Raw genomic sequence first — 53,482 nt, forward strand, 5'->3', positions numbered from 1 at the left:
ATCCGGCCATCCCGACAGAGTGTTAAATAATAGCCTTTCTTTCAATAAGTTAGGCTATTTTTGTTTTTTATGGCACGATGTCTGGCACGATTTGTTTATGTAAAAACTGGAAATAGTATTTGCAAACACTAAAATAGTTAGTATATTTATCTCATTCATATATTTAGGTTTATAATTGGTTAGGTTGAAATGCCCTGTACCGCCCGGTACGGGGCTTTTTTATGCAAAACTCAATTATTTAGCCTAAAATATTGTAACAAATTCCAAAACCTTTGTTATTGCTAAATTATTTAGTGATAATCGCTATCTATGGCGGCACCTATTGGGAATCAATTCTGGAAATTAAGAAGTAAACACGGGCGTGACAAGTTATTCGAGACACCCGAATTGCTTTGGGATGCTGCATGTGAATACTTCCAATGGTGCGATGATAATCCATTGATAGAGATAGTCATTGAGAAAGTAAAAGTAAACGGATTTGGCGACAAGATAACCAAGCAGGATTTGCCAAAGATGAGGCCTTATACACTTCACGGACTTTGTCTTTATCTTGATTGCAGTACTGAATACTTCCGACATTTCAAGCAAAACAATAAAGATCATAAAGATTTTATGCCAATCCTTACACGTATAGAGGAAACTATCTATAATCAGAAGTTTTCAGGAGCTGCAGCTGGGTTCTTAAATCCAAACATAATAGCCCGTGATCTGGGGCTTGTAGACAAGAAGGAAAACAAAGTTTCTGTAGAACAACCATTATTTGGAGACGATGAGGGGGGTAATAGTCAAGAAGGAGCATAACGGCTTTATATACACAAAAGCGATAAAGAAGCTGCGAGGGCTTCGAAAACGAGTTAAGGTCATACCCGGAGGAACATCTGGAGGAAAGACATACGGGATATTACCTATTCTCATAGATAAGGCTGCCAGAACGCCTATGTTGGAGATTTCGGTAGTCAGTGAGAGTGTGCCACACCTCCGCAAGGGAGCGTTAAAAGATTTCCTGAAAATAATGAAAGCAACGGGTAGGTATATCGATGCGAATTGGAACCGAACCCTTTTAACATATACTTTTTCCAATGGGACATACATTGAGTTCTTTAGTGCGGACCAGGAGGACAAAGTAAGGGGCCCACGGCGTCACGTTCTTTATATTAATGAGTGCAATAATATCAATTTTGAGACATACCATCAGTTAGCTATACGTACATCTGTTGATATCTGGCTCGACTTTAATCCAAGTAATGAATTTTGGGTGTACACAGAGCTACAGGATGATGATGATGTAGAGTGGTTAACCTTGACTTACAAGGATAATGAAGGTCTGCCGGAAAGCATTGTGAAAGAAATAGAGAAAGCCATGTATAAGGCTTTCTATGATCCGTTTCTTCCAGATCCTTTTATCGAAAGTAATATCAAGAACAAGTATTGGTCGAATTGGTGGAAGGTTTATGGTCTCGGATTGTTGGGGAGTTTAGAGGGTGTTATATTCTCTAACTGGTCAATAATCAAGTCAGTACCAGCAGAGGCAAGACTAATAGGACGAGGTCTTGACTTTGGATATAGCAACGATCCTACAGCTATAACCGAAATATACGAATGGAATGGCAAGAGAATATTAAATGAGATTTGCTATTCAACAGGGATGCTCAATAACGCAGTGGCTGACGTGTTAAAGAATACGGGCGTTATGACTTATGCCGATAGTGCTGATCCAAAGAGTATAGATGAGCTTAAAGATGTCTACAAGTGCAGCATCAAAGGGGCGGCAAAAGGACCTGATAGCATCGTATACGGAATTCAGATAATGCAGAAGCAAGAATACTTAGTAACTCAATCAAGTACGAATTTGATTAAAGAATTAAGAAGTTATTGTTGGGATGTTGATAAAACAGGTAAGAAGCTGAACAAACCAATTGATGCGTTCAATCACCTGATAGACGGGATAAGGTATCACGAAATGGAAACGATAGGAAAAGCGGAAAGAGTTTTTGATTGGAATTAAAAGTTAAAGAAATGGGTATAATGAAAAATATAAAAAGGAAAGCAGCGGTAAGCATGTTTCCCGACGTAATTAACCAGGAGATAGCTGTTAGGATGGCCAACCTTTTTAATGCCAATGTATTCCAATGGATCGGAGAAGGGCAACCGATAGTGAACCCCGATAACTTCGATTACATCAAAAAAGGATACATGACGGTAGATGCTGTATACGAGTGCGTAGATCTGATAATGAAAAAGGTCGTAGCATCGCCTCCTATTCTTTACAAGGTTGTCAACGAGACCAAATTAAAGCAGTACGACAATCTAAAGATGTCAGACGACCCATATAATCGGGCAAAGGCAGCGGTATTGAAAGCGGAAGCATTGGAGGAGGTTACGGACAGCAAGATTGCCAAACTATTCGAGGAGCCTAACAATAGGCAGACATGGGATGAATTTATATCCATGATTGTCGTTTTTTATCTCGTATCGGGAAATGCGTTCGTATATGGCAATGCGTCAGATAAACGCAGCAAAAAATGGTCAGAGATATGGGCGTTACCTTTTGCGCCCACGCAGATGACTATTATATCAGGAGGTATGATGGAGCCGATTAAGAAGTATTCAGCATCATATAACGAAGGTAAATCGGAGTTGAATTTCGAAGCATGGGAGATCGAGCATATCAAGACGGTAAATCCTCTTTGGGAGGCCGGAGGAGGACAGTTGTTTGGGATGTCGCCGCTCCACACTAAGGCGGCTAAACTTAAACGAAATGAAATCCAAGACGACTCTATAAACAAGATGCTCAATAGTGGCGGTGCGTATGGAATCATAACACCTAAGAACAAAGAAGATGAATGGTCGCCTGACCAACGAGAAGCATTTAAAGGCAGCCTGAGAGACGCAAAGAATAGTCGAGATGAGGTAGGACGTATATTAGCTGTATCGTTGCCGATTGATTGGTTGCAGATAGGTCTACCATTAGGCGACATGATGTTAGAGCAAATAGACAAAATGGATAGGGAGAGCGTGTACCGTGGTTACCATATTCCTTTAGTGTACGCCTCGAACGACACAAGTACTTTCAACAACATGAAAGAGGGTGGCCGAAAGCTGATATACGACGCTGTTGCTCCTGTATGCGACGCTATAGCGAAAGCACTTACCAACTTTATATGCAAGCCTTACAAGGAAGCAAGCAGAAGCGAGAAGTATATAATCAAATTGGATTATATGAGTCTTCCAGAGCTGTCACAGGATATCAAGGAGACAGCTGAAGCTTTGGATAAAATGGATTACTTGACAGACAACGAAAAACGCGAAGTATTGGGATGGGGCAAAATTGACGAGCCGGCATATAATGTTTCCTACAAAAACAAAAATAAAGCTTCTATTCATCAGATATTCGAGGGATCAACAATAACTGACAGGCCAAACGAAAGCAAATAGCCCCATGATGAAAATATATAAGCACACAGGCTCAGGTATATATGTTGGTAGTTGCATTATTGTTGCTGCTGATAACGATAATGAAGCGGCAGAAATGATACGTAAGGAGTTGGATAGTTGGGGGCTTCGTAATGAAAAGTTAAACGTTTATGAATTAGAAATAAAAAAAGGTGTTGTACACGTTGATAACGGAGATTATTAATAATGAAATAAAATGACAAAAGAGCAATTTATCAATGACCTGATCCAAGAGAAAGGATACAGGAGTTATCTGGAGATCGGATACGGCTCCGGGGACTGCTTCGGACAGATACAGTGCGAATACAAACATGCGGTAGATCCAGATATTCAGGATGGACACGAGTATCTGCACAAGTGTAATTCTGATGAGTTTTTTGCGTCCGCCAAAGATCAAGAGTTTGATGTTATATTTATTGACGGGTTGCACCATGCTGATCAAGTCCGTAAAGACATCAATAACGCGTCTAAGCACCTAAGCGCTGACGGCGTGATTTTATTGCACGATATCCATCCCGAAACGGAAGAAATGCAGATCGTGCCACGTCAGCAAAAAGAGTGGACGGGCGATGTGTGGAGGGCTTGGGACGGTTTCAAAAAGAAATACCCCGACGCTCAAACGCAGGAGGTTCCAGTCCGGTACGGGTTGGGATTAATATTCCCCAACGGTAAAAAGTTTAAGGCACACTTTGAAGACATGGAAACAACATGGCAAGAAAGATTGCACTCTATACAGTCATAACTAATTCGTACGATACGCTAAATCCTATTCCCCGTGGTGCAGCTGCGGAAATAGACTGCTTTGTCGTGACGGATGACCCTTCCAACATAGCCGAAGGTTGGAAGCAGATACTTATTGATAGAGCGGATGATCCACATAGGCAACAAAGGGCATTGAAGATTGATTTTACCCTAATACCGGAGCTAAACGGATACGATACGATAATATACATCGATGCGAACATGTCCCTACGAAAGCCGTTGCAGGGATTATTGAGGTATTATAGAGGTGGATTGCTAACAATTAAACACCCAAATCGGAATTGCGTATATGAGGAAGGGTGGGCATGTATCGATCTTAAGAAAGCCAAAAAGGAAGATGTTCTTTCTCAGCTATCATCATATCAGATTCGAGGCATTCGACCCGGAACGGGGATGTATCAAACAGGATTGATGATACGTGACAGAAGTGATGTCGTTATAGGTTTCTGCAAAGAATGGTTGTCGGAGCTGAATAAACATACCCATAGGGATCAGCTTTCAATTATAGCGGCGAGAGACAAGGCTAAAATAACCATTGCCACGATCAACATGGGGATATTCAACACACACATCAGCATAGGAAAGCATAAAAGCAAGACTCGTCCGATAATTCATTACCTTACACCTTATTCGACAGAAAAGAATATAGGAAAAGCCTATAATGATGCGATACGGCAACTCAACGCCAAGGATGAGGATTGGGTAGTGATCCGTGATGGAGATACGTTATTCCCAACTCCCAATTGGGGATTACAGATATCAGATGCTATTATGGCATATGGCGAAAATTATGGACTTATAGGAGCCGTAACCAACCGGATAGGCGATGCTCATCAGCGAGTACCAGACATGTTCGAGGTTTGGGATTTCCGTGAACACGTGAAGAAAGCCATGGAACTGGAAGGGTCGGAGTGGGGTAATGTGAGAGAAATACAACAAGGCGTGGCAGGCTTCTTAATGGCCTTTCAAGTAAAGACATGGAAAGTGGTTAAGTTTATCGAAACTAACGACACCGGTCAGTCCAAGATATTCGACACTATATTCAACAAGGGTATACGGGCGGCTAAATTAAAGATAGGTTTGATGACCGGATTATATGTATTACACTTGTATCGCCCGCTTTCCGACAATCCAAGATCCGACATAAAACATTTGATATGATGGAAAACATTATAATATTTATTTTGATATTCATAGGTGGCGTTATTTTCAGCCGTATAATACACGGCGTTAGATCAGCAATAAAGAAAGCTGAAGAAGCCGAGCGAAGAGCTGCAGAACTTGAAATAATACGACAAAAGATGGAAAGATCTTTTCGGAACCAGTCAGATTACACGATACAGGCTGCAAGATCATTTGTTTCAGGAGATATCGCAACAGCCATAACTGCGTCCGATCTTGCTGATGAAGAAAGCCGGAAGTTCAACGAACTTGCCGAACATTTCAATAAAATATATCATAGCAAATAATGACATTTAACCCAATAGATATGAAAGAACTGGAACAAACCCTCGATGAGATTACATCGGAAAAGAAGTGGTATGCGATTTCAACCAATGAAAGCAAGTGTTCATGGCTTCGAATGACGGCATCACGCATCAGGAAAGGAACTGCCGGGCAAAGATCAATGCAACGATTTTTTGCCACATTTGGATATAATGTAACTATAGAGCGAAGGATAGCCATATACAGATAGTTTTGTATCAATTAGTGTTGCTAAGATATTTAGCACGAACAATCTTTTTGCCTTAATTTTATATCATGAACGATCCCAAAGGCAAAATAGATCTAACGGACAGAGAGAATGCCGAAAAGAAACTTGCTGCACTGAAAGAAAAGACTACCAACGAAAACCTGCGGAAGTCAATCGAGGAAAAGCAGAAGTATATTAATAAGCCTTTGAGTAAAAAATTCTAAGGATATGGGTTTCTTCTGCAAAGAGCTAAAAAAAGAGTTTACCGAAAAGCGTGACATGTTCAAAGCTCTCAAAGAGCATAAGGACGATATTATAGCTTTGAAAAAAGCTGCTATTAAGTTTACCGATCCGATCGGATACGCTATCCGTGAAGCCATATCATCTAAAGAAGAAGCAGAAGATAAGGTGCCGGTAATTGGCGACTTCGTTTATCCGGTCATAAATACGACAAATTATCTTGACAGTCATTCCGATGTACATATTGACGGTATCTGGGACGTTTCACTTAAAGACCAGAAAGGAAAGATCTATTATATCATCAACCACGACCTCGAACTTGGCAAAGTTATCGCATTCCCGGGTAATGTAGAAGCGTATGTAAAGACTTTGGAATGGTCTGAACTTGGACAAAATTATGTAGGCAAGACGCAGGCTCTGATATTTAAAGTTAAGCTTACCGACTCTTCGAATAAAGACGCGCTAAATGCTATAATCAATAAAGAGCCTCTTGAAAACAGCGTAAGGATGCGATACATATCCATGACTTTATGTATCGATGACAGCAGTGACGAATATCGTCAGGAATACGAGAATTTTTACAAATACCTGTCAGTAATAGCCAACAAGGAAAAGGCTATGGAGCAGGGGTATTTCTGGGCTATCACAGAAGCAGCTATACATAAAGAAGGATCAGCAGTACTGTTCGGATCGAACGACGCTACACCAATACTTTATTCTGACCCGTCGGGCGACAGTCAGGAAAATAAAAACGACCCGCCATCGAGCAGTCACCATCCCAGAGCAAAGGACAATGTTCGGGCAAGTTTAAAATTTAATCTTATTTAAAATGGAATTTAAGTATTTAAGCGCCAAAGAATTTGAAGATCTGACGGAATATCAGCAAGAGAAGTATTTGGACGAAAAAAGAAAGCATGAAGCCAAAGTTGCTAAAGACGAAGCTGAAAAGGCGGGTCGTGAAGCTGCACAAAAGCTGATCGATGAAAATAAGGAGGCGGCTGAAGTTGCTCAACAAGAAGCGATCGAAAAAGCGATTACTGTCGTAAAAGATGAATATGACAAGAAGATCGAGAAAGCCATGTGTGATATGAACCGGGCAAAGGAGTTCAGAGATAAGGATCGTCGAAAAACCTTATCCCAACAAATAGAGGAAGCTCTATCTACGGAAGAAGGAGAAAAATCTCTTCGAGAGGTGACGAAAAATAAGTCTGGAAACTTGGTAGAAATTAAAGCACCGGGAACAATGACTGTTCCGGTAGGATCAACCCGTGACGAATGGGCAGAAAACCAAGCTATGCCACATGAGGCCGTTCACGCCAGAAATATTATTCCGATATCTCCGACTGATGCAACAGCAATTAAGTACAATCAGTTCACGATAGGACCTGACGGCAACCTGATCGATACAACTGGCGCTGGAGATGAAAAGCCTCAATTTGAGTACATTGTAACTCCAAAAACGGCTCCTGTTGTAAAAATTGCAGGTCACGTCCATTTAGATGACGAATGGTTCGACGATATTCCCGGATCACGGTCATTCCTTGCGGCGGAACTCCCACAGGCGTATATGGACGCAGAGGATGCTAAGATTTTCAAGGGCGCCGGAGGTTCTGATGACATCGAAGGGTTGTACACCATTGCAACAGCATTAATTTTGCCTAAAGGCTCTGTTACAGCAGGGTCCAACAATTGGGATAAACTCGCTGCGACCGTTACCCAAGTGCGTGAGAACAGACGCAGGTCAACTGCTATCTGGACATCTCCGATTGATTTGCTTGAGCTGTACATCAATAAAGATGACCAGAACGCATATACATATCCAATTGTTATGGATGCTAATGGTATTTTGCGTGTTGGAGGTGTGCCTATCTACGATCACACGATTTTCGAAGAGGGCGAATGGCTTGCAGGTGACTTCCTACGTGGCACACGGATATTCCAGAAGAAAGCGATCGAAGTCCGGTACTCCCGTGAACACGGAACCAACTTCACCCATAACCAGACGACGGTTTTGGTGGAGGCGAGGATTGCGCTTCCTGTGTTTTATCCTGATGGATTTATCAAAGATCCTAATCAGACAACTTAATTAACAAGGGCGGTGAAATATCCGCCCTAAATAATCAACATGGATGCATTACACGTCATATCACTTCAAGAAGCAAAAGATAATCTAAGGGTAGACTTTCCGGATGATGATAATATTATTGCCCGGTTGATAAAGACGTCCGTAGATTGGGTAGAGAGATATACATGCCATACTTTATATTGTAGAGAGAAAAAAATTGTAAGTGATGGGTGTACAATTGAAGTATATGATTATCCTGTAACCGTGTTGAGTGTAGTAAAGGATGGAAGTCCTGTTAATTATACTACGCAAACTCGTTCTGATAAATTATTGATCTATGCACCTAAGGGAGCTTTGGTTACACTGAAAGTAGGGTATGATGATGTGCGTAAAGTTCCGGGAGTTCTTATAGAAGCCTGTCATAAACTGATTACATACCTGTATGAAAATAGGGATGCTTATAGCATGGGTATACCTGTAGACATTCAAGGGCTTATAAACCAGTACCGGAGGGGGCTGTTCTGATGGCAAAGAAACCATATGAAAACAAACATTTCCTCGATCCCGGAAGATTAAGGCATAATATAGCATTCTATCGCCTTACTTCGACAGATGACGGTTATGGAGGTTCTGATGTATCTGAAACACTTTTATGCGAAACGAAGGCGAGTAAACAAAGGATATCGACATCGCAGTCTTTGGGAGAAAGTCAACAGATGGTAACCGATGCAGGCGCAACGGCATTCAACCAGGACATGTACTTTGTAATCCGGCACAGAAAAGGTTTCTTTCCGAAAAAAAATGACAAGGTAATCGTCGATGGGTCGGAAGAATATACAATCAATGGTATTATTCCTTTGGATGATCCTTTGAGTTATATACGGTTGTTATGTGTGCGAAAGGTATAAATGATTTTCAGCGGAAAATGTCCAGACTCGGAAAGGATATTGAAAAGGTAATATCCGATACAGTCATGGAATTTATGCGGAAAATATTAGCAGAAGCCATGGCTTCTTTACCTGCTGAGTCATCACACCTGAAAAGCTCATTCAAGATTGAGAAAGAGAAAACAGGAGATGTATACCGGGTATCAATATTCAGCGATGAAGAATTGGCAGCATACGTCGAGTTTGGTACCGGTATATGGGCAAGAGCATATTTAAGTGGGCAGCCTAAAGAAGTTGTGGACGAAGCTATCAAATTCTATATCAATGGTAAGGGAACTACGTTCGCAAGACCGTATCTGTTTCCTGCATATTATAGATATCTGCCTTTTATGGAGAGAGAACTGGATGCGAGGGTACAACTATTATTTGACAGGTTATGATAAACCCAAACAAGTACATACGTGATGCATGGATATCGGCATTTAAAACGGCCACGGGGCTTAGAGTATGGGGTAAATTGGTCCCAAAAGATGTAAACCCTATTCCGAATAGATACATCCTGATATCAAGCCAGTCAAAGAACCGTTTTGCGGTGGCTAAGGATTGTTACGAGTGGCTATGTACAATCAATGTGGAGATAATCAATATTACGCCACAGGGGTTTGTGAAGACCGTTACTGTCGATGATATCGAAGAGACAATACTCAATACCGTAGAGATCGGTATAACTGTCCCTGGATTTACGGTAAAGCTCGTGAGGTTGGCTGGGCCTCCTGTCGATATGGACATAGATACGGAGACGGAAATGATTGAGCGCAGGATAATTAGTTATGAATTGTGGTTTAATAAGGCGTGATATGAGAGCATTTGTAAAGAAGGAGTTCATAGATAAGGAAAACGGACGGTACCACAGGCGCAAGGATGTGATAACCATATCCAAAAGAAGATATGAGGAACTAAAGGATATTTTTTTAACAGAAGTAAAATCAACTACAAAATTAAAAGGACATGGCAATACAAAAACTAAACGGTAACGATTATATTATTTTCATCGATACCACAACGCCAATCACGGAATCCACTGGCGCGGCATATAGGCCGGTAGCCTGCATGACATCTTCAGGGCTTTCCGGATCTACCAATGTGATCGAGGTGAGCGACAAATGTAATGACGGATTTGCGGATGCTATTCCGGGAAACAAGACCAATACCATCACTGGTTCCGGTAATGCAATTGACGAAACTTTGGAGCCGTCTATGGACAGCTTCGAAGAGCTTTTATCGTTGTATCAGGACGGTACAGAATTCTGGATGAAAATAGCCAATAAGACAGGGAACACAGCTACTCCGGTGATCCGTGAAGCTGTAGGGTTTTTAACAGACTATTCGGAGACAGCGGATACAGATACTCCGTATACGTTTGACTTCACATTCAGGGCAAAAGGTCGTTTCAATACAGCTGTTACCACGTAATATATGGCAACAAACGGTATATGCTCAATTAAGGTAAAGGGGGTGGAATATCCCCTTTACTTTGGTATGCTTGCGATCGAAGAGGTCGGAAACAGAATGGGAAATAACCCATCATCGAATATGGTCAAGATAACGACTGATATCGTTTATGCGGGCATGTGTAACTGGGCATTTAGAAAAGACCTTGTATATCCAACGTATGAAAGCGTGTCGGATATCATAGAGGACTTATTTGATGAAGAGGACGCCAGCGAACAGTACATTAATATAGACAAGTGTTTTCGGGAAAGCAAATACGGATCAAAGCTCATAAATGCTGTCGAGGACGTCAAAAAAAAAGTGATGAAGGATCTAAAGAAACCGGAGACAACGTAAGCGAAAGTAAATATTTCGAAGATCTTAAAAGGTATTGCCTCGGATTTATGGGCATGGATATAGGAGTGTACTATAATATGTTGTATCCTGATCTTTTGCTTAAAATAGAAGGCTATCAGTCCAGGAGGAAGCATGAGGAATACATGTGGAGAAAGATCGGCTTTTCTGCACTCACAAGCGGAGGTTTGGCTCCAAAAGGTCTAACGGAAGAAAAATACTGGCCTATTGACAAAGATAAAACATCAGGGGTTCCTGAGTTTGATAATAAAAAAGAGGCTTTTAAGGAACTGCTAAAACAGGTACAAAACAAACAAATCCCCTAAGTAATATTAGGGGATAATAAAAATGCTTTTTTTGTTAAAAGGAGTTTAAGACAAATTATTAAATCTTACACTTCGGGAATTATATTTAACAATTATCTTTGACCCATGCATAGAATTCATTGATAGAAATATTCATGGATTTTAGATTAGTCTTAATATGAAACGGTGGTATGTCCTTATCTTTGCCTCGGTGTATAATTGATCTGAAGCATCCTGGGCACTTCCATTTGTCATGAGATGCTTCAGTAGACTTATATTTGCACCCTTTGCTTTCGAGAAATTTCTCCCAACACTTAACCCTTACAGGTCTATTATCCCCCATTTAACAAGCTATTTGGACGTTCTCTTCTCTAATTGGGGTGTTTTCCGGTAGTTCAAATTCTCTAAGAATGCCTTCTTTGTCAATATAAGCTGATTTGCTAAGGTCTTTCTCAAAAAACGGACTTTTTGTCCAGCCCAATTTTTTAAGCTCGGATATCACATATCCTTTGTTTTTGTTTTTAAGGACATTTACGCAGAAATCCTTAACAACCACCTCCTCCATCATTTGTTTTGCTTCTTCGAAGGTATTCCCGTAGGATGATAAGTTCAATGATGGGATGTATAATATATGGAAATCTCCATCCATAAACGAAACGGCCGTCACATTACCTTTTATTCTGTCATTGCCGATTTTAAGAAAATCTCTATCCTTGGTTGACATAATATTTAACAATATTAGTTATAATACGAGCAGCAAGGTACACAGGAAAGAAACACATGTCAAGAAAAAAAGTAAAATAGCACGAGCTAAAAACATTAGCAATGGAACAAGATCAACTAAAGCGGTAAAACTAAAAACAAACGCAAAATAATACGCTACAGAACAACAACGGCAACACCGGTAATAGGAACGACGTTGAACAAAGTTAAACGAACAGAGGAGAGGAAAATAGCATTAACAAGAAAGGATGAAATTATGTAATGTTATGAAAAAGTTACAATTCTGTAACAGTTTATCCTCACTTTTTGTATCACACAATAATAACATTACAAAAAAAAGGCCCGATTAATTAGTCGGACCTTTTTTTTAGGTACTCCTTCTCGGCTTCTTTTGCTTTGTATTCATCACTCTACATGAGGTAAATATTATAGCTGATACAGCAAGGATTAGTGTGTTTTTTAATTTATAACGGTTTAATAGTTTCTTCTTAAATATCTTGCCATCAATATATTGAACCTATCTTGGACATCAGATGAATCTAAATCAAAGTCTATAATCTCATCAAACATTCTTTCGCATGATGAAAATATTGTTGGCTCTGTCTTTTTCATCCAATCAATCGAAAGAGATCGATCAACACCCATATATTCTTCGTTTTTTAAAGTCCAATAGGAATAATAAGTAAATAACAGTTCAAACGGTTTTATTTTAAAATTTTCACTGTTGATAGTCTGTATGGGGCAAATAGAATAAAGATGTACCTGAATATCATATACCTTAAAAAACAAAGATTTATTAATAATCTTAAGAAGATATTTGTTGCTTTTTGTGTCGTATGCAATAATTGTACATATGCCTATAGAGGGCTTTAGTCTACTCAAAACAAAAAGAAAAATAGTAGATGAAACTATTCCAGATATCACGCTTAGCAATATTGGATAATCTCTTAAGTAATTTTCAAGTATAGCTATCATTGGTTTGAAGTATATTCCGCAAATATAAATATAAATATAGAAATAAAATTAATCCCCGACATAACGCCGGGGATTGTTGTTTTACACTATATCGGTACTATCAAATACCTCTTTCAGTATATGGGTAGGGTACATTCGGACTGTACCGAAACGGGGGTCGGGTATTTTGTCAGTGGGTATTCCCCTGGCTTTGCAGATAGACGCTGCCTTTCTCCCTATTATACTCGCAATCTTGATATTTACGTGTATGCCGTGGAGCGATCCGTAACCTGCAACGGTAAAGTAATCCGGCTTGGTAGTGGTTTTGGCTTTCAGCATCTTTACTTCTTCCTGTACGTCAGCTAATCCCTTTTGCTGTTCCTCGAGTCCCTGTATGGTCATCTTTAGGATATCAAGGGTGGACATGGGCTTTACAACTGCTTTGGCTCTCTTCTCTACCTCTATGAAGTACTGGCGTGCCTGCTTGCCCTTTTCAGTACGCTGTAGCATAGATATCTCTTTTGCGGTGTCTAAGGTAAGGGCATAGTCTTGAAGTTCTTGATTTGCAAGGGTGTTAAAAACTTTACACCCTACATAATCGGTATTTTCAACAAAACCATACTTAAACATTCTGTTGCACCATGTGCTAAACCTTTCTTTAGCTTCCAAGAAACCGTGAAGCTCCCTCGCCGACACTACGGACTGTCCGTCTTGTTCGACTATCTGTATCAACTGCTCCATGATCTTATCTGTTTTGATACTGTGTGTGCAAAAAGTAAACAACCGTGTCAATGTTAACAAAAAGATCGTAAGGAACTTGCTTACGGATAAGATCTGCCATTCTGGAAATGTTACATAGGTTAGAGATCAATGGATGATCAGGATGTTCTTTGTCCAAGGCATCCATTATATTTCCTAATTGGTCATCTAACAATTCGAATAGTAGATCAATAGTAGAAAAATGACTTTCGTCATAGTCATTTAGAAAGAGTAAAGATTGCTTTACATCTTCTACATGGTCGACATCGGTTAAGCCGAAGCCGTTGGTTGGGGTGTTTACCTGTGTTGACATAATTGAAAAAAGTTTAAAATAGCCCAGGTCACCGTCAACACAGACGTGAAACGTTGAGTTACCGGACTTTCACCGGAATGCCTGGGATATTGTTAGTAAATTTTATCAGTGGACTTGCTCCACATCTATGTTGACATTTCAAATGTGGGGAATATTTTTGATAATGCAAAATTTAATTTCATTTAGTTTAGTCATTAAGTCATCGTAATAGGCTATTGTGTATAGGGTACAATTATTTTTAAGACATAGTTTAAGTTTTAAATCATCCAGTTTTTTAGTGTTTTCAAAACCCATATTTCCTCCAAAAAAATCGATTGGCTCATAATGTTGTTTTCCATTATATTCTATGGCAATATTGAGTTCTTTTATATACACATCAAATCTTTGCCTGCCTAACCAATCGGGCGAATAGTTTCTTAGTACATTGTATGAATTGAAATTATCTATAAAAAAATTGTATACTATTTTTTCTTTATAGAAAGATCCTACAACATCAAAACCTTTATTTAATCTCATAGAGTTTTCAAGCTTTCTTATATTATTTTTTAATCTCTTATAATACTGTTTTAATAATTGTTCATTTATGTTTACGGAGTTTAAATTGTTTATCAATCTATCCGAATCAAAATGGTAATTTTTATAATATCTTCTATAAATATCTACTTGAAAAACATCAGATAGAAGTTCATCATATATATTTTCTAAAAATAACTCATTGTGTAAAAATGATATTTCATAGAAATTAAATATATCTTGTTGAGACCATTCATCGACAAATTGCAAGAAATATTCTGAATTGATTATTTCTTTTGTGCTTTTAACGAATTTGGGCCTTTGTCTTAGAAATTCTAAAAACTCAAAAGTTCCATTCTTTATACCTCCAAAATTTAGAGAATTAACGATGTCATACTTAGTTATATTTTCTCTTAATAATAAAGCTGATATTGATAATTCAAAAGGTGTCATCAAAACATTCTTTCTGATTATGTTATATTTTTGATTAAAATCAAAATCATTTGTGTCTATTAAAAGTCTTGCATTAGATGTAGAGAACCATTCATTACGACAAAATGACCTTATATATTTATCAATATATAATTGCCTAAGATTTTTATTTATTTTCTCATAAAAAGGATCATTGTACATCATATAAATACATGATGAATTTCTTATGTCATTTTGAACAGTTATTTTTTCTCCGGTAGGCAAGATATAGATCGGCACCCAATCTACTCCCAAATGACTATTAATAACACCTCCACAAGGATAGCAAGACTTTTCGCCAACTAAATATATTAACCCGTCGTGTTCCTGTAAATTAAAGCAAGAACTTATATTATCATCAAAAATTATTTCCCTGTCTTTTATGTTTGCTGTAAGCTTCGCACTTCCATTCTTAGAAAATTCATGCCTATGTAGGCTTGCTATATCTATTCCAAAATGATTTTGATAGCATAAGTTTATAATATTGCTATCCATATGTAGTTAAAATAATTTCATATTTAATCCTTATCTTCAACAGATATAACTTCCTTCAAATCCTTATCAAGGGTAAATGTATTTTTGTTTAATACTGTTGCTCCAAAACCGTTTTTTGCACGGAATATATGGGTTATTGTATAGCCTATATATTCCTTGTAGTTTGCACTATCCAGTTGATATTCTTTTCTATGTTGATTTAAAATACTGTCCGTTGACTTATAATACGTTTTGTACTTGTCATAGTTAGTAACCATTAATATACTTAACTTCTTAAGTTCAGATATAAGGCTATCCATTTTATAAAGCTGTACCAAGCTTTTTTCAGTCCCTTTATAAGGGGCAAATACTGTATCAACAGAAGACCATTTTACGTCTTCGTAGCTTTTAGGGTCATTCATGTTTTCTTTAAGATACTTCTTTACAGCTTTTTGCGCCTTACTTTCGTTGCTTTGGCTACATGAAAACAGAAAAAAAACGATAATAAATAATGGCATAAGTCTTTTCATAATATCACATTTTGATTAATCCCCAAATATAGCTATTTCATACTATTTTTTGTAACGGTTTGTGTTACAACCTGTTTTTAAATACCGTTGCAATTAATACTAAATTTGTTAGCAGGTGTGTTCAACAATAAAGACTAACAAAATATGGCAAGGCTTGAAATAGAAGTAATGGCTAAAGGGATATCCGGTTTACTTTCGGATATCGATAAGGTAAAAGAGGCCGCTCACGGGATAAAAGGTATTAAACTTGATATATCCGGTAGTGGTGGACAGTCGGTAGCAAAAACACTTCAAGATGCTAAGATAGCTACAGAGGAAGCCAGAGCAGAAGGAATACGATTAAATAACGTTCTGAAAGAACAACGTATTGAACAGGGCAAGGCAGCAAGTTCAATAGCAAGTGCTACCAGTGCATACAGACAATTATCAAATGAATTAAACGCCAACAGAAATAACGCAAAGAATCTTGCGGCTGATATGTTCCGTCTCGAACAATCAGGTCAGAAAAACACCACTGCTTATAGAAATCTGGAGCAACAATTCAAAAGAGTTCAAACAACTACCAATACATTAGATACGGCTTTAAAAAAAATTGACGGGTCATTAGGTCAACATCAAAGATATGTTGGCGAATATGGAAGATCATTTGCCGGAGCCATCCCGTATATAGATCAGTTTACTACAGCAGCAGGACTAATAGCAACAGCGGTAGCATCAGTGAGACAGTCATTTCAGACTAATCTGAAATTTGATGCGATTGAATATTCACTGAAAGTATTGAGTGGCAGCGCTGGTGAATTTGAGACTAATCTGTCTTTCCTCCGTATTGCATCTGATAGACTGGGTATTGATTTTTTGACTATGACTGATGCATTCAAAAAATGGCAAGGCGCCGTAGCTCATTCTAATTTAACGGCTGAACAATCTCGTAAAATATTCGAGAGCGTAGCTAATGCCGGAGCAAAAATGAAGCTATCAACCGATGAGATACAGGGTACGTTCCTTGCTTTGTCTCAAATGCTATCCAAAGGCGTAGTTTCAATGGAGGAGTTGCGGCGACAGTTAGGGGATAGGTTACCTGGTGCATTTGCTATCGCCGCTAAGTCTATGGGAATGACAGAGACTGAATTTAATAAGCTTGTTGCCTCCGGCAGCTTAATGGCAGAAGATTTTCTGCCAAAATTTGCTGCTCAACTGGATATAGCATTCGGCAATGACAAGACAAAACGCATAGACAGCATGCAGGCCGCTACTGCGCGGCTTGGTAACGAATGGGATAGATTATGGCGTTCAGAGGGAGCTACAACATTTTTTTCATCTGGGATAGGAGGATTAGCCAATTTATTGAAGGCTGTAAATAGTAATAGTGATGCCCTAAGGGATCTGACCGATGAAAGCGCAAGAAGTAAGGATAGCTTTGTTTCTACTTATAATAAAATAAAAGATCTTAGCACTGAGTACGATACTCTAACAACAAAAACTAAGCTCAATAAAGAAGAACAAGAAAGACTTCGTGATGTAATAAGGGATTTAGGAGAGTTGTTGCCGGCGTCTGTAACCCAATGGGATAAATATGGCCGTGCTTTGGATTTAAATAAAAGCAAGGTAAATGAGATGACTTCAGAATTTATCAAGCTTCGGAAAGAACAGCAAAAAAGTATATTATCTGGACTTAACAAGGAGTTTTCCGATACCGACAAAAGTATATCTTCTTTGAGGAAGAATTTTGGAATGTACGAGAAACAATTAGAAACCGTACGTGATAAAATGGGTACTGGTGGAAACACAAAGGAATTAGAAAGTGTTATTCAGACCCGGTTTATTGTTGCAGGGGAAAAGTTAAATGAAAAATTAGAAAGACAAAAAACGATTGTTCAAGCAATAATAGACGAAGGAGGTAAGTTGACAAAATCTCAATTGGACTTCTATAACGCCGAGATGAAATCTGTGCAATCGTCTATTGCTGTAGGAGAGGAATTGGTTAAAAACAAGGGATATTGGGAAAGCATATATAAAACGCAGAAAGATATACTTGAAAAGCTACCTAAAAACAATCGAACGGCAGAAGAGAATGCTATATGGGAAAATGTTGTCAAAAACATAGAATTTGCTAAAAAGCAGATAGATGCGTACACTTCATCAACTAAAACGGCCACAGGTGTTATAAGGGATTTTGTCAAAGAAATACAAAACATATACAAATCAGATACTGATATAGGAAACTTGGTGGGGCTATATGGGCTTGACAGGGATATACAGACCATAAAGAATCGATATCAAAAGATGCTTGACGAAGTCAATGCCCTCGAAAGCAAAGGCCTTGAAAAGAACAAAAAGAACGAATCTGAAAAGACAAAAATAATCGCAGAAGCGGTAAAGGAGCGTACAGATATCACTGTCGCTATGGAAAACGAAATATCCCAAAAGAAGATAGAATTTGCAGAAAAGACGGCCAATAAGATAGCAGAACTGGAATCACGGGCGGGACTTACCCGCATCAAGAGCCGTGAACAGGAATTAGCCGCGGATAAGGTCTATTGGGACAAGATTGAAGCAAACGCAAAAGATTACGGTATAACATCCGAACAGATAACGGAACTACGTAAGGCATCGGAAGCGAGGATAAATGCAGATTGGGATACCAAGATGTTCGATACAAGCCTTGACCTACAAAGAAGGTTCAATGAGACTTCTATACAGAGGGAATTTAGGCGTATAACCGATGAGTTCAAGATAAAGGAAAAAGGTCTGAACGATTTTGTTGCCCAACTAAGGGCTGACGGTAAAACACAGGAAGAAATAGCACAAGCACTCGCTGATAAAAAGGAAAAGATACAGGAAGATTATTACAAAAAGATAGAAGAATTAACAAAGAAACAGCGGGAAATTGATATACAATCATCTTTTGACGGAAAGTTATTTACTGAAGGGATAAAGCAGGTAGACAGTAGTATTGAAGAATTAAGAATGTCATTCCAGGCATTGAATAATGAGGAGATAGAACAATTCAAAACTAAAATATCAGATCTTACCGCAGAGCGTGAAGTATTGGGTTTGTTTCAGGAGACAATAAACGAAATGGGCGCAGCTTTCACCAATTTGGCGGTCGACTCTCTGTTGAATGCCGAAGATGCAATGGAAAACTTTGGCAAAATGGCCGAAGGAATCGTAAAAAGCGTGGTAGCTGGGCTTATAAAGATAGGAGTTCAATATCTTATAAGTCAGGCCTTAGCTAAGGCCGGCTCTAAAGCCACATTAGCTACTGCAATCACCACGGCCGGAGCTATATCTGCCGCGTATGCTACACCGGCCGCATTGGTATCTGCCGCCACCTTTGGAGGTAACGTTGCTACGGGGGCTACGGCATTAGCAGCTTTTGTTGCGGCGACCAATGCATTAGCGGTTGCTAAGCCGTTCAAATCAGGTGGATATACCGGAAATGTGGGTATAAATGATGTTGCCGGAATAGTTCACGGAAAAGAGTTCGTGGTAAATGCCGACGGCACACGTAAAAACATGGCTTTGTTACAGGCAATGAACAGAGGAATAGATGTATCAAGTATTCTTGGAGATACAGGAGTTTCCTTGTCAAAGTCGGCCCCTATATCTATGGCACCTCTACGTGTGGATGTATTTGTACACGGTGAGTTATCGGGAGATGTTATCAAACTGGTTAAAGATGAAGCGGACAGGGATTTTTATAGATATTACGGAAGATAATGGCTTACGGAGAAAGATATTACCATACTTATTGCGACATTCATGGCAACACTTTCCGCGTGTCCTTTCAAGAAAGGGATTATACCGGACCGGCCAGAGAGGTAGAATGTGGCCCGGATCAGTTCATTGTAGAAAGGGGAAGTTCGGGGAATATGGCTATAGGAGGTGTATACCCTACAAGAGCTACAGCTGTATTTATATCTGAAGAAGGATTTGAGCTGACAGATTTATATACTGGTACTGATAAAACATATCTTCTTGCAAGATATAGAAACGGGGCTCTCGATTGGCAGGGCAACGTACTGTCCGATGGTATATCGGAATCAAATTGGGAACTAAACCGTAGATATCTAACTATAAAGGCATCTGATAATCTGTCAACATTAAAGAGCTATCCATTTACCGACGCTTTAGGTGAGAACTACGGGAATACAGGAGATAATATACAGTCTTTTTTATGGGCAATAAAGGAGGGTCTAAAAAAGACAGGGTTCAACATGAATATATGGTCTTTTGTCGATCTAAAACCATTAGTTCAGGGGATAGGAGGGTCTTTATTTACGGTTACTCTATCGCCTCCGCTTACATCAAGGGCAGATTATTTCGTTTTTGAATTTGACACTATTGCCGAAAGGTCAGTTCTATACGATGCAATAGATCCAAATGATATATTGGAATTTATTGATGGAAGTATGGAAGGGCTTAAATTTACAGTTGTATCCAAAACAGTAACTACTACCAGATTTCCATATTCTTTCAGATTGTATGTTTCTGAATTGATACCTGCACATAGCCGACAATCAGTCACAATTTCTGTCGCGCCTCCATCATCGACTGTAGACGGAGAAGATCCTCTATATAACACTAATCACGATGTCCGAGTATGGATAAAAGATAGTAATATAGAAGGGAAAACTTACTACGAAGCCCGCGGCGGGGCCATGAACACTTGGGAAGTTCTGGACGCAATAGCCCGGCAGTGGGGGGTGGTCATACAACAGAACAAAGGGCACTGGGAGGTAAGGCGGTGGAATGCGGACAAATTGCCGTCAAATACTTATGAATGGTTCGTATATAACAGCGAGGGCACTCCTATAGGAAGGCAGCCTTTTGGAAGCGACGTATCACTGCCATGTAAACCAACAGATAGGGCTTATCGTATATTCGGAACCTCATTGAAAATGGATAGGGTGCTAAAAAACGTTATAGTAAACTATCAGTATAAATACAAGCAAGAAGGCGATTCGATGAAAAACTTAGTCGATAACCCTAATTTCGAAGGCGTTACCGTAGGGTCTGTCCCTCAATGGACAATTATGTCAATACTCAGTGATTCTGCCCCTATGAGTATAACCCCTTTAACGACTGGAATACCGCCATTGGATATAAATAATGCCGCCATCATTAAGAATTATAATAAATATACATTCTTGGCAAATAGAAGTTTATACAAAGATGCTAACCCTATAAGGCAGGTAAATCGAGGGGATAGATTAAAAATATCATGGTGGGAAAAAATAGATGGAGATAGGATTTATAAAGGCGATGAAGGGGCGATATTAAGAATTTCTATTCGTGAATCCTATACTTATGTTTTTAATTCCGGTCCTGATAATATTCTTTATGATGCCGTACTTTCTGGGATTGACAGGCCGGAGGTTCGTAATGTACAAGGGGCAAGTACGTTGTATCAGGGATACAGGGCGTCTTGGAGGAAGAAAACAGAAGCGGGTGGTGATTATTGCTTTGTTTCTGTTTTAAAGGAGCGGGACGGAATAGGGAAGGGAAGTTGGAGGCAAATATCTTTGGATGTAGAGGCTGTTCCTATAAGCGGATTTGTAACATTGGAAATTATAGGTGTAGGATGTATACCAGATATTTTGCCTGTTGATATAATATACCAAATTCCAGTTGGACAGAGGTCTGAAAAAAGGGCATATGTAAATAGCTTAGTTGCTAATCCGAATGACAATAATAAAAAAACATTATTTGGGGATACAACGGCTCTTTTATCACTATCTCCAGTAGTGCCAGACACATACGAATTGACTATTACTGGATTTCAGTTCAACAAAATTATAGACGCAAATAATGAGGCTGTTCCACAGATAGATCCGTTCATGTATCCAGACTTTCAATCTCAATTAACAAGAGAATACACCGATACAATATCCGATATAGATGTTCTTACAGGAGATGACTATGGGGAATATGCGGAGGATAGGATAAGCGGCATGTCATGGGGCGACAATATAACATTGTTCTGGGATACATGGGACAATCGATACGGGTGGTCGAGACAAGGTTTGGTGACGGCAAAATCTGTTATGGAGATGTACTGGAAACCTACTACATTACTACAGTGTGAGATTAATTATACCGGTCTGCACTGGTCGAGTAGAATTACTTTCGAAGAGCTACCGGGAAAAAGGTTTGTTATTTTAAACGGAAGTATAGGCGGTGACAGAAGTACTTTCCGGGGAGTTTTAAAAGAGATATTAGACGAAAACGAGGATGTATTACCTCCGGGAGGAAATGATGGCAACAGTACTGTTAATCCCGATTGGCAACCTACAGGGGCTACAAGATGCGTCAGAGACGTCGATGGACTTAATACCGGAGATGTGGAAAGAGTGGAAACTGATATAAACCAAGCGTCTCCGACTTATGGGCAGGAAAGATGGGCGCCGGCAGGTACAGACACTTCTACATGTCCTATAGGAAGTCCACCCGATATAGCTTGGGGTGAACAATTAACATTTTTTGCGAATACATTAAGAAGAGTGCCGTATGCGAAATCGGGAGATACGTATACGGTAGCCTTTAGCAACGATGGATCTAATGTTTATCTACGTTTTCTACATCTGGCGTCTTTAGGTACTATCAGATCCATAAAATATGAAACAGGCGCTACAAGTACAACAGGGTGGGAATATGAGCCTGATGTAATTATCGAAGGCTATACTTATAAACACATCAAGCTATCGTGGTTTGTGGGAGTGATAACAAATTTAGTAGTAAACTTTGAAATTAATTAAATAAGATATGGCTATTGACTGGATAGAAGGATTTAATGCACAGATGCCTTTCCCTTTGGATTTAAGGTCTGTTAAGCCCAATATAGAGGCAAGAAACAGCATGCCTACAAATTCAAGGTATGAAGGGCTTACTGTATATGTGATAAACGAACAGAAGAAGTACGTACTTAAAGGCGGTACGGATAACTCCAATTGGGTAGAGGAAGTTCCGGGGTCAACTACTCCGGTGGTTCAGAACGTAACGTGGAACTCTATCGAACCTACCACGCAGGGAGCGGACGGGGATATATGGTTCAGACCATTGACTGGATCGGTGGAACTTTGGTATAGATCTTCCGGCATATGGACTAAGCTCGGTGAGTGGGACACCGGATCGGGTAGCGGTAGCGCATCATGGGGGAATATAACAGGGGTTATAGGGGATCAGACAGATTTATACGCTGCTTTAAATGTCAAACAGGACGCTCTTGTAAGCGGAACGAGCATAAAGACAATAAATGGTACTTCTATCCTTGGGGGCGGCGACCTTGCTGTAAAGGCCATAGAAAGCATAGAGCTTACCAGTACAGTCGGCCTCGTTGATACCTACACAGTAACCTATTCGGACGCCTCTACGTATCAGTTCACTGTGACAAACGGTAGCAACGCACAGTCTTTTAACTTCTTGGGCAATGTTAATGATTATGCTTCATTGCCATCATCCGGTAATGTTCAGAATGATGCGTGGTATAATTTGACCGATGAGCTTTTATACGTTTACAACGGTACAAGTTTTCCTCCTGATGGGGAGGGGATAAGTTTTTCGGGGACTACGCCTACACTACAGAATGTGATGGATGCAGGAAGTGCGGCTGTAAGGACTGACACAGATGATCCGTTAAGCATAGAATACAACAGGCCGGGTCCCGGTTTACCTCAATATACTAAAGTATACCAAGACGATACGGACCTAATATTAAGTGCTCGTGATGAAAGCGAGGTAGAAGCGGGTATCAGGGTAACCAATGAGGCTGGAATAGCCGATTTGGTAGCGTTTGGATGCCCTTTAAGATACGACGCTGATTACTCCACAAGTTATTCTGATAGGAGCTTAGTAGATAAAGGATACGTAGATGTAGCTGTGGCTGGGGGAGGGGCCAATGCGAGTAGAGAATACCTATTAAGCGGATTAACAGGTTCTGACAAAACTATAAAAACATGGACTTTCGATTTGTTTGATATAGTTTTAAAGGTAGTATCTGGTACAATAGTCTGGACAATAGTGCCAACAGGTTCCGGTCCAGACGGAGAATACAGGGTGTTTGAGGATGTGCTGGGCCCGACAGGTGTAGTAACGCCGAGTTCAATAGCCGATACAATATTAAACAGCACCCCGGTAGGCATATCTTCGGCAATTGATGGCATTCATAAAGTGACAATGTATTCCCGTATAAGTATGGGAGATACCCTTACAGCGGATAATAGTTTATTGAACATAGAGGCAACAACATATTTTGCCGATGATGCGTTTGCTTCCAGCGAGTTCTGGATATGCGTAAGCATGAAGTATTCTTTTACGCCCGGACCTTAATATTTAAAAGTATGATAAAACTAAAATTAATACCCAGAATAAGTTCATTTGTAGCCTTGACCATGTACCCTATACTATTTGTCAACGGTAAGTATCTCCCTTTATCAGAGAGGACTATAAGACATGAGGATATCCATGTTAGACAGCAATTGGAAATAAATATCCCTGCAATATTGATACTGCTTCTCTTTGGCTTCGGATGGTACTCTTTATTGGGGTATACAACTTTTTACGCTTGGTATGTATGTGAATGGGTTATACGCCTATTCATGAAAGGAAACGCTTACCGTAACATATCATTTGAAAGAGAAGCTTATACGAACGATTGGGATATCGGATACCTAAATGGGAGAAAACCTTTTTCATGGATTAAATACTTAAACAAATAAGCTATGAACGAATACAAAGACATACCATTAATAGAGATAAAAGCCAAAAGAGGCGAGACACTTCACGTCCTTTTTTCGGGCATAAGCCTGAACGGTGAAAGCAAGAACTTCACAGACATATGCCCCAAGATACAGTTCAAGTCTTCGGTAGATGCAAGCCGCTATGTTGACTTTGAATTATCAGAGGATAACGGAAGACTTGAAATACAGCCTAACAGACTGCTGTTAAAATTCGAGAGGTGGACTAACAAATTACCTATAGACATCTATTACGGAGATCTTCTGATCAACATAGATGGCAGGGATATAATAGCACCGAGATTTAAGTTAAACCTGACAGGAACTGTCACAACAAAGGAAGAAAATGAGTGTTGAAGTAATCATTAACGAAGTAACGACGGACGAGTACGTCATTGAACTAATCACCGAAGACCCCGACCTCTTACCTTTAGTAGAAAGAGCAGAAACAGCAGCAGACAGTGCGGAGGATGCAAGGGATACGGCGGTGCAGAGTGCGGCGGATGCTTTACTGAGCGAACAGGCGGCAGCTTTAAGTGAGGGTAATGCACAGGGATATGCCAACACGGCTAATCAGGCTGCAAGTGATGCGGCTGATGCTCTATTGCAGATAGGGGGCTTCTACGACCTTGAAGATGCACCGGGATTTGATGAAAACAGTACAGGACAATCGCTAACAAACGTTGGGAGGGTTCTTATATGGCAGTAGTATTGCGGTTCGGTGGGCAACGATTGAGGTTCGGAGGTAATAACCTGATGTGGAGCGGTCATATACCGCACTTTCACACCAAATTAATCATCGAACGGGCGTTGCAGGTCGGCGCACAGCTTCCAACAAAACTCGCAGAGTTCGACCTCTACGTAAGAGATATGTATCCGATATGGATGGAATATCACGATTTACAGCATAGATATAGAGGTGATGGGGATGTATTATTTAAGTGCATTAACCTTGCTAATCCTGATTGGGTGTTGGCCACTCCGTACGGTGGGTTAACTTGGACGGATGATGGTGTAAAAGGCAGTGCCACAAATGGGTATATTAATACCGGTTTCAATCCATCCTTGTTGGTTTCGGGACAGAAATATCAGCTGAATGATGCATGTAGGGGAGCTGTGGCTCATGATGATGAGGCTTCAGGAAATGCAACGCAAAATAATATAGACGGAAACCAGCTTAATACAAACAATGTGTTTTACATGTTACCATCGAACGATTCTAGTCGAATAAATCAAGGCAACGGAGTGTTAAGCGCGGTAGTCAACACGTCGGGTGTTGGATTTAAAGCGCTATGCAGGACATCGCCTACAGATGTTTTAGTCATAAACAAAGACACTATTTTTCCAAGAAAATCTACAAGCACTGTAATAGCTGATTTAAATCAACTGGTGATGAGAACAGGGTCATCATATTCGATAAAAGGCCTATCTTCTTTCTTCATGGGCAAAGCAATACCTTATTCAGTATCACAGGACATCAGAGCAATCGAAAACGCCGACATGGCAAGGTTAGGACTTCCACAAATAGCATAACATTATGATAGTAGCAATAATAACAGCCGATAAGGCGCAGGAATTAGAAGGCACAGAGTATACCAAAGGGGTATTATTCAATCCCGTACAGATGACAGACGGCCGTTGGTTTATCAGCTTAGTTGAAGCTCAATATCTGACCACAGCTGATATAATTGAGTTGATAGATTACGTACCGCCAGTAGACGAGGAAATATGACCCCCAAGAACAGGATTAAACAGATACAGCGCACGGTAGGCGCAACTCCTGACGGCATTATCGGAAACGATACGCTTACTAAGTTCCAGTGCCATTATAAAGTACCTACCAAAGCTATGGCAGCGCATTTCTTCGGTAATCTGCACCATGAGAGCGCAGGGTTCAGCATAGTTGAGGAAAACCTCCGATATTCAGCACAGCGGATTTTGCAGGTATTCCCTAAGTACTTCAAGACGTTAGGACAGGCGCAGCAGGTAGCGTATAATCCCGAAGCACTGGCCAATAACGTATACGGCGGTAGAATGGGCAACAATACCGTAGGCGACGGTTATAAGTTCCGTGGCCGTGGCTTTATGCAGACAACGGGGAAATTCAACTATGACAGGCTCGGTAAATTCTTAGGGGTAGACCTGCTGAACAATCCCGATTTGGTAGCCACTATGTACCCACTCGAAAGTGCTGTGTTCTATTTCAATGACAACCGCCTTTGGGGGTTGGCTGGGGATGTTAGCGAGGACAGCATACAGCTGATAAGGCGGAGAGTAAACGGAGGTCTGAACGGCTTGGATGACGTTCGGAATAAGGTATTGTATTATTATAATCTGATGAAGTAGATGGCAGATTTCAACACAGTAAACAGATACACCCTAAAGGAGTGGGTAAGGCATCCGACTACTATAATCCTGATAGTTGCAGTCAACGTGATATGGGTGCTGATATTCGTAATAACGGACAGCGCAAAGGACAGCAACAAAGATTGCCTTGAACAGGTCGCATATCTCCGTGAGCGTGTTGAAAAACTCGAAAAGCAGGTAGACGACTACACCAAAGCCGTGATGTACAAGGATGCGCAGATCAAGAACAGGGATGTCATCATAGACAGTTTGAGATATGAGAAGTAAGATATTCACAGCACTACTGGCCGCAGCGGTTGTCGTGCTGTTATTCCTGCTGCTTAGTCGGGAAGAAAGAAGAGAAAGCGGTATTGCTCCTGCAGCAAAGAAAGCTGTTCAGGCGGAGGTAGACAAAGTTACCAAAGAGATCGACCGAAAAGGATTTGAGCACGCTGTTATTTTGGATAAAGAGAACGTGGTCAGATCGGTTACAGAACTTGACACGTCGGCCCGTAGGCAACTCGATAGCGTTACCCGTTTACTCAACATAGAGCGTAAGCAGCTGAAAGAATGGAAACAGTACAGCGTGTCGTTGCAGGGGAAATTGGAAGCTACCAAGACAGATACAGGTTTCAGGTACTCCGATAAATGGGCAAACATCGAATTTATCAAACCGCAGGACACGCTATCAAGCGGACACTTCAACTTCTCCTATAACGCAGAGATAAACTATGCTGAATATTGGCGCAGGACTTGGTTTTTAGCTCCGAAGAAGCATTATATCGACTTTTGGATATCAGATCCACGGGCGACTGTAAATAAGGTTAAAAGGGTGAAATTCGAAGTCACAAAGCCTTTTGTTAAGGTAGATGTAAATGCTTCTGCATTCTATACTGACAAACTAAATATCGGAGCTGATGCAGGGGTTCATTTCGGAAGAACAAGATTGGGAGGCGGATATTATTACGACTTTGATACAGGCGAATGGCGGCCTGTACTTACCGCTAAGTATAAGATATTGGAGTTTTAAAAAGCAGAAAACGTATAGCATCTTCCCGACGTCAGGAAGACGATATCCGTGTAACCTCATAAAACTTCAACAATCTACCATAAGCCGGACATTTCTCGATATCCTTAGTCCATCTATCGCATTCCTGAAAAGACGTTCGCAGAAACAATTGCGCATCGTCTGTGATTACTGCATGATCGCCTAATCGTATCGGTGTGGCGTATTCTTTACCAAGTAACGCTGCTTTCAATTCCTCAATATTCATGTAACAAATCTAACCAATAAAGTAAGGCATTGCTTACTATATTTTTAAATGGCTTTTGGATGTCTACTAAAATTGTTAGCAACTTTGCGTCATGATACCAGAATTCAACGGCGTTTTAGAAATAGACTACTTCGGAGATGTCAAGCATATACCTTACCGCATGCACTATTTAGGTGGAACCCCTCACATTGTAATTACCGACAAATATGGAAAATCAAGCGAATTTATCCGTTATTACGGAGGTAAATGGAAACGTAGATATGGCGGCGAAATGCCCAAATGGAGGCCTGATTTTATGGAGCTGCTATCGAGGGCATTTGAACTTGAAAATGATAAGAACATGCCGTCTCATATGAAGAGAGATAACCGATGAAATTATCCAGGTTCATATTCCTTTATCCAAAGAGGCTATGACTTTACCGCCTTATCAAATTCCCAAAGGGATAGTTTCCCTTTTACATTCAAAATAGGCTGATCGTACAGTAGGGGGTTAGCCAATACCCAATTGTAGATTGGTTTGCCAAAGTAGGCGTTAGTGTCTTCAAAATCCGTATTTATTTCGGTTTTATCCGCCCAAATACTATGATGATTGATAACGCAGTCAACAATGTCAACTTCTCCGATGATTGCTGAAAAATCAAAACCTTTAATTCGTTCGTGCGTTGCAAGGACAGAAGATTGTTCGTGTGTAAATTCGTGTTGTACCATTTTACCCGAAGCATGAATATAAATCATACCCCTATACTTAGTTTTCCAAGTTCGATTCTCAATGTCCTTAATACCATGAGCAATTAACGATGCCCACGGTTGTTTTATTGATAGTGTTTTCATCTTTCGTTGTATATTTTGTTAATCCATTTTGGGCAACATTACCCATCTTTCAACATCAAATTTATTAGTGTACATCCATGACCATCCACCACCACAACTATCTACAACCATATCAACACGCCAAGTCTTGTGTTTTTTATCGTACACAGCTACTTGTCTGTTTTTAGGAGGTAATTTCATACCTTAACCTCCATTTCTTTAGTAATTCCGTGGCTGTATTTCTTATCTATTTGCCGTAGAAAGTATTTTTGATACCAATTGCAGTTCGTTTTATCGTTGCGTAGCCCAAAATACTGCTGCCTCCTTATCTTTATTGTAATCTTATCCATCTTGCTGAAATAGTCGGTAAAATAAAGTCGATACAAACCAACTAAAAGAGAGTTGTTTTCGAGCCAAATGACTGGTATTCTTACTATAAACCAAACACCTACAAGAATGTAAGCAGGTAATCCACATACAAGCATGACTAATGAGACGCCTTTATTTTCGCTAAACCATAAACCTGCTATAAAAGCATTGATGATAAAGTATATGTATACGATGTGTGTCATACTTCACCTCCATATTTAGATTTGTAGTAGTCTCGTTGATTTTCATACTTTGTTCTGTATCCAAGTTCTGATTCTATTCCGTCATCAAAACCCTCCGAAAAAGCCTTTTCAATCTGCTCTTGTTCTTTTTGGAGAAGGGATTTGGCTTGTCTTATTCTATTACCTATTTCACCCTTCTGAATATTTGATGTAAAACTTTCAGAGCCGTCAATACTATCGTAGCTCTTTTGCATTGCTTCTATCAGCATCTGCATTGCTGTTAGTTCTTTGTTCATAATCAATAATCAGTTAATCCTTGATAACAATTAAAACACAGGGAATCATATTCTCCGTACTTACATTCTAACTCCTTTTCTTCTACTGGTATTTCTTGGTCGCAGTAGTCACATGTTGTTATTTCATCCATGTTCTTTTTATATTATGTAGTCAATTTTGCAAATGGCTTTATCCCCCTCTATCCTTAAAACAATCAATTCAATAGGTATCAGAACATTGCTGATATACCCAGATATTTTTTGACCAACAGAATAGTTTTTATTTGGTATTTTTACTTCACTCATCTGTACCTGTTTTTAAGTTTCCTTTTCATCAGCCACCACGTAGGCGACTGCTATTGCTATTAGTCCGAGTGTGGTTGTTAATCTTCATCTAACGGGTCATAAGCTCCTAAAGCTTGTGCATAGTCAATAGCTTCATCTTCAATTGTGATAGATACAAATATGTTCCATTCATCCCTTGAGGCATTGTCCTGCATCCAAAGATATGCTGTGTTATAATCCATCTCTAATCTACTTTAATAAATAAATAAGTCCGTTCTTTGTCAAATACTTTGGATTGAAAGTCTTCCCATTGTTTACATAGACATACCCTAAATTCACCATTACTCATTCGTATATGGTCACATGGTCTAATACCCAAAATGCAAAAAGGTCGTTTTGTTTTAAATTTTTCATCCTTATTATCATAGGGATTATCAAAATACACCTCATTGGCTTGTAATAACGAATTAAACACCTCTTTAGAATACTTATATTCATACTGAAAATCGGTTTCGGGATTTACTATTTTTGAATATTCCTTTTCCGTTATATCGGGTAGGCGTCCTAATAGTTGCCAGTTATCGTTTGGAAGGCTTTCGTATCCACTACCATCTAAATAGTATAACCCAAATCCTCTTAGCGTGAACTTCTTTTTGACCTCCACTACCAATAAAGTAGCTTTGTCGGTTGTTATTGTTTTAGTTTTTAGCATGGTTATTTAGTTTAGATTTGACCATAGCAACGGTCTTTTTATGAAATTCTTTACAGTATCTAATTCCGTGTTCGTTGCATGGAACATTGTGAATTTTAATTTTACTCCCTTTGTGACCTTTTACAAAAACCCACGTCTCTAATTGAAACCGTTCACCGAATATTTCATCGTAAAATATAGCAGCTGTTGATACCCTGTAATTATCATTTATAACAGTACTGTCGATATTGAAATTTTTCTTTTCATAAAATGGATTCATTCTTTCCTCCTTTCTTCTTCCTTGTTAGGAAGGGGTGTTAAGCCACCATTTTTAATAATTTTTCTCCTTGAGCTTCAGCCCAACATTTCACTACCAACGGCACGACACTGTTGCCGATGAACTTCTTTTGATCCGATTGATTTCCGTACAATATATAATCTTCCGGAAAGCCTTGGATTAGCTTAAGTTCCTGAACTTTCAACATCCGCATTTTGATATCCGAAATACCGTAAAGCGCCATAAATTCTTTGATCTTTATCATCGTCTCGCTGTCATCCTCGTATATCTCGATGTGAACATTAGGATCAATATCGTACTGGATGAAATAAAGAGGAGCTTTATCCTGCCTTGCTATGATTGTGGGGCAAGGTTGCTCGATATGCATTGAGTGACCACCGTGTGAGGGATTATAGATAAATCCTTTGGCGGTCATTAAGCAATGATGATCGTTTGTAGTTATGACACCTGCCGGGCGGTCAATTGACTGGTGATTGTGTTCGCCACTGTATTGTTTATCAAGCCAATTTGTTTGGATCAGTGTAAATCGATCTTTAGTCGTTAACGTACCGGCCGGTTCGTTAACTGACTGAACGTTGTCACCATTTCCGTAGTATTTAGCGAGGAAACAAGGCGTAGTAAGTGCAAGTTTATCTCTTGTTAAAATAGTGGGGCATGGCTTATTGATGTCGTTTGTTTTACTGCTGTGATTGTAATTGACCAAGAATGCTGGATTAACAACGTAATGATGCTTTCTGCTTGCCAATAATGTTGGACAAGGCTCATCTACCGAACGAGAAATACCCTTAAAATTACTTGTCAAAACGAACGGCTCGACATTTACCAATGCTTGGTTTGCTGATGTAGTTATCGTTGCTAACGGATTGTCAACCGAAGCTATTTTATTCATTGGACGTCCCGAAAAGTATTTAGCAATAAATGATGTTTGAGCTAAAGCAAATCTATTCTCGGTAGGTATAGTATTGCAAGGTCTATCTATTCCCGTTATTCGGTCTTTACCTGAATTATACTGCATCAAAAAAGCTTCTTTACCGCCTGCAACTTCTTTGATCAATCCGGCATACACACGTTTTAAAGAGTTTTCGACCAAAGGTATTTTGCGACCGAATATGCTTACACCCTCATCTTCAAAGTCCAATAAATCCTTCACGGCTTTCCACTTCTTTAAACCCTCTCCAAAAAGAGTTTCTTTCTTGCCTCCATTTTTTGAGTGCGTAGGCTCTGGCCATACGATTGGAAGTCCGTATTTAGCAAAACATCCGAACAACCTATTCCTGGATGTGTATGCCCCATAATCCGCACTGTTCATTTCTTTCCATTCATCACGATAGCCAAAGGAGTTGATATGTTTGCGCCAACGCATCCAATCTTGACCTGATTTCATACTCACAGGCTTTCCTTTGTCGTTAAGCGGCCCCCACGACATGAACTCCACAACGTTTTCAATCTGTATGTAGTCGGGATCAATTGCAGTTATGTATCTGTCCAAGTGATCGGCTAAAGTACGGCTATCAGCATCACGTGCTTGACCGCCTTTTGCTTTACTGAAATTCGTACATTCTAAGGATGCCCAAAGGATTATTTTTGCGTTTGGATATATCTCACGATATGTAGCAACGATCTCTATCAAAGGCGAAAGTTCAAGCGTTCTTATGTCTTCCTCGAAGTGGAATACCTCTGGGTGATTTTCCCAATGGCTACGAATAGCTTTGTGATCGTGATTGACACAGGCCGCAATAATAGCAAGACGGTTTCCGTCAGAATTTCGTGCTTGATCAAACCCTATTGTCGTGCCTCCGGCTCCGCAAAATAGATCGACTATTATGAATCGAATGTCTTCCGGATTGTCTACTATTTGAGGCTTGAAAGGTTTGTGTTGTAATATAAATGCGTTAATCATATTTGGTTTTCCTCCATACCCTCCCCACCGCTACAGCGATAAAGAGAGTGGTTAATAGTGTTGTCATTCTGTTTCGTTGTTTATTTTGCTTTGAATTGTTACTACATGCCCTGTAAACTTGTAGCACATGTACTCCTTATCCAACCGTCTCAACGTTGACGGAAGGCAAGAGCATAGATAGGCGACATCCTCATAGCTCATGCCGTGACCGTTGATTAGCTCTAATGCAAGTCCTATCTGCTGGGTGGTCATATCAAAAACTCCGCTAAATAATACCCCGATATACTTCCTGTTGCCGCTCCGAGGCTGTAAATAACACGCTCCGATAATGTTGCCGCTACCGTCTTGCGGACGTTAAGCGTCCAGATGAAGCTTATGAGAAAAGCAGCTACGAATATGCCCGGAGCAATGCCCCTTGCAAGGAACACGGTGTTGATCGCTACGAAAAACACCTGTAAAAAGCCTGTGAAGAATAGGTGTTTCATGTTAAAAAAGCGTTAAGACTTGATTCGTTTCCTGTACAATAGATTTTAGGTTTTGAACCCCTACATTGAAATAGCTATCTTTCAGCTCTATAAGCACAGCGTTTCGTTTCATCCTGATGGCTTCAAACCCTTCGCTTCCTATACCTCCGAACGGACTGAATACCGTTTCCCCCTCATTTGAATACAGGTGTAATGTTCTTTCTATCGTGTCCAGTTGCAAGGGTGTGATGTGCTTTTCGTCATTGTTTCCGCGAGCGGAACGATATTGAAGCGTACGCGAGTAGTCTATGTCATACCAAACAGGGCTTGCATACTTTTGCCAAAGGTCAACTGGTAGATAGTTGGGTTTTGATGGATCTGTGTCCTGATGGGTAATAGGGACTTCATTGTCTCCTTCATTTCTGAAAAATAAAACATAATCAGGAATGCCCACACGGCTCATGCAACTATCTTTTTTGATTGTCTTATGCAATAAACCCAACGCCTTTGTTCGTTGCATTTCGGTCACTGGATTCTTCCAAACGGTTACCCGACTATGGTATATCATCCCTTCTTCCTCATGTATTTTAACGAGGTCTCCACTAAAGTCACGAAGACCGATATATCCGTATTTACCTTTCTGAACAGGCAGATCCATACAATGCACAGCGCATATCCTTCCGGGCTTTAGTATTCGTTTGATCTCACGGACAAGGAAGCGGTAATGATCCCTGAACTGTGTGTAATTAGCCGAATTGTTCATGTCCTTAGGATCATCCGAATAAACGTAAAGCTCAAAAAACGGCGGACTATATATGGTTATGTCGGCACAATTGTCTGGCAATCCTTGTGATACTTCAACACAGTCTCCGCAATAATATGCGAATTGGTCTGTTACTACTTGGTCTTTTAAAACTATCTCTTTCATTTTAACATGCGAATTTTGGAAGCTGAATAGCAGCTTGTTTATACTCTCTTTCGGGTTTATTTCTTTTGTAATCGTTGGTGGCGGAATACTTAGCCATTTGGCGTATCATATTGAAATGATTTGCCTGCTTCTCCAATATTGTCGATCGGACATTGATCTGCGAACTCGGTATAAGCAAATGAACCATTACTTTCTCCGTCTGCCCAAAACGATAGCACCTCCTGACAGCTTGGTAGAACTGTTCGAATTTGAAGTCGTAAGAGGTAAACACTATGTTATGGCAGTTCTGATAGTTCATGCCCATTGCCGCAATGGAAGTCTTGGTTATGAGTGTTCGAAAATCGTTCTTTGCAAATCCGTTTAGATGCTTTGCCTTGAATTCTGCTGTATCACTACCTTGTACATTTACAGCCTCAGGTAATACTTTTTTAAGCGTGTCGGTCTCTTGGTTGCTTAACGCCCATACGATCCATTGCTCGTTGTTGGAATTGACCAATTCGACTGTTTTATCTATACGTGCGTCAAAAGATCGTCTTAAATCCTTGTGCAGATCCGTTGCACTGACAGCAACATCACCAAATAGCGTGTTCGTGTTGTTTTCAACATCAATGATATGTTCGATATACTCAATTTCAGGTAGATCATAGCCGGTTCCGTCAAATCCCAAAGTGGTAGGTGTGTCTATCGCAATTGACCATGTACATACGTATTTCCAAAAGTCATCTTCTGCGTGTTTTCGAAGTCTCCATTTTGAAGTTTGACCGCCATCATGAACAAAGTACATTGCAAGCATTTCTAAGTAGGTCATACCACCTAAAAATTCACTATGCTGTCCTAATTCCATATGGTCGTTAGGTGATGGAGTAGCGGTGCAAGCAAGTTTGTACGGGGTGTTTCTGAACGATTGAATAATCGAACTCGATAGTTTACCGTCACGGCCTTTTAGAATGGAGCTTTCGTCAAGTACAATGCCTGCAAAAACCGATGTGTCGATGTTTTTCAGCTGATCGTAATTGCAGATAAATATATCCGGCTCATTGATACATGGAGTACATTCACTATCGTATCGGTACACATCAATACCGAACTTGCGACCCTCGTCAATAGTCTGCTGAACAATAGCCAATGGCGCAAGTATCAGAACGGGCGCATTGGTATGTCTTGTCACGTGCCTCGACCATTCGAGCTGACAGAATGTTTTTCCCAAACCGCAATCAAAGAACAAAGCGAATTTGCCTTTTCTTAGCGCTGTGGATACTCCGTATACCTGAAAATCTTTCAACATGGGATTGAGGTCTAATTCGGATATCTCAAATCCTGAATGGCTGAATTGAATTTCTTTCGATTTCAAAAACTCTTTATAATCCATCACCCTATCCTCCTTAAATAACTGTTAATAATCTGTTCATTAGTCCTTGTGTCGTCAGACTTGACGAATACGGTAGTCTTGTGATTGACTACTACCGCTCTTTCCTGCCGTGGCGATCTATCGGGGAATACCCGATCCTTAGCCGTCATCTTTACCTCTGCCTTGTGGATATGGGAGAAGCCGATATTCATCTTGGCTTCTTTCTTTACATCCAGCTTGGTCTTTAACCGTTTTGGCAGTGGTTTAGGCTTTGGCTTTCGCTCCGACTTCGTACGCTTCTGACGTATCTTCAGATAGTCATCAGGCTTAGTTGTGTTGTCGCCCAATAGCCATCTGTTGACACCGTCATCTTGCTGATCTCGACAAGGGAGTATCCTTTATTGCGAAGCTCCTGGGCTTCGGTGTAGTCGTGGTTTGGTTTTGGTTTAGGCATTGTTACCTCCGTCCTGTTCCTTTATAAACTCCTTGTACTGATCCAATTCCTTTAGATCAAATACCTTGTAAGGCATCTTAGGATAATACAATTCGGGCATTTCACGCCTGATTGCATTAACATCAGTATACCTTTTAATGAGGTCAACAACTCTCTGATAATAGTCACCATCTTCGGTATCACGCTCATACATCATATTCTCAACGATGTCTTCTATGCTCCAATCTATACAAGGTTCTTTTTTACACTCTTGGTACTCAATCACGAAATCCTCCTCATCGAGGGTATCAAAGTCAGATAATTTGTTTTCAAGACATTCGTCAAAATCTTCATACCAAGCAGAATCGTTAACTAATATCATTTCAAAGCCTCCTTTCTTGCTTTGTTAAATGGAATTTTCAGGCATCCAAAAGGATATTCACAGTAAGAAAATTGACCTTCGTTTTTGACCAATTCGTCATAGAAACATAGTTCGAATTTGAAAGATTTAGTCGGATTATTTGGATTGACGCTGATGTATTTGAAGGGTAGGTTAGCGCACCCTTTGCAGTTGCCAAACTTTAAATAAGATTGGTTAACCCACCATTCTATAAAATATTCAATTTCATTAACGGTGAATTTTATTAGACGGTTAAACTTGCCGGGTTCTCCGTCATTGTATTCAGTAGAAATACCCAAATCATTTAGATATTTAATTAATTCTTCTATTGATGTTGCTTTCATTTCCTTAATTTTTTGATAAAAGCCAAGGGGGTTAGCCCTCGACTTCTTTAAACTGTTACCGACTTAATTAAATTCTCAATTTCCATTAGAGGTATTTCCTGTCCGTTCCTTCGAGCGATGCAGATTTTCTGCAATAGGTCTGATAGCTTGTCATTGGTTTCCCTCAATACCATTATCTCTGTTAGCAGGGGGTTTTGGATGTTATCGGTCATTGGTTTTTCTTCCTCTAAGGGTTTGATACGGTATAGAGAAAAAGTATCATTAAATTTTGGGTCTTTCAGATCTACCCAGCCATCAGTATGATGTTTCAATTGAATAACCGCCCCATTCTTATGTGCTTCTTTCAGTTCAGCGAATTTGTCCACGATAGGTGTAGCCCAATTACCTTTAAGGAATATCACTGCACCGCCATAGTACAATATCCCTTTTTTAAATACATAGCTTCCATTGGGTGTTATTTCAACACCATTAGCATCTGATATTCTATCCCCAACCTTATACCTCCGTTTAGCCTCTTCAATCAAAGCTTGTTCTACTTCTTGGGGTGTGGCTTCGGTAAATTCGCCATCAACCAACCAATGATCATACCCATCAGTCCAAGCTTCGCCTCCTCCGCCAAATCCATATCCGCTGATATGATTATTAGCCATAAGTGCAGTTGCGTATATTAGATTGCCATTTCTTAGTCGATACCACTTACCAACTCCCAATCCTTTAATTTGGGGCTTAGGTTTGCTCATCGCTAAATGCTTCTCGATTTCACTGATACGTTCAGCGTTAGATTGTGCTATTTTTAATATTTCTTGCTTTTTCATTTTGATTTTAGCTTTACACCTCTCTGTTACAGAGAGGACAGGTGTTAATTGTCTGTTAATCTTGAATAAGAAAGCCCCTGCGATATTGCAAGGGCTGAATGTTCTGTTATCTGTGTGTGGCAACTGTGGCACAATGAAAGAAATTTGCTTGTATCCAGGTAATGTATACCCCGTCCTTTTCGATGATGCACCTCGGTAGCAATATGAGTGCATCCCTCTAATCTTGCCTGACAGTAGGGATTATCTTCTTTGAATTTTTTAGCTAACTTGGAGTATATCGGCCTTTCCTTTTTTCGCTTTGGGCTTTCTTTTGGAATAGGCTTGGTAGGACGGGGGAGAGGCGTTTTCTTTCTTTGACGGTTGTAACAGTTTCCGCAAAGTTTTCGGCAATATATCAAACGTTCATTACCGCATGATACACAGATTCCTTTTTTATGTTTTATCATAATTTTTAACAATGTCTTTGGCTAATTTCTTCCACATCCTTAAAATTGTCAATCTTGATGGTCGTGAATTTTGGCACATATCATACAATCCCACAGCATGAGGGTAGTTGGATATCCAAATCTCCACGTTACCCAATTTGGCAGTAAATCGTGTAAAATCGGTAAACTCATGCTCATCCATAAGTTTATTCAATAAGGAATCATGAGCAGGAGAGTAGGGCTCATTCATTATCCAAAAAGATGGACGAAAAATAAATTGAAGTGATTTTAAAAACTTTGTCATACTGTTTCTATTTTAAATTTGAAATACTCTTTTCCTTTTGGAACCAAAACTTTGTTTACCGTTGCCTTTACGATATGTTTATCGTCAAATCCGTACTTTTTCTGTAAAATGTCCTGCAATGGCTTTACTGGATTGTCCCAGTCGGACGATCTGCTTGAAAATCCAAACTCGAATGTTATGTGATAGGGTGTAGGAGGAAGTTTTAATTTAGGCAATAAAAAAAGCAAGTCACGTTCGTACTTGCTGTATTCGGGGGTCTTAAACCTTTTGCCACGCCAACAATCGTTAACTGATAATGGCTTATAATCAATCCGTATCATTTAGCAAGTCTTTTAATTCTACTTCCATTTCGATACAGTCCCTGAAAAACTTTACTACCGATATTCTTTCAGCTTCGTTGCGAATGGAAATAAACAGCTCTTCGTTGGGTATATTCATTGCAACCTGTTTTGCGCATTCTTTCTCGTCTTTGAATTTTTCCAAATACTGTTTGAGTAGCTTTATTTCCTTTCGGTTTGGAGATACGGTCATGAAGTTTTTGATCAGTCCTGTTTCCTTTTGTCCCAAAATTGAAACAATGGCTTGATAGTATATCTTCCACTTGACATCATTAGTGAATGTGATGAGCTTAAAATCTTCGTTCAGCCATCGGTACAGATACACTCCCGAATACCCTAAATCACCTTTAGTTTTGAACCGTTCAAAGGCTTCGATCAAATGACCTTTTGCAAGCTCTTTTTGTTCCTCTTTTGTGGGTATTGGCTTTTCTTCTTCCTCAACCGATCTAAGCTTTGCTATTTCAGCACGTTTTCCGCTTGTGTAGTGAGCTTTCAGGAATTTTATAACCGTGACTACTGATAGACCTTGAAACTCTCCTAAATCGCCTAAAACACCTTTGTGTATTGCAATCGGTATTTCTCCTAATCGGATATTCGGAACGGAGTTTTTTACCTCTTCTGAAATGTTGGCGAAAAGATGTGTTAGTTTATCCTCGTTGGCATTATATCCAAGATCCGCATTCGCTTTCAGTATAGCAGGGAAAAGAACGGCGTCCAATGCTTTGTTTTCGCATTCTCTCGCCATTGGAGTATCAAACACCTCGATGCACATTTCCAACTTTTGGAGTGCGACGTATTTGTCGATTTTAGATATTGATGTTTCCATATTTTTCCTCCGCTACTTTTTTGGCGATTTCCATCGCTGATAATTTTTTGTCATTTACTTCCGGCGGGGGAGTGGTGATTGGCTTTCGTCCCTGCCTGACTTCCGAAGCTATCCACGATGCGCAATAGCGTTTGAACTCCTGCTCTGTTTCCTCCGTTTTACCAGAAGCAAGCAGGTGCAGGCAAAAAGCATCGAACCATTCCAAGACCTGGCCCATCGAAAGTGAATTTTTCATTCCGATCGATTCCAACCAACTCTGATGTCCGGCGCAATTTTTTTTTAAAGTTTCAATTGGTTGTCTGCCGGGAAAAGAAAAATTTTGTGTGGGTGAATTTGGTAATTCACTTTCACTTTCTATTTCTCTTTTATATTCACTTTCTATTTCTCTTTCTCTTTGCCTTTCTGTTTGGGTTCCAGTATTCGTAACCGACTGGTTATTATTTGGGTTACTTTTGGGTTTTGTTTGGGTTTTTGGTCTCCCTCCTTTGCCTCCGTTTTGCTTGTTTTTTTGGGCTATATTTAGCCTCTTTTCACAGCTTGGTATTGACCATCCAACATCTATTTCTTTCCCCTTTACATTGAGTACTCTTTGAACTGTTTCAATGTCCGAATTGGTGTATTTAGCGAGCATTTCGACATTGTATTTTATCTCATTGTCGTTGAGATAGGCAATGTCTAATAAGTCTCTGTATACACCTCTCTCGGCTGCAGTCATAAACATTACATCGGGATCGGAAATAAAATCTTTAGGGTACCAAGTGTATCCTAATTTCCTGCTCATTATTTACTCCTTTCGTTTTGCTGTGTATTTCAAAATTTTGATAGACATATCCTTTACATTTACTCGTGATAGAATAGCCTGTACGTTTTGCGATTTTAGAACGTCAAAGAATTTGTACGCCTCGTTTTCAGTCTCGAACCTCATGGCGCTTATCTGGAATTTAGGCGAGCAAATTCGATAAGGATGCGTCCAGTCTTTAGGAGTTAACCTGTGCTGCTCTATTTTCTCTCTCAGTGTTCTGTGCTTCATTTGTTAGGTAATTTTCAAGTTCAACAATAAATTGATCCATTGGGTAATGGCCGATATCGGGATTACAATATCCATACATGTCGTCCCCGAAGTAAGTGGATAATGATTTTACTACCCTATTTTGGGTTAGGTCTAAGTGATATATTGCTAATTTTTTGACCGAATGATATATCTCTACATTTAATAGTCTTACGCCTTGATCCTGTGCATCTATCACAAGATCAATGGCTCTCAATATCTTTTCTTTCATTTCAGTTATTATCAGGATCTGGGATATAATAATTCAGATATACAGCGCATATCCTTTTTATATCCTCGATGAATTCTACAAATTGTTTGTTTGATAAATCGGCGGTTGAGGGAGTGTTTAAAATCACTTTCCAGAACTTATGCACAAGTTCATGGTGCGAGAAGCGCTCCCTTTCGTATCCTGCGTCTATTAGAGCGGTAGACGAATGAGGTACTACCACGCCTCGGTAGTATCTTCGAAGTTTATCTGATTGCATAGCCTTAAAATAGTGTTGAGATAAACCTTTCTAAGAACCTCATCCGGTTCGTTGCACATCCTTTCGGAATACTCCTTGATCAACTCTAATGCCCTATAGTCAGATGTTATATACTGGCTTGTCGATTGGGTATATTCCATTGTGGCTCCTGTATTCATAAGATTTTAACCAACTGTTAGTACTTAGGCAATCCTCAAAATCTTCGCATAACCTTTTAAATTCTGATTTCCCATACTCAATTAAAGACGGCATAAGAAGGTGCACAGAAACGTTTCCTTTTTTGTCAACTGCGATTATGTAGTAGTCTTTATCTTCGTTTAGTGCTTTTAGGTACATGCCTCCTTGCAGCCAAAGACACCTATTGAGTATTTCGCGTTGCACTTTTCGAGGGTCAGCATCAGGCATGCTCTTCAGATCAAAAACATAATCTTCACCTTCACCATCCAAGAATGAAAGAAACTTAAAACCGTACATTTCCCAATCTATACGCTTCTCCTTGAAATTAGCGCCGTCTATCAAAGACTTGCTTTGTTCGTTCGATAAAACAGATATGGCCATTTCAACAGCATTTTTGTATATCGTATGAGATATCACGGTCTTGTCTTTACTTTCTTCCAGAAATTTTGCATAGACTTCCTTGCCCTCTTTTGTCCGACGATCACATTCGGGGGCTGTAGCATATTCTTTTGAAAATTTATCAGGTTCAAGGACAAGAGTGTGAAACACTCTGCCAAGCAAAATACTGTCTGTATCTTCATTTCCAAAAAGTTTATAGTCTATAAAATGACGGGGTGATTTTCGAAAATTAGATAGTGAAGAATAAGATAAATATAGCTCTCCGTTGCTAAATTTATCCTGAATAGTGTTTACATAAGCCTCTTTTACAGCTAAGTAATCAGGGTTTAATGATATAACTTCCATGGTACAGTTCATTTAGTTGGTTTATAATTCTTTTCAGCTTCCTGCAACACCTTAAGCTCTGCAGGAGGGATAAATATGTTTGCTTTTTGGGCATTGATGATAACATCCTTTTCGCCTTTGTTAATCCGGGCCAAAGCAGCGTTGAATTGCTTTTCGGTCATCGTTGTTGGTCCAGCTACGGTTTCCTTTTTGGCCGATTTTTTATCATCCTCATCGGTAGGGGATGGCTTACGGTCCGGGTTATCAATATCATCCTCATCGGTAGGGATGTGGAAGTATTTCAGAAGGAAGTAACGCTCGGCGTAAGTGAGTGCTGATCCTACGCCTTTATCCCAGTCGTTCATGCCGTTGGCTCCAAACAGATTAACATCTGTTTCCCCGGTTTCAACGTCTACCCAAGTAAATCGCATTTCTACTTTAGAAAGTATTTCTTGCTTTGGATGTCCTTTTGCGGTTGTATAATCTTGACGTGTATTATCTATTGAAAGGACTTCTTGTTTCAATAGCAATCCGAGATCATCCATTAAGGGTTTGATATGGCCTAAAACCTTTGTTCCGGTAACATAGGCGTATCCGTTAGGATTATATTGGGATTTAGTGTCCTTATCCTTTCCAAGCCCCCTAACGGACTTCTGTATCTCGTGAAGTTTTTTGTAAATGCTCATGATGATTTATTTTTGAATTAGATGTGCCAGGTACGGGGCATAAAACATGAATACGACACCGATTAGTATCAGTGCTCCAAAAAAAAGAGTCTCCAAAGCTTCCTTTACTACCTCTCTTTCAGCATCGCCCATAAAGAATATATTGCGATGAATAAAGTCTAATATTCTTTCCATAATTATCTTCTCCTTTTGATTTCTTTGTATTTTATAATCTTGTTGAAGTCGTACCGGATCACCGTACCAATCTGTACGAAAGGTATTTCTTTACGGTCACGCCATTTTTGAAGAGTTTGTTTAGTCACGCCAAAGCGTTTACATATTTGTTCTCCGTCCATAAGCGAAGTTTCCTCATTACTTTCCCGCTCTTTGGCAACGGCTCTGTTTACAGCTGCATCTATTATCGAATTGAGCTGATCCTCATTGATTGTTACCTGTAACATATTTTGATTTATTAGTTGTTTACAAATAGAAAAAGCCCGACATGGATACATCGGGCTTAGTGACCTTTACGTTATTAGCCGTCAAAAGGTCTTAAATCTGGCTCCTTCTTTAGGGTCTTAAAAAAGAGACATCGCAGGGAAAATAGGATTATGTCCCCAACCCTTGCCGGAGCATTTACCGGCCCTTCTTGTATAAATATCTTTACTCACCCCATCACGTGGGGAACGTCTCTTTTAATATCTTGCTGTTTCGTCCTTTTGGAACTCGTCAGTTGGCGCACGCACGCCAAGACAGCTCATTTACCAACTACTTACTTAAACGCCTGGCGTGCTTCGTTGGGGCGCGATCTGTCAACATGTACTTGTATCTTCCATGCCTATACTCCACACCGTCACGGCGGTAGTCATCGGGTTGTTCTATTGTTTCGGGTTTCGGTACCACACCATCCCTACACCTGTTATCGCTCTTATGGTCATATAGCGGACTGTTTTACGATCAGTCAAATCGGCTTTTGATTATAGTCCCAAACGTGCTATTCGGACTTACTGGAGATCGTGACAGGGTTCGAACCTGTGTATGTCTGTTTTGCGGACAGATGCCTTAAACCACTTGGCGACACGATCATTTGAGCTTTTTTACAAGGCACAGCTCACGCCTGAACAATCGTTTGTTGATTGCTTAACTATCTGTATTTCAGATGTTATTGTTTATTTGATTTTTGTGTTTACTTTTGTTGAAAAACTATGTTATGAAACTGATAGACTTAGAATTTATTAAGGATATTAAAATAGGAGACTTTGCGCTCGGGTGTATAGCTACGTTAAATCTATTGTATCCGGCTTTTATAACATGGTACTTCTTTGACCGAAACTTCCTTATTGACAACAGTATATTGGTAATAATACTTTCTGCTATTTCTATCGGTTTTATTTTTAATATATTGACAATAAACAATACCGTGTATAAACTAAAAATGGACGATGTTACCATGACATTTGAAAGCCTAAAGACCATATTTCCATTAATCATTGCAAAACAAGGAATCGATTTTACGTATATGTTTTTATTTATATGGTTTCCTTTGACAATTTCCGAGGAATGGATATCTGAAAACTTCGGGAATGAAAGTATATTGTTATTAGTCATAATTTCGTATTCGTTTGTAAGTTCTGTTGAACGTTTATTGTTCCGTAAAAAATGAGATCTATTTTCTGAAATAATGAATGAATAAGATGGCATTCACAGGAACCCAGACGAATAGGGCGCAAAAGACCAACCTATTGTAATTAATGCTGTTTTCTATGAATAAAACAGATGCTATAGTGGAAAAATTAAATACAACGAACATTACTATGTATCTTATAAAATTTTGTCTACTGAATTCCATTATCTTGTTTAGTTTTTAGTTCCTGAATAGATTGTGTATAAACTCTCTGCCTTTTTCCGTCCAACGCATCTGTATATCGGTTCCCGTTTCACCGTTGGATTTTGTATATGTGTAGGTCTTAGTGTCTGTATAACCTTGGTTCCGGTACTTAGCGGTTAATAGCCACTGGTTACCCTGCTTGTAGATCACACGACGCTCCCGAAGCATTTGGTTAAGCTTAATGGCTGATACTCCAATCTCATTAGCTATCATATTTGTCGTTATCTGTGATTTTGACTGCAAAACCTCTTCGTAGTATTCTACCTTTGGAAGAGCGAGGCCTATAACTTCGTTTGCTTTCTGTAAGTGGTAGTCTTTCTCGTCATTGGCACGGCGCAATTCTTTTAGCTGTGTAGCCATCTGGATTATCATGTCGGGATTGGAAAGCATATCCTCTATGGTCCGGGGAGTGGCCGTAAAACCTACCTGTAAAAGCTCTTTAATCCGGTCGTTGCACCATAATTTGAAGTCTAAAGAAAGCCATTGTGCATATTCAAGAGCAACATCTTCATGGAACCAGTTGCCACGTTTGCTTGGGTCGTTCCCGCCTTTTACACTTATAACTAATTGATTTTTAGCCAAACTCCGATTTTCGGACAACGCCTTTAGAAATTCGATAGTAGAAGGTAACTCTAACCATTTCCAAGCATGTTTACCAAAGGGTTTAGCCATTTCCGTAGCATTTACATAAGCTATTCCGTCTGCATTCCTAAATGTAACCTCGTTACCGTTGTAGGAGAATAATTTGGTTAGTTGGTTCATTACGCAATCCTCCCGATAAATACTTTAATAGATCTTCTTTGCATGTCGTTTAACTGCCTATACTTATGTGCTGATATCTGGGGTTCAGTCCAATACTCATATTTATGGCATGTAGCTTCGTTCAGTTGGGTTTTTAGGTTGGCCGCCCATCCTAATGTTTTTACGGGCAATGCTTGACCTACTTTTAATGTCTTGCATCGTGCTTTTAACCCTTTGGGCGACCTGTTTAGAACCCTATTGGGAACTTTTGTCAGTACAATGTCATTTACACTCATAATGTACATACTATCATTTACTATTTGCTTTAAAAGTGAACGAAAAGTGTACATTTGCTTTAGGTTTTAATATATACTAAACGTTCACTATTTCAAAGGTACATACTATATGTACACTTTGCAAATAAAAAGTACGTAATATATGTACATATTTTGCAAATGATTGAGTATCAAGGAGAAAAATTTCGAAATTGGTTAGATAATCAGTTCGAAAAAGAGAGGGGTAAGCCAATGTCGGAAAGGTTTACGATGAAAAAGGCTATTGAGATGCTGGAAGTGTCAAAAACTAACATGTATCAATATTTCAAGAGTAAAAACCTTTCCAGAGAAACGGTAAAAAAAATAACAGAAACATTTGCAGTAAGTGTAAATGAAATTTGGGGAGACGGCACGATTGAAGAAGGGACTAAGCCCAATCTTTGGATAGTTCCTTTCCGGTCATATGCAGGATTTCTTAGAGGATATGGGGACGGGCTTGGAACAAAGGATAATATTGAAAAGATCTATTACCCGTTGATAAAAGGAGAAGCCTATGCCTTTCAGATTGGAGGACAATCAGCTTTCCCGTTATTCCCGGAAAATACATGGTTCTGCGGAAAGCCGGTAGAGAGTGCAGACGATCTTGTTAAAGGTCGGCTGTATACTTGGCAGACGATAGACGGGATAGTTACCAAACTATTCGATGGTATGGATGATGAATATTTTTATGTATCTTCGGTAAACAAAGACTTTAATCCAGTTAAGCCGTTCCATAGGAAAAGCGTAAAGGTAATTTACCGCCAAGTGGGTAAGTTGGATAACTTTGAATATTAAACCAAGTAAATTATGATAAATACATTATTACAGGCAGCCCCAGGTCCAGACGGAACATTCATTATCCAATCAATTTTGGTTATAGGAATGATCGTTATTGCGTTTCTTATCTTCCGTGCTGTGATGTTATGGTACTGGAAGGTAGACAGGATAGTAAGCAACCAAGAGCAACAAATTGCTACTATGAGCGCAATCCTTAGAAAATTGGAAGGATGGAAAGACGAGGACACGAATGGAGATAGTAGTATCATGGATAAATAGTTATCGACATGGAACTTAGCGAATACATAAATGACACTATTTTAAGTGTTGTAGAGGGAATAGAACAATCTCAAAAGCAACTATCTGACAAAGGAAGTAATGCAATAGTAAACCCGTCAATTACAAGCGTGGGTGATGTTAAATTTATAGACGATAGGGCTGGTAAAAGAGCTGTGCAGGAAGTCAATTTTACTATAGGCATAACCATAGAGGGAGAGTCTGAGTCAGAAGGCGGGGGAGGGGTTAAACTAAGTGTTTTCCAAGCCGGCGGAAAAATCACAAAAAAACAATCAGAAACGGAGGTTAACACAATTTCGTTTTCGGTTCCGATACGCTTTCCGGTGAAAGATGATTTGGAGATTAAGAAAATCAAAGCAACATCTTCGTATAGCAAAATAAGAAAATAGCTGATGAAAAATTTACTTGTAGTCTCCTTTTCGTTTATACTATTTGTTTCATGCCACTTATCAAATGAAGACAAAGCAAAAGAACTTATTAAGCAGTACATTGTGGAGAATGCGAATGATCCGGAAAGTTATGAACCGGTAGAGTTCGGGGACTTAAAAGAGGAAGATGGTATGGTTTTCTGGAGTTCGGAATATAACTATCTTGAGAAACTACTTGATGTTACAAGTGATGAAGAAAGAAAGGAATATCTCTTAAAGAGCATAGACAACCTGGTAGAAGAGATTGGTGAAGGATCTGGCTATTCGATAGTCCATTCATATCGAGGTAACAACGCCTATGGGGCTAAAATACTGGTAACACAGGAGTTTTATTTAGACAGTATGTTAACTAAAGTATTATTCGTAGAAAACTTTTAAAATATTGTAGGAAATAACATTAAGGTATGCCCCACATCGAAAATAAAAAACAGAGCCTCGCAGAAATATTTTCCCAACGGACCGGCCGGCTGATCAGTTCTGAAAAAATACTTATTGGGTCTGTTATCTCTAAAATTGAACTCTTCCTTGTACATTATAGAGATATAATAGCAAAGGAAGAAATAAAAGCCATACACATAGAGTACGAATATACCGATGGTATTGCTGAATATCCAACAATGATGTCGTCCACTATTGATATCGACGAATTGGATGGGCTTATTAAATCCCTGGAACATATTTGGGACAAAGTAATATCTACACATCCGAGGAATTATACTGAAGTACTTTTTACAAGCAGATCCGGAATTAAATTAGGATGTGTTTATAGGTCGGACTGGTATTTCTATATGAAGGTATCAGAATCCGACGACAGATCAATAGTATCAATGCGTATAGATTGTTTGTATACCTTACTGGAACTATTGACGAAAGCTCAGGAGATGTAGGTTTAGGCTAAAGATATACACGCTTTGAGTATATCTTCTCTACAAACATCTTTATATGTCATATTAATGTCATGTTATTAAATATAATTTGCTTTAATTGACTCGATTTAATGCGTTTTAACAATATGTTGTGTAAAAATGAGATTTATCCTTTAGACGTAATAGTTATTAACGTACAAGTCGGCATTTTGGCCTTATGGAGGTAAACGTGGTGATGATGGACGGGATACAGGTCGAAATATTGCTAATAGCGATGCTATAGATAGAGGTGTTGCAGATGTTATACTTATGTTATATGTTTGATGACTCGATCATCAATAGGATCGTGTAGAAGAGTAATTTGAGTGAGTGTTAATACTGATTTAATGCGAATTTTAAACCTTAGAATATTGTATTCATCTAACAAAGGAATATGGCACCTTTTATAAAAATAGTTTCAAATGTTCTTACTGAGGTATTTACGACCTTTTTAGAGTCTGACATGAAGGTAATCAGCAATGATGCTGAAAAACTATTGTCAGATAAGGACAATAAGAGAGCATATATTGACGGGTTAGCGAAATTAAGGCAGCTTGAGAAAGATGGGAACAAAGAGCCTAAAGTCACTATAATATTAAAGAATAAGCAACCGCTTGAGTTGACTCGATAAGTATGAATTTTGGGATCACTATAATAACAATATTTTATATTGTTATTTTAATTGTGCCAGGCATATTTTTTAAGCGCTTCTATTTTCAAGCAAAATTTGCAAATGAGTTTGGCAAGGGAGTGTTTGCTGATAAAGCTATTACGAGCATATTTTGGGGGTTAATTATACAGATTCTATCTATATTCATTGTTAAGTTTACGTTTAGCTTAACATTTGATGAAATTTACATAAGAGCTAACAACATCTATCAATCTATTCATGAGGGATATCTTCCCAAGGTTAGTTATAAACAATTAAAGTTAATTTTTGCTTTTTTTATCTTTTCTATAGCTATAGCATGCTTGTGTGGTTATTTTCTACATAAATTAATCAGGTATTTTAGACTTGATGTCACTTTTTCTCCTCTGCGTTTTGCAAACGAGTGGAATTATATTTTCAGAAATGAGGCATCTCAAAGTATAGACTCATCCTTGGAAAAAAAGAAATATCATTCTACAGAATTGGATATAATTGTCAAAGAGTCCAAAAATGACAATCCTGTATTTTATTCCGGTATATTAAAGGATTACTTTCTTGACGAGTATGGTCAATTAGATAAAATTATTTTAAAGGCTGCAAAAAAAAGAGTAAAAAAGAACCAAGGGACAAAAGAATTTGTAGAGATTAAAGGAGATACTTTCATTGTGCCTTATTGCAATATTGAAAATATTAACTTACGATTTAATTATACATCAAGAATTAATTCATTCAAGATACCTTCGGCAATAGTTAATACAGTATATTTATTTGCTATATTAATATTGATTTTTATATTTATTTTTCCGTGGTTTACAAACGTCGATTTTTGGCGCAAAATATTATCTATATTGCCTTTGTTTTTGTCTTGGACTTCTTTAATGATAGTTGTTATGGTTTACATTGGAAGTTCAGATCCTAAAAAAGACATAGCGAAAGGAAGGAATCATTTATTGTTTTTTTTATTATCAATAATGTTTATGATCGTAGCGCTTTTGTTGTTGGATTTGATTAATGTGTCTAAAATATCAAAGCATGTAAGGGAATTCATTAACATGTATTAGGACTTACTATCTATTATCTTCATTATCCTTTGCTTCCGCATGTATATGATACCATTCCCTTGAAAGCTTAATGATGTCTTTGTGATTATAGTAGATCGTTGTATTTTTCCCGTTTTGTGACTCTGGCTTTAACAATCTGTGCTTTAGCCAAAACTTAACTCTTTGCGCTCCATAATACATACATGCTTCTTTTTTAGTTAATTGAGGCTTAGCTAAAGTCTTGTTCACAAGGTATTCAGCAATATCTTCTATTGTCAGTCCACTCATGACTAAATATAGCAAGAATCCCCAAACTCTGCACGGTGATTTGGAATCGTATTTTATGCTAAGTAATTTAGTGGGGCAATAGAATGGTCTGTTCTTAAAGGTTTATAACAATGAAATTAGACATTGAATTATGCAGAAAGATACTGCAAACAATCGAAGAGCACGGAGGTGTCGATGGATTACAGCGATTCCCGCACATTGAAGATGTAGACGATCAACATGTTTTTTATCAAATCAAGAAAATGTCGGAAGCCGGTTATGTATCACATAAGGTTTACTGCTGTGACAGTGGAAGCGAATTTAACTTATTCAAAGTTGACGTGAGTTTTCAAGGTCACGAGTTTTTAAGGCAAATGTTAGATGACACCATATGGAATAAAACTAAAGATATAGCGAAAAAAGGAGGTCTTTCACTAACGTTCGAAACAATAAAAGCTATAATACCGGTTGCAATTAATTCCGTTATTAGCGCTTATTCGTAAATAGAAAAACCCTACAACTTCCGGGAGGAATGGAGTAGGTTTTTTGGACACATATAAAAAATTAAAATTAATCCCCTTTAATTTTAATTCAAGGCTATATTGTGCCTAATGTGAGAAATGTTAACCTTTTAGATTGACAAAAGTTATCTTCTTATTGGATGAAGCTTCTTTAAATTTATTCAAATTGACTTTTTGAAAGCTTTCATTTATTTTGGTTAACATTTCAAATCGTGATTTAATCATCTGACTTTTTTCAGACATTAAGTTGCTTTTTGCGTTTTTCATGATTATTATCTTTTTAAATGTCTTGGAACCTCTAATTCATTTCCAGATATAAATCTGAATCCTTCATCGTCAATTACTGCTAACTTTATCAGACCGCCTACGGTAGGTATGTTTTTCGTATACTTCTGGAAATCTACTTCTATTCGCATCAATAATGAAGCCAAATCAATAGCTTGCTGCAGGCTTAAATCGTTTAAGTTATAAATCTGCATATCAGAAAAAGCGAGGTCTAAAAACCGCTGATCTGAACTTATATCCATCAATATATCTGTGGTTAGTAAATCCTCATTTATATTTAGTTTGTCAAGTGCTATTCTTACTATGTCAGCAAATTTAAAATACATATCGTTAGAAAAACCGAATAAAATGGAATCGGATATTTTATTCTGACCATCACATATTACACTGCCATAAGAAACGAAATCGCTAAAGTAATCGGCTCCAATTTCTGTATCGGAAGCCGGTAAATATTTTGTGAATATCTTTTTAAAAGTAGTTTCTTTATTTACAATATCATAGTGAGTCAATATAAGAACGAAATTGCCCAAATCTGCTCCTGTTTGTAAGTGAGAGGATATTTCGTTGTTGAAATGGGATTTTACCATCTCTATTATTTCGTCAGGAGATATATAATCATTTTGATTATTGAGTCTAACATTGTTTTCATAAACAAATTCCTCGGTTATTGTTGATATACTCTTACTGTTGATATAAGCAGATCCACAAGTAGTGAGGCATGAGTAATTATTAATCTTCAATAATTTATCTTCGAAGTCCTTTGTAAAGCTGGGTTCTTGTCGGAATAATGAAATAAGATCATGCGCATTTATTTGCACATTTTCATCTCCGGTTTCTTCAGCTTTTCTTTGGATATAATTCAAATAATTGTTGAAACTTAACACACCCTGCTGAGAAGTAACAAGAGAGTCAGCTATGACTGCAACCCCTCTTTTTGCCGCTACACTCGCAATAAAAGTCATATTTTATATTTTGGTTTTATCAAACATAGTAATAATACGCCAAAAAGATACACAAGATATTAAAATAAATTATCTACTTTTATTTATCCCAAGCATTCAACAAAGCTTCTTTAGCTCTTTTCTCCGTTATCTTCACGTACCTTTTAAAGCTCTTGTAGCTTCTGTGTCCGGTAATAGGCATAATCTCTTCGGCCTTCATTCCAAGTTCTAAAGATAGCGTTACAAACGTCCTCCTTGCTGTATGTGCAGTAACCTGATCCTTACGGGGAAAAGTCTTTACTATCCTTTTGGCTCCGCTGAACCGGACCTTTTCAACGGTTTCCGTCAATCCGGCTAATTCGGCGACTTCTTTAATGTACTCATTAAACTTTTGATGGCTCGGAATAGGGAATACCAAGTCGTTATCCGATACGATGTATTTATCTGCGATTTCCCGGGCTTTATTGGATAAAGGTATTCCGTTAAGGTCTTTTGTCTTTTGTGCCGTCAGACGGATAAAATCGCCCCTAATATTGTGTCTTTTTAAATTCAACACGTCAGAAAAACGCAAGCCGGTATAACACATGAAAACAAATACATCCCTGACCTTTGAAAGTCGTTCAGTTTTCAGCTCTACGGCTTCGATCTTCTTTAACTCACCCATAGTGAGAGCGACGACATCGGTTTCTTTTTCCGACCATGAGAAATCCCTAAAACTTTCGTCAGTTCGGTATCCTTTCTTTCTTGCCCGGTCCAGGAATACCCGCAGTTGGGCCAGTCTCTTTTTTATGGTAGCGTTAACCAAGCCCTTTGACACCATGAATAAGGCTACACCATTGAAGTAATCAAAGCCGGCATCATGAGTATAATGTACTTTCTTTTTTAAAGTGTCATAATCAGAAAGCATGTTTCGTATGGTAGTGTAATGCTTTATCGTGCTTTCGGTTAGTTTGCCCTTGTTCTCATTTTCATTACCTTCAATAAAGTCAACGACCGATATTTTTTTTCCTTTATCGATCTTTTGCCTCGATTTCCCGGACATCATGTTTTTAAGTTCATAGATCACATCAGATCCCGAATAATCCACGCCATCCATTCTAAATCTATCCTCAATACCTTTTATCTTCAACTCTATATCTGAAAGCATGGCGTTTATCTCTGCTACACCGTGGGCAGAAAGGAATAGATTGAAATTTACATCCGGGGCTAATTTCTTAGCGATCGGTTTTGAAATATAGATAGCTTCTTTTTCGTCATTGTCCCAATTTTCCTGTAATATAGATTTTCCTATCATGTAGGACACCGGAGTATTTCCATGTAAGGAATATCTAAGCTGCAAGGCATACAGATCATCCTTACTTTTTGTATCTTTACGTAAGATATAGTTAACGGTTCCGTCAGTAATCTTTAATCTCATTGGCACGATTTATGGCACGATAATATTATACTCATGTGTATTCAAATATACCCAAATAATATAAAAATCATACTTTAAAGTGGAAATAGGCGTATTTTGATATAATTGATAAAGCACGGGTATGCTATCAATTT

The 53,482-nt window shown here is 39.0% G+C and carries 73 protein-coding genes and 1 tRNA gene; 37 read left to right on the forward strand and 37 right to left on the reverse strand.

Going from position 1 to position 53,482, the window contains the following annotated elements; genetic code table 11:
• Positions 1–309: 309 nt before the first annotated feature.
• The 17 genes from G5B30_RS16430 (at position 310) to G5B30_RS16510 (ending at position 11,271) form a co-directional block, all read left to right on the forward strand.
• Entirely contained in the window at positions 310–801 is a 492-nt protein-coding gene (locus tag G5B30_RS16430) for a DNA-packaging protein (RefSeq protein WP_165321101.1), read from the forward strand.
• Positions 770–2,005, forward strand: coding sequence for a terminase large subunit (locus G5B30_RS16435; RefSeq protein WP_165321102.1), 1,236 nt, complete (start codon positions 770–772; stop codon positions 2,003–2,005). Before G5B30_RS16430 ends, G5B30_RS16435 begins: the two co-directional genes overlap by 32 nt.
• A 20-nt stretch (positions 2,006–2,025) precedes the next feature.
• Positions 2,026–3,435, forward strand: a complete 1,410-nt coding sequence (locus tag G5B30_RS16440) for a phage portal protein (RefSeq protein WP_165321103.1) — start codon at positions 2,026–2,028, stop codon at positions 3,433–3,435.
• 4 nt (positions 3,436–3,439) lie between these two features.
• Complete coding sequence (locus G5B30_RS16445) at positions 3,440–3,637, forward strand: hypothetical protein (RefSeq protein ID WP_165321104.1); 198 nt, start codon at positions 3,440–3,442, stop codon at positions 3,635–3,637.
• A gap of 12 nt (positions 3,638–3,649) precedes the next feature.
• Entirely contained in the window at positions 3,650–4,195 is a 546-nt protein-coding gene (locus tag G5B30_RS16450) for a class I SAM-dependent methyltransferase (protein WP_165321105.1), read from the forward strand.
• Positions 4,162–5,376 (forward strand): glycosyltransferase domain-containing protein, encoded by a 1,215-nt coding sequence (locus tag G5B30_RS16455; RefSeq protein ID WP_165321106.1) that lies wholly within the window; start codon positions 4,162–4,164, stop codon positions 5,374–5,376. The genes G5B30_RS16450 and G5B30_RS16455 overlap by 34 nt, the downstream gene beginning before the upstream one ends.
• 140 nt (positions 5,377–5,516) lie before the next feature.
• A complete protein-coding gene (locus tag G5B30_RS16460) occupies positions 5,517–5,684 on the forward strand; it encodes a hypothetical protein (protein WP_165321107.1) in 168 nt (55 codons plus the stop codon).
• 292 nt (positions 5,685–5,976) lie between these two features.
• The gene (locus tag G5B30_RS16465) at positions 5,977–6,132 is read left to right on the forward strand and encodes a hypothetical protein (RefSeq protein ID WP_165321108.1); all 156 of its coding nucleotides are present in this window, start codon (positions 5,977–5,979) and stop codon (positions 6,130–6,132) included.
• Between the two features lie 4 nt (positions 6,133–6,136).
• The gene (locus G5B30_RS16470; RefSeq protein ID WP_165321109.1) at positions 6,137–6,976 is read left to right on the forward strand and encodes a hypothetical protein; all 840 of its coding nucleotides are present in this window, start codon (positions 6,137–6,139) and stop codon (positions 6,974–6,976) included.
• A 1-nt stretch (position 6,977) separates the two neighbouring features.
• Positions 6,978–8,234 carry a phage major capsid protein gene (locus tag G5B30_RS16475; RefSeq protein WP_165321110.1) on the forward strand — a complete coding sequence of 419 codons (1,257 nt, stop codon included), beginning with the start codon at positions 6,978–6,980 and terminating at the stop codon, positions 8,232–8,234.
• A gap of 39 nt (positions 8,235–8,273) precedes the next feature.
• Complete coding sequence (locus G5B30_RS16480) at positions 8,274–8,738, forward strand: head-tail connector protein (protein ID WP_165321111.1); 465 nt, start codon at positions 8,274–8,276, stop codon at positions 8,736–8,738.
• Positions 8,738–9,121: a phage head closure protein gene (locus G5B30_RS16485; RefSeq protein ID WP_165321112.1), complete on the forward strand. Its 384-nt coding sequence runs from the start codon at positions 8,738–8,740 to the stop codon at positions 9,119–9,121. Before G5B30_RS16480 ends, G5B30_RS16485 begins: the two co-directional genes overlap by 1 nt.
• Positions 9,103–9,540, forward strand: coding sequence for an HK97 gp10 family phage protein (locus G5B30_RS16490; protein ID WP_165321113.1), 438 nt, complete (start codon positions 9,103–9,105; stop codon positions 9,538–9,540). The genes G5B30_RS16485 and G5B30_RS16490 overlap by 19 nt, the downstream gene beginning before the upstream one ends.
• Complete coding sequence (locus G5B30_RS16495; protein WP_165321114.1) at positions 9,537–9,956, forward strand: hypothetical protein; 420 nt, start codon at positions 9,537–9,539, stop codon at positions 9,954–9,956. The genes G5B30_RS16490 and G5B30_RS16495 overlap by 4 nt, the downstream gene beginning before the upstream one ends.
• A gap of 152 nt (positions 9,957–10,108) precedes the next feature.
• A complete protein-coding gene (locus G5B30_RS16500; protein WP_165321115.1) occupies positions 10,109–10,573 on the forward strand; it encodes a hypothetical protein in 465 nt (154 codons plus the stop codon).
• 3 nt (positions 10,574–10,576) lie between these two features.
• The gene (locus G5B30_RS16505; protein ID WP_165321116.1) at positions 10,577–10,948 is read left to right on the forward strand and encodes a hypothetical protein; all 372 of its coding nucleotides are present in this window, start codon (positions 10,577–10,579) and stop codon (positions 10,946–10,948) included.
• 47 nt (positions 10,949–10,995) lie between these two features.
• On the forward strand, positions 10,996–11,271 hold the full coding sequence (locus tag G5B30_RS16510; RefSeq protein WP_165321117.1) for a hypothetical protein: 276 nt from the start codon (positions 10,996–10,998) through the stop codon (positions 11,269–11,271).
• A 322-nt stretch (positions 11,272–11,593) separates the two neighbouring features.
• Here the strand turns inward: G5B30_RS16510 and G5B30_RS16515 are convergent, their stop codons facing one another.
• From G5B30_RS16515 to G5B30_RS16540, 6 genes are all read right to left on the reverse strand, one after another.
• Positions 11,594–11,974: a hypothetical protein gene (locus G5B30_RS16515; protein ID WP_165321118.1), complete on the reverse strand. Its 381-nt coding sequence runs from the start codon at positions 11,972–11,974 to the stop codon at positions 11,594–11,596.
• A 473-nt stretch (positions 11,975–12,447) separates the two neighbouring features.
• The gene (locus G5B30_RS16520; RefSeq protein WP_165321119.1) at positions 12,448–12,948 is read right to left on the reverse strand and encodes a hypothetical protein; all 501 of its coding nucleotides are present in this window, start codon (positions 12,946–12,948) and stop codon (positions 12,448–12,450) included.
• A gap of 81 nt (positions 12,949–13,029) precedes the next feature.
• Entirely contained in the window at positions 13,030–13,668 is a 639-nt protein-coding gene (locus G5B30_RS16525; protein ID WP_165321120.1) for an antA/AntB antirepressor family protein, read from the reverse strand.
• Positions 13,669–13,672: 4 nt separating this feature from the next.
• Positions 13,673–13,999 (reverse strand): hypothetical protein, encoded by a 327-nt coding sequence (locus tag G5B30_RS16530; RefSeq protein WP_165321121.1) that lies wholly within the window; start codon positions 13,997–13,999, stop codon positions 13,673–13,675.
• 138 nt (positions 14,000–14,137) lie between these two features.
• Positions 14,138–15,478: a hypothetical protein gene (locus G5B30_RS16535; protein ID WP_165321122.1), complete on the reverse strand. Its 1,341-nt coding sequence runs from the start codon at positions 15,476–15,478 to the stop codon at positions 14,138–14,140.
• A gap of 23 nt (positions 15,479–15,501) precedes the next feature.
• Entirely contained in the window at positions 15,502–15,987 is a 486-nt protein-coding gene (locus G5B30_RS16540) for a hypothetical protein (protein ID WP_165321123.1), read from the reverse strand.
• A gap of 144 nt (positions 15,988–16,131) precedes the next feature.
• Between G5B30_RS16540 and G5B30_RS16545 the strand changes: the two genes are divergently transcribed.
• The 11 genes from G5B30_RS16545 to G5B30_RS16595 all read left to right on the forward strand — a co-directional run bounded on the left by G5B30_RS16545 (position 16,132) and on the right by G5B30_RS16595 (position 28,098).
• Positions 16,132–19,707, forward strand: coding sequence for a tape measure protein (locus tag G5B30_RS16545; protein ID WP_165321124.1), 3,576 nt, complete (start codon positions 16,132–16,134; stop codon positions 19,705–19,707).
• Between the two features lie 152 nt (positions 19,708–19,859).
• Positions 19,860–22,745 carry a hypothetical protein gene (locus G5B30_RS16550; RefSeq protein WP_165321125.1) on the forward strand — a complete coding sequence of 962 codons (2,886 nt, stop codon included), beginning with the start codon at positions 19,860–19,862 and terminating at the stop codon, positions 22,743–22,745.
• Positions 22,746–22,752: 7 nt separating this feature from the next.
• Positions 22,753–24,315 carry a hypothetical protein gene (locus tag G5B30_RS16555; protein WP_165321126.1) on the forward strand — a complete coding sequence of 521 codons (1,563 nt, stop codon included), beginning with the start codon at positions 22,753–22,755 and terminating at the stop codon, positions 24,313–24,315.
• Positions 24,316–24,326: 11 nt separating this feature from the next.
• Complete coding sequence (locus G5B30_RS16560) at positions 24,327–24,704, forward strand: hypothetical protein (RefSeq protein ID WP_165321127.1); 378 nt, start codon at positions 24,327–24,329, stop codon at positions 24,702–24,704.
• Positions 24,705–24,707: 3 nt separating this feature from the next.
• Positions 24,708–25,079, forward strand: a complete 372-nt coding sequence (locus tag G5B30_RS16565; RefSeq protein WP_165321128.1) for a hypothetical protein — start codon at positions 24,708–24,710, stop codon at positions 25,077–25,079.
• The gene (locus G5B30_RS16570) at positions 25,069–25,431 is read left to right on the forward strand and encodes a hypothetical protein (RefSeq protein WP_165321129.1); all 363 of its coding nucleotides are present in this window, start codon (positions 25,069–25,071) and stop codon (positions 25,429–25,431) included. The genes G5B30_RS16565 and G5B30_RS16570 overlap by 11 nt, the downstream gene beginning before the upstream one ends.
• On the forward strand, positions 25,422–26,255 hold the full coding sequence (locus G5B30_RS16575) for a hypothetical protein (protein WP_165321130.1): 834 nt from the start codon (positions 25,422–25,424) through the stop codon (positions 26,253–26,255). Before G5B30_RS16570 ends, G5B30_RS16575 begins: the two co-directional genes overlap by 10 nt.
• A gap of 4 nt (positions 26,256–26,259) precedes the next feature.
• Entirely contained in the window at positions 26,260–26,454 is a 195-nt protein-coding gene (locus G5B30_RS16580) for a hypothetical protein (protein WP_165321131.1), read from the forward strand.
• A complete protein-coding gene (locus G5B30_RS16585) occupies positions 26,451–27,068 on the forward strand; it encodes a glycoside hydrolase family 19 protein (RefSeq protein ID WP_165321132.1) in 618 nt (205 codons plus the stop codon). Before G5B30_RS16580 ends, G5B30_RS16585 begins: the two co-directional genes overlap by 4 nt.
• Complete coding sequence (locus tag G5B30_RS16590; RefSeq protein ID WP_165321133.1) at positions 27,069–27,356, forward strand: hypothetical protein; 288 nt, start codon at positions 27,069–27,071, stop codon at positions 27,354–27,356.
• Positions 27,346–28,098, forward strand: a complete 753-nt coding sequence (locus tag G5B30_RS16595; RefSeq protein ID WP_165321134.1) for a hypothetical protein — start codon at positions 27,346–27,348, stop codon at positions 28,096–28,098. Before G5B30_RS16590 ends, G5B30_RS16595 begins: the two co-directional genes overlap by 11 nt.
• Before the next feature lie 31 nt (positions 28,099–28,129).
• On the opposite strand, the gene G5B30_RS16600 is transcribed toward G5B30_RS16595, so the two are convergent.
• Positions 28,130–28,342 carry a DUF6965 family protein gene (locus G5B30_RS16600; RefSeq protein WP_165321135.1) on the reverse strand — a complete coding sequence of 71 codons (213 nt, stop codon included), beginning with the start codon at positions 28,340–28,342 and terminating at the stop codon, positions 28,130–28,132.
• 91 nt (positions 28,343–28,433) lie between these two features.
• Here G5B30_RS16600 and G5B30_RS16605 point away from each other — a divergent pair, with 91 nt between their 5' ends.
• Entirely contained in the window at positions 28,434–28,715 is a 282-nt protein-coding gene (locus G5B30_RS16605) for a hypothetical protein (protein WP_165321136.1), read from the forward strand.
• Between the two features lie 35 nt (positions 28,716–28,750).
• On the opposite strand, the gene G5B30_RS16610 is transcribed toward G5B30_RS16605, so the two are convergent.
• From G5B30_RS16610 to G5B30_RS16745, 26 genes are all read right to left on the reverse strand, one after another.
• On the reverse strand, positions 28,751–29,173 hold the full coding sequence (locus G5B30_RS16610) for an ASCH domain-containing protein (RefSeq protein WP_165321137.1): 423 nt from the start codon (positions 29,171–29,173) through the stop codon (positions 28,751–28,753).
• Between the two features lie 547 nt (positions 29,174–29,720).
• Positions 29,721–29,999, reverse strand: a complete 279-nt coding sequence (locus tag G5B30_RS16620) for a hypothetical protein (protein ID WP_165321139.1) — start codon at positions 29,997–29,999, stop codon at positions 29,721–29,723.
• 138 nt (positions 30,000–30,137) lie between these two features.
• Complete coding sequence (locus G5B30_RS16625) at positions 30,138–30,284, reverse strand: hypothetical protein (RefSeq protein WP_165321140.1); 147 nt, start codon at positions 30,282–30,284, stop codon at positions 30,138–30,140.
• A gap of 77 nt (positions 30,285–30,361) precedes the next feature.
• Positions 30,362–30,505, reverse strand: a complete 144-nt coding sequence (locus tag G5B30_RS16630) for a hypothetical protein (protein ID WP_165321141.1) — start codon at positions 30,503–30,505, stop codon at positions 30,362–30,364.
• A 2-nt stretch (positions 30,506–30,507) separates the two neighbouring features.
• The gene (locus tag G5B30_RS16635) at positions 30,508–30,975 is read right to left on the reverse strand and encodes a hypothetical protein (protein WP_165321142.1); all 468 of its coding nucleotides are present in this window, start codon (positions 30,973–30,975) and stop codon (positions 30,508–30,510) included.
• Complete coding sequence (locus tag G5B30_RS16640; protein ID WP_165321143.1) at positions 30,962–31,234, reverse strand: hypothetical protein; 273 nt, start codon at positions 31,232–31,234, stop codon at positions 30,962–30,964. Before G5B30_RS16640 ends, G5B30_RS16635 begins: the two co-directional genes overlap by 14 nt.
• A 37-nt stretch (positions 31,235–31,271) precedes the next feature.
• Positions 31,272–33,152, reverse strand: coding sequence for a DNA cytosine methyltransferase (locus G5B30_RS16645; RefSeq protein WP_165321144.1), 1,881 nt, complete (start codon positions 33,150–33,152; stop codon positions 31,272–31,274).
• A gap of 248 nt (positions 33,153–33,400) precedes the next feature.
• Positions 33,401–33,637, reverse strand: coding sequence for a hypothetical protein (locus G5B30_RS16650; RefSeq protein ID WP_165321145.1), 237 nt, complete (start codon positions 33,635–33,637; stop codon positions 33,401–33,403).
• 1 nt (position 33,638) lies between these two features.
• Positions 33,639–34,544, reverse strand: a complete 906-nt coding sequence (locus G5B30_RS16655; RefSeq protein ID WP_165321146.1) for a DNA-methyltransferase — start codon at positions 34,542–34,544, stop codon at positions 33,639–33,641.
• A gap of 1 nt (position 34,545) precedes the next feature.
• Positions 34,546–35,913, reverse strand: a complete 1,368-nt coding sequence (locus tag G5B30_RS16660; protein WP_165321147.1) for a DEAD/DEAH box helicase — start codon at positions 35,911–35,913, stop codon at positions 34,546–34,548.
• Positions 35,913–36,239 carry a hypothetical protein gene (locus tag G5B30_RS16665; RefSeq protein ID WP_165321148.1) on the reverse strand — a complete coding sequence of 109 codons (327 nt, stop codon included), beginning with the start codon at positions 36,237–36,239 and terminating at the stop codon, positions 35,913–35,915. The genes G5B30_RS16660 and G5B30_RS16665 overlap by 1 nt, the downstream gene beginning before the upstream one ends.
• A complete protein-coding gene (locus G5B30_RS16670; RefSeq protein ID WP_165321149.1) occupies positions 36,203–36,346 on the reverse strand; it encodes a hypothetical protein in 144 nt (47 codons plus the stop codon). The genes G5B30_RS16665 and G5B30_RS16670 overlap by 37 nt, the downstream gene beginning before the upstream one ends.
• A complete protein-coding gene (locus tag G5B30_RS16675; RefSeq protein ID WP_165321150.1) occupies positions 36,339–36,707 on the reverse strand; it encodes a hypothetical protein in 369 nt (122 codons plus the stop codon). Before G5B30_RS16675 ends, G5B30_RS16670 begins: the two co-directional genes overlap by 8 nt.
• Positions 36,704–37,069, reverse strand: coding sequence for a hypothetical protein (locus G5B30_RS16680; protein ID WP_165321151.1), 366 nt, complete (start codon positions 37,067–37,069; stop codon positions 36,704–36,706). Before G5B30_RS16680 ends, G5B30_RS16675 begins: the two co-directional genes overlap by 4 nt.
• A gap of 47 nt (positions 37,070–37,116) precedes the next feature.
• Positions 37,117–37,884, reverse strand: coding sequence for a hypothetical protein (locus tag G5B30_RS16685; RefSeq protein WP_165321152.1), 768 nt, complete (start codon positions 37,882–37,884; stop codon positions 37,117–37,119).
• A 432-nt stretch (positions 37,885–38,316) separates the two neighbouring features.
• Positions 38,317–38,559 (reverse strand): hypothetical protein, encoded by a 243-nt coding sequence (locus G5B30_RS16690; protein WP_165321153.1) that lies wholly within the window; start codon positions 38,557–38,559, stop codon positions 38,317–38,319.
• Between the two features lie 360 nt (positions 38,560–38,919).
• A complete protein-coding gene (locus G5B30_RS16700; protein ID WP_165321155.1) occupies positions 38,920–39,777 on the reverse strand; it encodes a hypothetical protein in 858 nt (285 codons plus the stop codon).
• A complete protein-coding gene (locus G5B30_RS16705; RefSeq protein ID WP_165321156.1) occupies positions 39,758–40,558 on the reverse strand; it encodes a YdaU family protein in 801 nt (266 codons plus the stop codon). The genes G5B30_RS16700 and G5B30_RS16705 overlap by 20 nt, the downstream gene beginning before the upstream one ends.
• Positions 40,559–40,754: 196 nt before the next feature.
• Complete coding sequence (locus G5B30_RS16710; RefSeq protein WP_165321157.1) at positions 40,755–41,057, reverse strand: hypothetical protein; 303 nt, start codon at positions 41,055–41,057, stop codon at positions 40,755–40,757.
• A 355-nt stretch (positions 41,058–41,412) separates the two neighbouring features.
• Positions 41,413–42,234, reverse strand: coding sequence for a PD-(D/E)XK nuclease-like domain-containing protein (locus G5B30_RS16715; RefSeq protein ID WP_165321158.1), 822 nt, complete (start codon positions 42,232–42,234; stop codon positions 41,413–41,415).
• Between the two features lie 8 nt (positions 42,235–42,242).
• Complete coding sequence (locus G5B30_RS16720; protein ID WP_165321159.1) at positions 42,243–42,899, reverse strand: ERF family protein; 657 nt, start codon at positions 42,897–42,899, stop codon at positions 42,243–42,245.
• Positions 42,900–42,905: 6 nt separating this feature from the next.
• A complete protein-coding gene (locus G5B30_RS16725) occupies positions 42,906–43,073 on the reverse strand; it encodes a hypothetical protein (protein ID WP_165321160.1) in 168 nt (55 codons plus the stop codon).
• Positions 43,074–43,075: 2 nt separating this feature from the next.
• Entirely contained in the window at positions 43,076–43,339 is a 264-nt protein-coding gene (locus G5B30_RS16730) for a helix-turn-helix domain-containing protein (RefSeq protein WP_165321161.1), read from the reverse strand.
• A 547-nt stretch (positions 43,340–43,886) separates the two neighbouring features.
• Positions 43,887–43,963 (reverse strand) — tRNA-Cys (locus G5B30_RS16735).
• A gap of 779 nt (positions 43,964–44,742) precedes the next feature.
• Positions 44,743–45,528, reverse strand: a complete 786-nt coding sequence (locus G5B30_RS16740) for a phage antirepressor KilAC domain-containing protein (protein ID WP_165321162.1) — start codon at positions 45,526–45,528, stop codon at positions 44,743–44,745.
• Positions 45,528–45,803 carry a hypothetical protein gene (locus G5B30_RS16745; protein ID WP_165321163.1) on the reverse strand — a complete coding sequence of 92 codons (276 nt, stop codon included), beginning with the start codon at positions 45,801–45,803 and terminating at the stop codon, positions 45,528–45,530. The genes G5B30_RS16740 and G5B30_RS16745 overlap by 1 nt, the downstream gene beginning before the upstream one ends.
• A 231-nt stretch (positions 45,804–46,034) precedes the next feature.
• Between G5B30_RS16745 and G5B30_RS16750 the strand changes: the two genes are divergently transcribed.
• The 7 genes from G5B30_RS16750 to G5B30_RS16780 all read left to right on the forward strand — a co-directional run bounded on the left by G5B30_RS16750 (position 46,035) and on the right by G5B30_RS16780 (position 49,938).
• Positions 46,035–46,616, forward strand: coding sequence for a hypothetical protein (locus G5B30_RS16750; RefSeq protein ID WP_206367168.1), 582 nt, complete (start codon positions 46,035–46,037; stop codon positions 46,614–46,616).
• Between the two features lie 87 nt (positions 46,617–46,703).
• On the forward strand, positions 46,704–46,877 hold the full coding sequence (locus tag G5B30_RS16755; protein ID WP_165321165.1) for a hypothetical protein: 174 nt from the start codon (positions 46,704–46,706) through the stop codon (positions 46,875–46,877).
• An 8-nt stretch (positions 46,878–46,885) separates the two neighbouring features.
• On the forward strand, positions 46,886–47,284 hold the full coding sequence (locus G5B30_RS16760; RefSeq protein ID WP_165321166.1) for a hypothetical protein: 399 nt from the start codon (positions 46,886–46,888) through the stop codon (positions 47,282–47,284).
• Between the two features lie 3 nt (positions 47,285–47,287).
• Positions 47,288–47,701 (forward strand): hypothetical protein, encoded by a 414-nt coding sequence (locus G5B30_RS16765; RefSeq protein WP_165321167.1) that lies wholly within the window; start codon positions 47,288–47,290, stop codon positions 47,699–47,701.
• Positions 47,702–47,727: 26 nt separating this feature from the next.
• The gene (locus G5B30_RS16770; RefSeq protein WP_165321168.1) at positions 47,728–48,210 is read left to right on the forward strand and encodes a hypothetical protein; all 483 of its coding nucleotides are present in this window, start codon (positions 47,728–47,730) and stop codon (positions 48,208–48,210) included.
• Between the two features lie 412 nt (positions 48,211–48,622).
• Positions 48,623–48,859 carry a hypothetical protein gene (locus G5B30_RS16775; protein ID WP_165321169.1) on the forward strand — a complete coding sequence of 79 codons (237 nt, stop codon included), beginning with the start codon at positions 48,623–48,625 and terminating at the stop codon, positions 48,857–48,859.
• Between the two features lie 2 nt (positions 48,860–48,861).
• On the forward strand, positions 48,862–49,938 hold the full coding sequence (locus tag G5B30_RS16780) for a hypothetical protein (protein ID WP_165321170.1): 1,077 nt from the start codon (positions 48,862–48,864) through the stop codon (positions 49,936–49,938).
• Positions 49,939–49,944: 6 nt separating this feature from the next.
• On the opposite strand, the gene G5B30_RS16785 is transcribed toward G5B30_RS16780, so the two are convergent.
• On the reverse strand, positions 49,945–50,205 hold the full coding sequence (locus G5B30_RS16785) for a hypothetical protein (protein WP_165321171.1): 261 nt from the start codon (positions 50,203–50,205) through the stop codon (positions 49,945–49,947).
• Between the two features lie 110 nt (positions 50,206–50,315).
• On the opposite strand from G5B30_RS16785, the gene G5B30_RS16790 reads away from it, so the two are divergent.
• Complete coding sequence (locus G5B30_RS16790) at positions 50,316–50,687, forward strand: DUF2513 domain-containing protein (protein WP_165321172.1); 372 nt, start codon at positions 50,316–50,318, stop codon at positions 50,685–50,687.
• A gap of 120 nt (positions 50,688–50,807) precedes the next feature.
• Here the strand turns inward: G5B30_RS16790 and G5B30_RS16795 are convergent, their stop codons facing one another.
• The 3 genes from G5B30_RS16795 to G5B30_RS16805 all read right to left on the reverse strand — a co-directional run bounded on the left by G5B30_RS16795 (position 50,808) and on the right by G5B30_RS16805 (position 53,348).
• Positions 50,808–50,972 carry a hypothetical protein gene (locus tag G5B30_RS16795; RefSeq protein WP_165321173.1) on the reverse strand — a complete coding sequence of 55 codons (165 nt, stop codon included), beginning with the start codon at positions 50,970–50,972 and terminating at the stop codon, positions 50,808–50,810.
• Between the two features lie 5 nt (positions 50,973–50,977).
• On the reverse strand, positions 50,978–51,952 hold the full coding sequence (locus tag G5B30_RS16800) for a hypothetical protein (RefSeq protein WP_165321174.1): 975 nt from the start codon (positions 51,950–51,952) through the stop codon (positions 50,978–50,980).
• 79 nt (positions 51,953–52,031) lie between these two features.
• Positions 52,032–53,348, reverse strand: a complete 1,317-nt coding sequence (locus tag G5B30_RS16805) for a site-specific integrase (RefSeq protein WP_165321175.1) — start codon at positions 53,346–53,348, stop codon at positions 52,032–52,034.
• Positions 53,349–53,482 lie beyond the last annotated feature (134 nt).

The organism is Sphingobacterium sp. SGG-5, assembly GCF_011043525.1.
Classification (GTDB): Bacteria; Bacteroidota; Bacteroidia; order Sphingobacteriales; family Sphingobacteriaceae; genus Sphingobacterium.

Excerpts from the sequence above, each read along its gene's own strand:
- G5B30_RS16430 (WP_165321101.1), top strand. The coding sequence starts at position 310 with ATGGCGGCACCTATTGGGAATCAATTCTGGAAATTAAGAAGTAAACAC.
- G5B30_RS16435 (WP_165321102.1), top strand. The coding sequence starts at position 770 with ATGAGGGGGGTAATAGTCAAGAAGGAGCATAACGGCTTTATATACACA.
- G5B30_RS16440 (WP_165321103.1), top strand. The coding sequence starts at position 2,026 with ATGAAAAATATAAAAAGGAAAGCAGCGGTAAGCATGTTTCCCGACGTA.
- G5B30_RS16445 (WP_165321104.1), top strand. The coding sequence starts at position 3,440 with ATGATGAAAATATATAAGCACACAGGCTCAGGTATATATGTTGGTAGT.
- G5B30_RS16450 (WP_165321105.1), top strand. The coding sequence starts at position 3,650 with ATGACAAAAGAGCAATTTATCAATGACCTGATCCAAGAGAAAGGATAC.
- G5B30_RS16455 (WP_165321106.1), top strand. The coding sequence starts at position 4,162 with ATGGCAAGAAAGATTGCACTCTATACAGTCATAACTAATTCGTACGAT.
- G5B30_RS16460 (WP_165321107.1), top strand. The coding sequence starts at position 5,517 with ATGGAAAGATCTTTTCGGAACCAGTCAGATTACACGATACAGGCTGCA.
- G5B30_RS16465 (WP_165321108.1), top strand. The coding sequence starts at position 5,977 with ATGAACGATCCCAAAGGCAAAATAGATCTAACGGACAGAGAGAATGCC.
- G5B30_RS16470 (WP_165321109.1), top strand. The coding sequence starts at position 6,137 with ATGGGTTTCTTCTGCAAAGAGCTAAAAAAAGAGTTTACCGAAAAGCGT.
- G5B30_RS16475 (WP_165321110.1), top strand. The coding sequence starts at position 6,978 with ATGGAATTTAAGTATTTAAGCGCCAAAGAATTTGAAGATCTGACGGAA.
- G5B30_RS16480 (WP_165321111.1), top strand. The coding sequence starts at position 8,274 with ATGGATGCATTACACGTCATATCACTTCAAGAAGCAAAAGATAATCTA.
- G5B30_RS16485 (WP_165321112.1), top strand. The coding sequence starts at position 8,738 with ATGGCAAAGAAACCATATGAAAACAAACATTTCCTCGATCCCGGAAGA.
- G5B30_RS16490 (WP_165321113.1), top strand. The coding sequence starts at position 9,103 with ATGTGTGCGAAAGGTATAAATGATTTTCAGCGGAAAATGTCCAGACTC.
- G5B30_RS16495 (WP_165321114.1), top strand. The coding sequence starts at position 9,537 with ATGATAAACCCAAACAAGTACATACGTGATGCATGGATATCGGCATTT.
- G5B30_RS16500 (WP_165321115.1), top strand. The coding sequence starts at position 10,109 with ATGGCAATACAAAAACTAAACGGTAACGATTATATTATTTTCATCGAT.
- G5B30_RS16505 (WP_165321116.1), top strand. The coding sequence starts at position 10,577 with ATGGCAACAAACGGTATATGCTCAATTAAGGTAAAGGGGGTGGAATAT.
- G5B30_RS16510 (WP_165321117.1), top strand. The coding sequence starts at position 10,996 with ATGGGCATGGATATAGGAGTGTACTATAATATGTTGTATCCTGATCTT.
- G5B30_RS16515 (WP_165321118.1), bottom strand. The coding sequence starts at position 11,974 with ATGTCAACCAAGGATAGAGATTTTCTTAAAATCGGCAATGACAGAATA.
- G5B30_RS16520 (WP_165321119.1), bottom strand. The coding sequence starts at position 12,948 with ATGATAGCTATACTTGAAAATTACTTAAGAGATTATCCAATATTGCTA.
- G5B30_RS16525 (WP_165321120.1), bottom strand. The coding sequence starts at position 13,668 with ATGGAGCAGTTGATACAGATAGTCGAACAAGACGGACAGTCCGTAGTG.
- G5B30_RS16530 (WP_165321121.1), bottom strand. The coding sequence starts at position 13,999 with ATGTCAACACAGGTAAACACCCCAACCAACGGCTTCGGCTTAACCGAT.
- G5B30_RS16535 (WP_165321122.1), bottom strand. The coding sequence starts at position 15,478 with ATGGATAGCAATATTATAAACTTATGCTATCAAAATCATTTTGGAATA.
- G5B30_RS16540 (WP_165321123.1), bottom strand. The coding sequence starts at position 15,987 with ATGAAAAGACTTATGCCATTATTTATTATCGTTTTTTTTCTGTTTTCA.
- G5B30_RS16545 (WP_165321124.1), top strand. The coding sequence starts at position 16,132 with ATGGCAAGGCTTGAAATAGAAGTAATGGCTAAAGGGATATCCGGTTTA.
- G5B30_RS16550 (WP_165321125.1), top strand. The coding sequence starts at position 19,860 with ATGGCTATAGGAGGTGTATACCCTACAAGAGCTACAGCTGTATTTATA.
- G5B30_RS16555 (WP_165321126.1), top strand. The coding sequence starts at position 22,753 with ATGGCTATTGACTGGATAGAAGGATTTAATGCACAGATGCCTTTCCCT.
- G5B30_RS16560 (WP_165321127.1), top strand. The coding sequence starts at position 24,327 with ATGATAAAACTAAAATTAATACCCAGAATAAGTTCATTTGTAGCCTTG.
- G5B30_RS16565 (WP_165321128.1), top strand. The coding sequence starts at position 24,708 with ATGAACGAATACAAAGACATACCATTAATAGAGATAAAAGCCAAAAGA.
- G5B30_RS16570 (WP_165321129.1), top strand. The coding sequence starts at position 25,069 with ATGAGTGTTGAAGTAATCATTAACGAAGTAACGACGGACGAGTACGTC.
- G5B30_RS16575 (WP_165321130.1), top strand. The coding sequence starts at position 25,422 with ATGGCAGTAGTATTGCGGTTCGGTGGGCAACGATTGAGGTTCGGAGGT.
- G5B30_RS16580 (WP_165321131.1), top strand. The coding sequence starts at position 26,260 with ATGATAGTAGCAATAATAACAGCCGATAAGGCGCAGGAATTAGAAGGC.
- G5B30_RS16585 (WP_165321132.1), top strand. The coding sequence starts at position 26,451 with ATGACCCCCAAGAACAGGATTAAACAGATACAGCGCACGGTAGGCGCA.
- G5B30_RS16590 (WP_165321133.1), top strand. The coding sequence starts at position 27,069 with ATGGCAGATTTCAACACAGTAAACAGATACACCCTAAAGGAGTGGGTA.
- G5B30_RS16595 (WP_165321134.1), top strand. The coding sequence starts at position 27,346 with ATGAGAAGTAAGATATTCACAGCACTACTGGCCGCAGCGGTTGTCGTG.
- G5B30_RS16600 (WP_165321135.1), bottom strand. The coding sequence starts at position 28,342 with ATGAATATTGAGGAATTGAAAGCAGCGTTACTTGGTAAAGAATACGCC.
- G5B30_RS16605 (WP_165321136.1), top strand. The coding sequence starts at position 28,434 with ATGATACCAGAATTCAACGGCGTTTTAGAAATAGACTACTTCGGAGAT.
- G5B30_RS16610 (WP_165321137.1), bottom strand. The coding sequence starts at position 29,173 with ATGAAAACACTATCAATAAAACAACCGTGGGCATCGTTAATTGCTCAT.
- G5B30_RS16620 (WP_165321139.1), bottom strand. The coding sequence starts at position 29,999 with ATGAACAAAGAACTAACAGCAATGCAGATGCTGATAGAAGCAATGCAA.
- G5B30_RS16625 (WP_165321140.1), bottom strand. The coding sequence starts at position 30,284 with ATGAGTGAAGTAAAAATACCAAATAAAAACTATTCTGTTGGTCAAAAA.
- G5B30_RS16630 (WP_165321141.1), bottom strand. The coding sequence starts at position 30,505 with ATGGATTATAACACAGCATATCTTTGGATGCAGGACAATGCCTCAAGG.
- G5B30_RS16635 (WP_165321142.1), bottom strand. The coding sequence starts at position 30,975 with ATGCTAAAAACTAAAACAATAACAACCGACAAAGCTACTTTATTGGTA.
- G5B30_RS16640 (WP_165321143.1), bottom strand. The coding sequence starts at position 31,234 with ATGAATCCATTTTATGAAAAGAAAAATTTCAATATCGACAGTACTGTT.
- G5B30_RS16645 (WP_165321144.1), bottom strand. The coding sequence starts at position 33,152 with ATGATTAACGCATTTATATTACAACACAAACCTTTCAAGCCTCAAATA.
- G5B30_RS16650 (WP_165321145.1), bottom strand. The coding sequence starts at position 33,637 with ATGAAACACCTATTCTTCACAGGCTTTTTACAGGTGTTTTTCGTAGCG.
- G5B30_RS16655 (WP_165321146.1), bottom strand. The coding sequence starts at position 34,544 with ATGAAAGAGATAGTTTTAAAAGACCAAGTAGTAACAGACCAATTCGCA.
- G5B30_RS16660 (WP_165321147.1), bottom strand. The coding sequence starts at position 35,913 with ATGGATTATAAAGAGTTTTTGAAATCGAAAGAAATTCAATTCAGCCAT.
- G5B30_RS16670 (WP_165321149.1), bottom strand. The coding sequence starts at position 36,346 with ATGCCTAAACCAAAACCAAACCACGACTACACCGAAGCCCAGGAGCTT.
- G5B30_RS16675 (WP_165321150.1), bottom strand. The coding sequence starts at position 36,707 with ATGATATTAGTTAACGATTCTGCTTGGTATGAAGATTTTGACGAATGT.
- G5B30_RS16680 (WP_165321151.1), bottom strand. The coding sequence starts at position 37,069 with ATGAAAGCAACATCAATAGAAGAATTAATTAAATATCTAAATGATTTG.
- G5B30_RS16685 (WP_165321152.1), bottom strand. The coding sequence starts at position 37,884 with ATGAAAAAGCAAGAAATATTAAAAATAGCACAATCTAACGCTGAACGT.
- G5B30_RS16690 (WP_165321153.1), bottom strand. The coding sequence starts at position 38,559 with ATGAATGAGCCCTACTCTCCTGCTCATGATTCCTTATTGAATAAACTT.
- G5B30_RS16700 (WP_165321155.1), bottom strand. The coding sequence starts at position 39,777 with ATGGAAACATCAATATCTAAAATCGACAAATACGTCGCACTCCAAAAG.
- G5B30_RS16705 (WP_165321156.1), bottom strand. The coding sequence starts at position 40,558 with ATGAGCAGGAAATTAGGATACACTTGGTACCCTAAAGATTTTATTTCC.
- G5B30_RS16710 (WP_165321157.1), bottom strand. The coding sequence starts at position 41,057 with ATGAAAGAAAAGATATTGAGAGCCATTGATCTTGTGATAGATGCACAG.
- G5B30_RS16715 (WP_165321158.1), bottom strand. The coding sequence starts at position 42,234 with ATGGAAGTTATATCATTAAACCCTGATTACTTAGCTGTAAAAGAGGCT.
- G5B30_RS16720 (WP_165321159.1), bottom strand. The coding sequence starts at position 42,899 with ATGAGCATTTACAAAAAACTTCACGAGATACAGAAGTCCGTTAGGGGG.
- G5B30_RS16725 (WP_165321160.1), bottom strand. The coding sequence starts at position 43,073 with ATGGAAAGAATATTAGACTTTATTCATCGCAATATATTCTTTATGGGC.
- G5B30_RS16730 (WP_165321161.1), bottom strand. The coding sequence starts at position 43,339 with ATGTTACAGGTAACAATCAATGAGGATCAGCTCAATTCGATAATAGAT.
- G5B30_RS16740 (WP_165321162.1), bottom strand. The coding sequence starts at position 45,528 with ATGAACCAACTAACCAAATTATTCTCCTACAACGGTAACGAGGTTACA.
- G5B30_RS16745 (WP_165321163.1), bottom strand. The coding sequence starts at position 45,803 with ATGAGTGTAAATGACATTGTACTGACAAAAGTTCCCAATAGGGTTCTA.
- G5B30_RS16750 (WP_206367168.1), top strand. The coding sequence starts at position 46,035 with ATGTCGGAAAGGTTTACGATGAAAAAGGCTATTGAGATGCTGGAAGTG.
- G5B30_RS16755 (WP_165321165.1), top strand. The coding sequence starts at position 46,704 with ATGATCGTTATTGCGTTTCTTATCTTCCGTGCTGTGATGTTATGGTAC.
- G5B30_RS16760 (WP_165321166.1), top strand. The coding sequence starts at position 46,886 with ATGGAACTTAGCGAATACATAAATGACACTATTTTAAGTGTTGTAGAG.
- G5B30_RS16765 (WP_165321167.1), top strand. The coding sequence starts at position 47,288 with ATGAAAAATTTACTTGTAGTCTCCTTTTCGTTTATACTATTTGTTTCA.
- G5B30_RS16770 (WP_165321168.1), top strand. The coding sequence starts at position 47,728 with ATGCCCCACATCGAAAATAAAAAACAGAGCCTCGCAGAAATATTTTCC.
- G5B30_RS16775 (WP_165321169.1), top strand. The coding sequence starts at position 48,623 with ATGGCACCTTTTATAAAAATAGTTTCAAATGTTCTTACTGAGGTATTT.
- G5B30_RS16780 (WP_165321170.1), top strand. The coding sequence starts at position 48,862 with ATGAATTTTGGGATCACTATAATAACAATATTTTATATTGTTATTTTA.
- G5B30_RS16785 (WP_165321171.1), bottom strand. The coding sequence starts at position 50,205 with ATGAGTGGACTGACAATAGAAGATATTGCTGAATACCTTGTGAACAAG.
- G5B30_RS16790 (WP_165321172.1), top strand. The coding sequence starts at position 50,316 with ATGAAATTAGACATTGAATTATGCAGAAAGATACTGCAAACAATCGAA.
- G5B30_RS16795 (WP_165321173.1), bottom strand. The coding sequence starts at position 50,972 with ATGAAAAACGCAAAAAGCAACTTAATGTCTGAAAAAAGTCAGATGATT.
- G5B30_RS16800 (WP_165321174.1), bottom strand. The coding sequence starts at position 51,952 with ATGACTTTTATTGCGAGTGTAGCGGCAAAAAGAGGGGTTGCAGTCATA.
- G5B30_RS16805 (WP_165321175.1), bottom strand. The coding sequence starts at position 53,348 with ATGAGATTAAAGATTACTGACGGAACCGTTAACTATATCTTACGTAAA.